Origin of the sequence: Cupriavidus basilensis OR16 (assembly GCF_000243095.1) — a bacterium.
In the GTDB taxonomy this organism is placed as follows: Bacteria; Pseudomonadota; Gammaproteobacteria; order Burkholderiales; family Burkholderiaceae; genus Cupriavidus; species Cupriavidus basilensis_D.
On sequence record NZ_AHJE01000038.1, the window covers coordinates 57,672 to 109,280 of the forward strand.

Annotated in this window: 48 protein-coding genes and 5 pseudogenes (1 of these 53 cut by a window edge); 26 read left to right on the forward strand and 27 right to left on the reverse strand. The window is 66.3% G+C overall.

The features are described from left to right. The 3 genes from OR16_RS14760 to OR16_RS14770 form a co-directional block, all read left to right on the forward strand. Positions 1 to 366, forward strand: partial view of a LysR family transcriptional regulator gene (locus tag OR16_RS14760; protein ID WP_006158753.1) — the 3' end only. 534 nt of this gene lie to the left of the window's left edge; 366 of the gene's 900 nt are visible here — the last part of the coding sequence; the start codon falls outside the window, past its left edge; it ends in the stop codon at positions 364 to 366. Between the two features lie 207 nt (positions 367 to 573). Then, positions 574 to 1,185, forward strand: a complete 612-nt coding sequence (locus tag OR16_RS14765) for a glutathione S-transferase family protein (RefSeq protein WP_006158754.1) — start codon at positions 574 to 576, stop codon at positions 1,183 to 1,185. Between the two features lie 58 nt (positions 1,186 to 1,243). Next, positions 1,244 to 3,388 carry a pyridoxamine 5'-phosphate oxidase family protein gene (locus OR16_RS14770; protein ID WP_006158755.1) on the forward strand — a complete coding sequence of 715 codons (2,145 nt, stop codon included), beginning with the start codon at positions 1,244 to 1,246 and terminating at the stop codon, positions 3,386 to 3,388. 32 nt (positions 3,389 to 3,420) lie between these two features. Here the strand turns inward: OR16_RS14770 and OR16_RS14775 are convergent, their stop codons facing one another. Beyond that, positions 3,421 to 3,870, reverse strand: coding sequence for an NUDIX hydrolase (locus tag OR16_RS14775; RefSeq protein ID WP_043419764.1), 450 nt, complete (start codon positions 3,868 to 3,870; stop codon positions 3,421 to 3,423). Between the two features lie 321 nt (positions 3,871 to 4,191). On the opposite strand from OR16_RS14775, the gene OR16_RS14780 reads away from it, so the two are divergent. Together OR16_RS14780 and OR16_RS14785 are read left to right on the forward strand one after the other, a co-directional pair. Further along, positions 4,192 to 4,965: a fumarylacetoacetate hydrolase family protein gene (locus tag OR16_RS14780; RefSeq protein WP_006158757.1), complete on the forward strand. Its 774-nt coding sequence runs from the start codon at positions 4,192 to 4,194 to the stop codon at positions 4,963 to 4,965. 26 nt (positions 4,966 to 4,991) lie between these two features. Continuing rightward, on the forward strand, positions 4,992 to 5,930 hold the full coding sequence (locus tag OR16_RS14785; protein ID WP_006158758.1) for a VOC family protein: 939 nt from the start codon (positions 4,992 to 4,994) through the stop codon (positions 5,928 to 5,930). Positions 5,931 to 6,020: 90 nt separating this feature from the next. Here the strand turns inward: OR16_RS14785 and OR16_RS14790 are convergent, their stop codons facing one another. Both OR16_RS14790 and OR16_RS14795 read right to left on the reverse strand, forming a co-directional pair. Further along, the gene (locus OR16_RS14790; protein ID WP_006158759.1) at positions 6,021 to 6,803 is read right to left on the reverse strand and encodes a GntR family transcriptional regulator; all 783 of its coding nucleotides are present in this window, start codon (positions 6,801 to 6,803) and stop codon (positions 6,021 to 6,023) included. 116 nt (positions 6,804 to 6,919) lie between these two features. After that, a pseudogene (locus tag OR16_RS14795) lies at positions 6,920 to 7,510 on the reverse strand (porin); the annotation flags it as partial. Here OR16_RS14795 and OR16_RS45795 point away from each other — a divergent pair. The 3 genes and pseudogenes from OR16_RS45795 to OR16_RS14810 form a co-directional block, all read left to right on the forward strand. Then, a pseudogene (locus OR16_RS45795) lies at positions 7,511 to 8,101 on the forward strand (LysR substrate-binding domain-containing protein); the annotation flags it as partial. Between the two features lie 231 nt (positions 8,102 to 8,332). Beyond that, the gene (locus tag OR16_RS14805) at positions 8,333 to 9,610 is read left to right on the forward strand and encodes a dicarboxylate/amino acid:cation symporter (protein ID WP_043419767.1); all 1,278 of its coding nucleotides are present in this window, start codon (positions 8,333 to 8,335) and stop codon (positions 9,608 to 9,610) included. Continuing rightward, a pseudogene (locus tag OR16_RS14810) lies at positions 9,607 to 11,098 on the forward strand (aspartate/glutamate racemase family protein). Before OR16_RS14805 ends, OR16_RS14810 begins: the two are co-directional and overlap by 4 nt. Before the next feature lie 17 nt (positions 11,099 to 11,115). Here OR16_RS14810 and OR16_RS42885 read toward each other — a convergent pair. Next, positions 11,116 to 11,250, reverse strand: a pseudogene (locus tag OR16_RS42885) (maleylacetate reductase); the annotation flags it as partial. A 44-nt stretch (positions 11,251 to 11,294) separates the two neighbouring features. Next, positions 11,295 to 12,311 carry a tripartite tricarboxylate transporter substrate binding protein gene (locus OR16_RS14815; protein ID WP_006158763.1) on the reverse strand — a complete coding sequence of 339 codons (1,017 nt, stop codon included), beginning with the start codon at positions 12,309 to 12,311 and terminating at the stop codon, positions 11,295 to 11,297. A 184-nt stretch (positions 12,312 to 12,495) separates the two neighbouring features. Between OR16_RS14815 and OR16_RS14820 the strand changes: the two genes are divergently transcribed. Further along, positions 12,496 to 13,428 carry a LysR family transcriptional regulator gene (locus OR16_RS14820; RefSeq protein ID WP_043419813.1) on the forward strand — a complete coding sequence of 311 codons (933 nt, stop codon included), beginning with the start codon at positions 12,496 to 12,498 and terminating at the stop codon, positions 13,426 to 13,428. A 612-nt stretch (positions 13,429 to 14,040) separates the two neighbouring features. On the opposite strand, the gene OR16_RS14830 is transcribed toward OR16_RS14820, so the two are convergent. The 10 genes from OR16_RS14830 to OR16_RS14875 all read right to left on the reverse strand — a co-directional run bounded on the left by OR16_RS14830 (position 14,041) and on the right by OR16_RS14875 (position 23,346). Further along, on the reverse strand, positions 14,041 to 14,865 hold the full coding sequence (locus OR16_RS14830) for a sensor histidine kinase (RefSeq protein WP_006158765.1): 825 nt from the start codon (positions 14,863 to 14,865) through the stop codon (positions 14,041 to 14,043). Positions 14,866 to 15,216: 351 nt separating this feature from the next. Then, positions 15,217 to 15,885 (reverse strand): response regulator transcription factor, encoded by a 669-nt coding sequence (locus OR16_RS14835; RefSeq protein WP_006158767.1) that lies wholly within the window; start codon positions 15,883 to 15,885, stop codon positions 15,217 to 15,219. A 461-nt stretch (positions 15,886 to 16,346) separates the two neighbouring features. Next, positions 16,347 to 17,375: a LacI family DNA-binding transcriptional regulator gene (locus OR16_RS14840; RefSeq protein ID WP_081488785.1), complete on the reverse strand. Its 1,029-nt coding sequence runs from the start codon at positions 17,373 to 17,375 to the stop codon at positions 16,347 to 16,349. A 101-nt stretch (positions 17,376 to 17,476) separates the two neighbouring features. Next, complete coding sequence (locus OR16_RS14845; RefSeq protein WP_006158769.1) at positions 17,477 to 18,445, reverse strand: tripartite tricarboxylate transporter substrate binding protein; 969 nt, start codon at positions 18,443 to 18,445, stop codon at positions 17,477 to 17,479. Positions 18,446 to 18,509: 64 nt separating this feature from the next. Beyond that, positions 18,510 to 19,418 carry a porin gene (locus OR16_RS14850; RefSeq protein ID WP_237717072.1) on the reverse strand — a complete coding sequence of 303 codons (909 nt, stop codon included), beginning with the start codon at positions 19,416 to 19,418 and terminating at the stop codon, positions 18,510 to 18,512. 186 nt (positions 19,419 to 19,604) lie between these two features. After that, positions 19,605 to 19,943: a cupin domain-containing protein gene (locus OR16_RS14855; protein ID WP_006158771.1), complete on the reverse strand. Its 339-nt coding sequence runs from the start codon at positions 19,941 to 19,943 to the stop codon at positions 19,605 to 19,607. After that, complete coding sequence (locus OR16_RS14860; protein ID WP_006158772.1) at positions 19,940 to 20,917, reverse strand: quinone oxidoreductase family protein; 978 nt, start codon at positions 20,915 to 20,917, stop codon at positions 19,940 to 19,942. The genes OR16_RS14855 and OR16_RS14860 overlap by 4 nt, the downstream gene beginning before the upstream one ends. A 65-nt stretch (positions 20,918 to 20,982) precedes the next feature. Next, complete coding sequence (locus OR16_RS14865) at positions 20,983 to 21,867, reverse strand: 3-keto-5-aminohexanoate cleavage protein (protein ID WP_006158773.1); 885 nt, start codon at positions 21,865 to 21,867, stop codon at positions 20,983 to 20,985. Then, positions 21,860 to 22,432 (reverse strand): SDR family NAD(P)-dependent oxidoreductase, encoded by a 573-nt coding sequence (locus OR16_RS14870; protein WP_237717067.1) that lies wholly within the window; start codon positions 22,430 to 22,432, stop codon positions 21,860 to 21,862. The genes OR16_RS14865 and OR16_RS14870 overlap by 8 nt, the downstream gene beginning before the upstream one ends. Next, positions 22,333 to 23,346, reverse strand: a complete 1,014-nt coding sequence (locus tag OR16_RS14875; protein ID WP_006158775.1) for a dioxygenase — start codon at positions 23,344 to 23,346, stop codon at positions 22,333 to 22,335. The genes OR16_RS14870 and OR16_RS14875 overlap by 100 nt, the downstream gene beginning before the upstream one ends. A gap of 156 nt (positions 23,347 to 23,502) precedes the next feature. Here OR16_RS14875 and OR16_RS14880 point away from each other — a divergent pair, with 156 nt between their 5' ends. From OR16_RS14880 to OR16_RS14890, 3 genes are all read left to right on the forward strand, one after another. Next, positions 23,503 to 24,255: a YoaK family protein gene (locus tag OR16_RS14880; RefSeq protein ID WP_237717068.1), complete on the forward strand. Its 753-nt coding sequence runs from the start codon at positions 23,503 to 23,505 to the stop codon at positions 24,253 to 24,255. Positions 24,256 to 24,371: 116 nt separating this feature from the next. Further along, entirely contained in the window at positions 24,372 to 25,766 is a 1,395-nt protein-coding gene (locus tag OR16_RS14885) for a selenium-binding protein SBP56-related protein (RefSeq protein WP_006158777.1), read from the forward strand. Between the two features lie 54 nt (positions 25,767 to 25,820). Then, positions 25,821 to 26,504 carry a hypothetical protein gene (locus OR16_RS14890; RefSeq protein WP_006158778.1) on the forward strand — a complete coding sequence of 228 codons (684 nt, stop codon included), beginning with the start codon at positions 25,821 to 25,823 and terminating at the stop codon, positions 26,502 to 26,504. A 120-nt stretch (positions 26,505 to 26,624) separates the two neighbouring features. Here the strand turns inward: OR16_RS14890 and OR16_RS14895 are convergent, their stop codons facing one another. From OR16_RS14895 to OR16_RS14915, 5 genes are all read right to left on the reverse strand, one after another. Next, on the reverse strand, positions 26,625 to 27,617 hold the full coding sequence (locus OR16_RS14895; RefSeq protein WP_006158779.1) for a Bug family tripartite tricarboxylate transporter substrate binding protein: 993 nt from the start codon (positions 27,615 to 27,617) through the stop codon (positions 26,625 to 26,627). 63 nt (positions 27,618 to 27,680) lie between these two features. Further along, positions 27,681 to 29,978, reverse strand: coding sequence for an arylsulfatase (locus tag OR16_RS14900; RefSeq protein ID WP_006158780.1), 2,298 nt, complete (start codon positions 29,976 to 29,978; stop codon positions 27,681 to 27,683). Between the two features lie 21 nt (positions 29,979 to 29,999). Continuing rightward, entirely contained in the window at positions 30,000 to 31,616 is a 1,617-nt protein-coding gene (locus OR16_RS14905) for a GMC family oxidoreductase (protein WP_006158781.1), read from the reverse strand. Next, the gene (locus OR16_RS39740) at positions 31,613 to 32,029 is read right to left on the reverse strand and encodes a thiamine pyrophosphate-dependent enzyme (protein ID WP_006158782.1); all 417 of its coding nucleotides are present in this window, start codon (positions 32,027 to 32,029) and stop codon (positions 31,613 to 31,615) included. Before OR16_RS39740 ends, OR16_RS14905 begins: the two co-directional genes overlap by 4 nt. Positions 32,030 to 32,213: 184 nt before the next feature. After that, positions 32,214 to 32,744: a thiamine pyrophosphate-binding protein gene (locus OR16_RS14915; RefSeq protein ID WP_006158783.1), complete on the reverse strand. Its 531-nt coding sequence runs from the start codon at positions 32,742 to 32,744 to the stop codon at positions 32,214 to 32,216. Between the two features lie 74 nt (positions 32,745 to 32,818). Here OR16_RS14915 and OR16_RS14920 point away from each other — a divergent pair, with 74 nt between their 5' ends. Beyond that, a complete protein-coding gene (locus OR16_RS14920; protein ID WP_006158784.1) occupies positions 32,819 to 33,529 on the forward strand; it encodes a Crp/Fnr family transcriptional regulator in 711 nt (236 codons plus the stop codon). Between the two features lie 81 nt (positions 33,530 to 33,610). Here the strand turns inward: OR16_RS14920 and OR16_RS14925 are convergent, their stop codons facing one another. Beyond that, positions 33,611 to 34,501: a LysR family transcriptional regulator gene (locus OR16_RS14925; RefSeq protein WP_006158785.1), complete on the reverse strand. Its 891-nt coding sequence runs from the start codon at positions 34,499 to 34,501 to the stop codon at positions 33,611 to 33,613. An 85-nt stretch (positions 34,502 to 34,586) separates the two neighbouring features. Here OR16_RS14925 and OR16_RS14930 point away from each other — a divergent pair, with 85 nt between their 5' ends. The 5 genes from OR16_RS14930 (at position 34,587) to OR16_RS14950 (ending at position 39,734) form a co-directional block, all read left to right on the forward strand. Then, positions 34,587 to 36,140, forward strand: a complete 1,554-nt coding sequence (locus OR16_RS14930; RefSeq protein WP_006158786.1) for an AMP-binding protein — start codon at positions 34,587 to 34,589, stop codon at positions 36,138 to 36,140. Positions 36,141 to 36,151: 11 nt separating this feature from the next. Next, the gene (locus tag OR16_RS14935; RefSeq protein WP_006158787.1) at positions 36,152 to 37,333 is read left to right on the forward strand and encodes an acyl-CoA dehydrogenase family protein; all 1,182 of its coding nucleotides are present in this window, start codon (positions 36,152 to 36,154) and stop codon (positions 37,331 to 37,333) included. A 63-nt stretch (positions 37,334 to 37,396) separates the two neighbouring features. Beyond that, a complete protein-coding gene (locus tag OR16_RS14940) occupies positions 37,397 to 38,380 on the forward strand; it encodes a tripartite tricarboxylate transporter substrate-binding protein (protein WP_006158788.1) in 984 nt (327 codons plus the stop codon). A gap of 17 nt (positions 38,381 to 38,397) precedes the next feature. Further along, entirely contained in the window at positions 38,398 to 39,495 is a 1,098-nt protein-coding gene (locus tag OR16_RS14945; protein ID WP_006158789.1) for a CaiB/BaiF CoA transferase family protein, read from the forward strand. Positions 39,496 to 39,548: 53 nt separating this feature from the next. Next, a complete protein-coding gene (locus OR16_RS14950; protein ID WP_006158790.1) occupies positions 39,549 to 39,734 on the forward strand; it encodes a hypothetical protein in 186 nt (61 codons plus the stop codon). Between the two features lie 10 nt (positions 39,735 to 39,744). Here OR16_RS14950 and OR16_RS14955 read toward each other — a convergent pair whose 3' ends face one another. Then, positions 39,745 to 40,704: a GlxA family transcriptional regulator gene (locus tag OR16_RS14955; RefSeq protein ID WP_006158791.1), complete on the reverse strand. Its 960-nt coding sequence runs from the start codon at positions 40,702 to 40,704 to the stop codon at positions 39,745 to 39,747. Positions 40,705 to 40,843: 139 nt separating this feature from the next. On the opposite strand from OR16_RS14955, the gene OR16_RS14960 reads away from it, so the two are divergent. The 5 genes from OR16_RS14960 to OR16_RS14980 all read left to right on the forward strand — a co-directional run bounded on the left by OR16_RS14960 (position 40,844) and on the right by OR16_RS14980 (position 43,458). Then, positions 40,844 to 41,029 carry a hypothetical protein gene (locus tag OR16_RS14960; protein WP_006158792.1) on the forward strand — a complete coding sequence of 62 codons (186 nt, stop codon included), beginning with the start codon at positions 40,844 to 40,846 and terminating at the stop codon, positions 41,027 to 41,029. Between the two features lie 102 nt (positions 41,030 to 41,131). Next, a complete protein-coding gene (locus tag OR16_RS14965; RefSeq protein WP_006158793.1) occupies positions 41,132 to 41,473 on the forward strand; it encodes an FKBP-type peptidyl-prolyl cis-trans isomerase in 342 nt (113 codons plus the stop codon). Between the two features lie 66 nt (positions 41,474 to 41,539). Then, complete coding sequence (gene fabV, locus OR16_RS14970; RefSeq protein ID WP_006158794.1) at positions 41,540 to 42,736, forward strand: enoyl-ACP reductase FabV; 1,197 nt, start codon at positions 41,540 to 41,542, stop codon at positions 42,734 to 42,736. Positions 42,737 to 42,765: 29 nt separating this feature from the next. Further along, entirely contained in the window at positions 42,766 to 43,131 is a 366-nt protein-coding gene (locus OR16_RS14975) for a glyoxalase superfamily protein (protein ID WP_006158795.1), read from the forward strand. A 39-nt stretch (positions 43,132 to 43,170) separates the two neighbouring features. Then, on the forward strand, positions 43,171 to 43,458 hold the full coding sequence (locus OR16_RS14980) for a DUF6881 domain-containing protein (protein ID WP_006158796.1): 288 nt from the start codon (positions 43,171 to 43,173) through the stop codon (positions 43,456 to 43,458). A 9-nt stretch (positions 43,459 to 43,467) separates the two neighbouring features. On the opposite strand, the gene OR16_RS14985 is transcribed toward OR16_RS14980, so the two are convergent. The 3 genes and pseudogenes from OR16_RS14985 to OR16_RS48255 all read right to left on the reverse strand — a co-directional run bounded on the left by OR16_RS14985 (position 43,468) and on the right by OR16_RS48255 (position 45,904). Beyond that, positions 43,468 to 43,794 carry a hypothetical protein gene (locus tag OR16_RS14985; protein ID WP_006158797.1) on the reverse strand — a complete coding sequence of 109 codons (327 nt, stop codon included), beginning with the start codon at positions 43,792 to 43,794 and terminating at the stop codon, positions 43,468 to 43,470. Between the two features lie 184 nt (positions 43,795 to 43,978). After that, entirely contained in the window at positions 43,979 to 45,238 is a 1,260-nt protein-coding gene (locus OR16_RS14990) for a glycosyltransferase (RefSeq protein ID WP_050982981.1), read from the reverse strand. Continuing rightward, positions 45,235 to 45,904 (reverse strand): annotated as a pseudogene (locus OR16_RS48255) (TetR/AcrR family transcriptional regulator). The gene OR16_RS14990 and the pseudogene OR16_RS48255 overlap by 4 nt, the downstream one beginning before the upstream one ends. Before the next feature lie 281 nt (positions 45,905 to 46,185). Between OR16_RS48255 and OR16_RS14995 the strand changes: the two are divergent. Further along, positions 46,186 to 47,895: a serine hydrolase gene (locus OR16_RS14995; RefSeq protein WP_006158799.1), complete on the forward strand. Its 1,710-nt coding sequence runs from the start codon at positions 46,186 to 46,188 to the stop codon at positions 47,893 to 47,895. A 45-nt stretch (positions 47,896 to 47,940) separates the two neighbouring features. Here the strand turns inward: OR16_RS14995 and OR16_RS15000 are convergent, their stop codons facing one another. Both OR16_RS15000 and OR16_RS15005 read right to left on the reverse strand, forming a co-directional pair. Further along, the gene (locus tag OR16_RS15000) at positions 47,941 to 48,402 is read right to left on the reverse strand and encodes a YbaK/EbsC family protein (protein WP_043419774.1); all 462 of its coding nucleotides are present in this window, start codon (positions 48,400 to 48,402) and stop codon (positions 47,941 to 47,943) included. After that, on the reverse strand, positions 48,399 to 49,085 hold the full coding sequence (locus tag OR16_RS15005) for a TetR/AcrR family transcriptional regulator (protein WP_006158801.1): 687 nt from the start codon (positions 49,083 to 49,085) through the stop codon (positions 48,399 to 48,401). The genes OR16_RS15000 and OR16_RS15005 overlap by 4 nt, the downstream gene beginning before the upstream one ends. A gap of 140 nt (positions 49,086 to 49,225) precedes the next feature. Here OR16_RS15005 and OR16_RS15010 point away from each other — a divergent pair, with 140 nt between their 5' ends. Both OR16_RS15010 and OR16_RS15015 read left to right on the forward strand, forming a co-directional pair. Further along, a complete protein-coding gene (locus OR16_RS15010) occupies positions 49,226 to 50,800 on the forward strand; it encodes a 4-hydroxyphenylacetate 3-hydroxylase family protein (protein WP_006158802.1) in 1,575 nt (524 codons plus the stop codon). A 75-nt stretch (positions 50,801 to 50,875) separates the two neighbouring features. Then, the gene (locus tag OR16_RS15015; protein ID WP_006158803.1) at positions 50,876 to 51,406 is read left to right on the forward strand and encodes an isochorismatase family protein; all 531 of its coding nucleotides are present in this window, start codon (positions 50,876 to 50,878) and stop codon (positions 51,404 to 51,406) included. The last annotated feature ends 203 nt before the right edge of the window (positions 51,407 to 51,609 follow it).

Consider the following 51,609-nt stretch of genomic DNA (forward strand, 5'->3'; position numbering starts at 1 on the left):
CAAACCCCGGACGACCTCGCCGGCCATGCGACCATCCTGCCCAATGGCGCCAACAATACAGCGGAGTGGCGCTTCAACCGCGACGGCACGCCCATCGTCACCCGGCTGCAACCGCGCCTGACCACCACGACCAATGACTCCGCGATTGCCGCCGCCGTGTCGGGCTTCGGCGTCGTGCGGCTGTTGTCGTACCAGGTGGCCAGGCAGTTGCGCGACGAGTCGCTGCGCATCGTGCTGGCGGACGTGGAGCCGCCGCCCCTGCCCATCAACGTCATCCACCGGGAGGGCCGCCATGCCACGCGCAAGGTCCGCGCCTTCCTGGACCTCGCCATCGAGACACTGCGCGCGGACAGCACGCTGAACTGACGCGCGCGCCGGGCGCCCGGATTCTTCTCGCAATGAGAAGAGTCCCTTCTCGCCGGGGCCATTTTTCGTGCCCCGGGCAGCACCTATGATCCATCCAACACACGGACCGGACATGGCGCGGGCAGGCCTTCTCCCAAGAACCCTTCGGACCGTGCGCGAGCCGCCACCGGGCGGCGCCATTCACCAGACACGCCGAGGATCACCGCCATGCAAATCTATTTCCACCCCCTCTCCGGACACGCGCACCGCGTGCGCCTGTTCCTGTCGCTGATCGGCGCCAATGCCGAGGCGATCGAGGTCGATCTGGCCAAAGGCGCGCACAAGACACCCGAGTTCCTCCAGCTCAACCCGTTCGGCCAGGTCCCCGTGCTGGTGGACAACGGCACCGTGATCACCGATTCCAACGCAATCCTGGTGTACTTGGCCAAGAGGTTCGGCAAGACGGACTGGCTGCCGGAGTCGCCCGCCGGTGCCGCCGCGGTACAGAAATGGCTGTCGGTCGCCGCCGGGGAGATCGCCTACGGCCCGGCCGCCGCGCGCCTCGTCACCGTGTTCGGCGCCCCCTACAACGCCGTGGAAGTGATTGCCCGCGCGCACGTCATCCTCAAGCGCGTCGACGACGTGCTTGCCAAGGACAAGTGGCTGGCCGCGAGCCACCCCACCCTGGCCGACGTTGCGCTGTACAGCTACATCGCCCGGGCGCCCGAGGGTTTTGTCGACCTGTCGGACTACGCCAACGTCAAGGCCTGGCTGCAACGCGTCGAAGCCCTGCCGGGCTTCGTGGCGTTCAAGAAGACACCGGCCGGCCTCGCTGCCTGATCAACACGCCGGCCCGTTCGCCTGGCCACCGATCGCCGTACAGGAAGGAGCAGCCATCATGTCCGCCCAAGCCCAACCATCCGCGCAACCCACCCATGCTCCCGCACAGTCCTGGCACGCCGGCGAGCGTAGCCTGCAGGAACGCGCAGGCGTTGCCGGGCGCATGGCGGATGTCGGGCGGCGCGTGGTGCGCGACTATATGCCCGACCAGCACCGCGAGTTCTTCGCGCAACTGCCGATGGTGGTGCTGGGCGCGGTCGCGCCGGATGGCCGGGTGTGGGCGACGCTGCGCGCCGGGCAGCCCGGCTTCCTGCGCTCGCCCGACGCCACCACGCTGGACATCGCCATGGCCCGCGAGCCCGCCGACCCGGCTGACGCCGGCATGGAAGACGGCAGCGCCATCGGCCTGCTGGGCATCGACCTGCTGACGCGCCGGCGCAACCGCATGAACGGCACGGCACGGCGCGGCGCGGGTGGTGGTGGCGATGGCGGCGGTGGCGGCGGTGGCGTGCTGCGGATCGACGTGGGGCAGAGCTTCGGCAACTGCCCGCAGTACATCCAGAAGCGCGTGTTCGAATTCACGCGCGCGCCCGGCGCGTCTGGCAGACCCGCGGTGCCGGCTGCGCAGCACTTCACTGCGCTGGACACGCGGGCGCGCGCGCTCATTGGCTCCGCCGACATGTTCTTTGTCGCGTCTTACGTGGACCTCGAAGATGGGCAACGCCAGGTGGATGTGTCGCATCGCGGCGGCAAGCCCGGCTTCGTCCGGATCGATGCGGACGGCGGCCTGACCATTCCCGACTTTGCCGGCAACCTGTTCTTCAACACGCTGGGCAACTTCGTGCTCAATCCCATCGCGGGACTCGTCTTTACGGACTTGCGCACCGGCGAGCTGCTCCAGCTCTCGGGCAAGGCCGAGGTCATCCTGGACTCGCCCGAGATCGCCGCGTTCCAGGGCGCCGAACGCCTGTGGCGCTTCCTGCCCGAACAGATCGTGCGCCGCGACGAGGCCCTGCCGCTGCGCTGGCAGCCGCAAGCCGATGGCGCATCGCCAAACGCGCTGATGACCGGCAGTTGGGACGAAGCTGCCGGCCGCCAGCGCGCCGCGGCGCTGGCCAACGCGTGGCGGCCCTTGCGCGTCGCGCGCATCGTCGAGGAAAGCAGCGTGGTCCGGTCCTTGCACCTGGAACCCGCGGATGGTGCCGGCCGCGTGGCGCACCTGGCCGGACAGTTCCTGCCGATTCGCGTCACGCTGGCGGGCCATGCGCAGCCCGTGATGCGCACTTACACGCTCTCGGTGTCACCGGCGGACGATAGGTACCGCATCAGCGTGAAGCGCGAAGGCACGGTGTCGCGCCACCTGCACGACAACGTCAAGGTCGGCGACGTGATCGAAGCCCGCGCGCCGTCCGGCCACTTCACCATCGATGCCGCCGAGCGCAGGCCGGCGGTGCTGCTGGCCGCAGGCATCGGGGTCACGCCGATGCTGGCCATGCTTCGCCAAATCGTCTACGAAGGCCTGCGCACGCGCCGGGTCCGCCCGACCTGGTTCTTCCACTCGGCGCGCACGCTAGCCGAGCGCGCCTTCAGCAAGGAGCTTGCGGCGCTTGCCGAGAGCGCCGGTGGCGCGGTGGAACTGGTGCGCCTGCTGAGCGACCCGAAGGATGCCGCCCGGGGCAAGGACTACGACGTGTCCGGGCGCATCGACATCGATACGCTGCGCGGCCGCTTGCCGTTCGACGACTACGACTTCTACCTGTGCGGGCCAACGGCGTTCATGCAATCGCTTTACGATGGCCTGCGCGCGCTCAATGTTGCCGATGCACGCATCCATGCGGAAGCCTTTGGCGCGTCCTCGGTGGTGCGCAAGCGCGACGCCGGCTGGCCGGCCACGCCCGCCGCCAGGCCCGCTTCGCGGCCCGTGCCGGTCACCTTCGTGCAATCGGGCAAGGAGGCCCGCTGGATGCCCGGCGGCGGCTCGCTGCTGGCGCTGGCCGAGCAGCGCGGCCTGACGCCGGCCTTCGGATGCCGCGGCGGCAGTTGCGGCTCGTGCAGCACGCGTGTGCTACAGGGCACGGTGGCCTATGCCGAGGCGCCGGCGTTCGACGTGGCGCATGGCGAGGCGCTGATCTGCTGCGCGGTGCCTGCGGCGGCGGATGCTGACGGAATCCAAGCCGCCGTGCCCCTGCAGCTGGCTCTTTGAGCCGGTTTGCCAGAAGAGCGCGAACGCCGGCGCTAGAACCTTCCCGCAGCCGTCAGTATTTCAACCAAGCCTTCTGGCCAGACGGTGTCGCTGGTCGCGGCCAGTTCCGCCGCCGACCACCACCGGTGGTCGGCGATCACCTGCCTTTCGCATTCGGTCCATTCGTCGCGCGACAACGTCTCGCTATCTGCCGCAATGACAAAATACTGCTCGACCGCCAGCACGCATTCTCCGTCGGGCAACTGTAGCGCCACCTCGCGCAAGCTCACCGGCGCATCGACAGAGTCGATGTGGATCCCCGTCTCTTCGCGCAGCTCGCGAACTGCAGCGGCTTCGAAGGTCTCCCCATCCTCCAGCCCGCCTCCGGGCGTAGCCCAATAGTCCTGGCCGCGCAGTGGCCCCTCGCGATGGGTGAAACGAAACAAGAGCACTCTGCCCGCAGGGCTAAGCACAAGAAGTCTTGCGGACGGACGTTGGCGCATTGAACAGCTCCCCTAAAAAAGTCCCGGATGATCCCATGCCGCTTTGCCAAGGCACAACACCACCTCCGGGGGACGGGCCGGCGATCACACGCAAGCATCGCCGCTTTGGCTACGCGCCGGGCAGGCATGGCCGGGGCGCGGAAAACCTCGCCAGCCCTTGTCAGCACTGACAACGGGCCATGTGCGCAACGGCTAACAAAGCGAGCCTCCCCGCCAATGACAATCTACAAAAGTTGTTTTTGTATATATTTTCGCCTAGCATAGGCCAACGATCGCGCGACAGCGATTGCCCATTCCAACCCTAGAGAGACAGGAAATCCGATGCGTTACGTCCGCTTTATCCTTGATGGCAAGAAGCACCTGGGCGCCCGTGAAGGCGACAAGATCCGTATCCTGGGCGAGGCATCGCTCGAATCGCTGCTGGCTGCCGGCACGGACCTAGAGACGTACGCGTCGCAGCAGACGGGTGGCCGTCTGGTATCGGAGGCCGACATCACCTTCCTGCCGGTGGTCGAGCATCCCGCCAAGATCTTCTGCATTGGCCTGAACTACGCCGACCATACCAAGGAAAGCAAGTACGAGCACGGCGAACTGGCCGTGGTGCTGAAGAAAGGCGGCCGCCACATCGCCAAGGAAGACGCGCTCGACTGCATTGCCGGCTATGCGCTGTTCAACGACGGTTCGGTGCGCGAATACCAGTTCCTGTCGCCGCAATGGACGGTGGGCAAGAACTTCGACGCCACCGGCGCCTTCGGCCCGGAACTGGTGACCACCAGCGAAGTGCCGGCCGGCGCCAAGGGCCTGTTGCTGGAAACGCGCCTGAACGGCAAAGTAGTGCAGTCCGCCAGCACCGACACCATGGTCTTCGACATCGCCACCCTGATCTCCGTGATCAGCGAGGCCATCACGCTGGAGCCGAGCGACGTGATCGTGACCGGCACCCCCAGCGGCATCGGCTGGGCGCGCGAGCCCAAGCTGCTGATGCGCCCGGGCGACGTGTGTGAAGTGTCGGTGACGGGTTTCGCGCCGCTGCGCAATACGATCGCGGACGAAGCCGAAGCCAGCGGTACCGTCAAGGCAGCCCGGGCCGCCTGACGCCACGCGACCAACGGAGGAGACAAATGGAAAAGAACAATGCGGCCAGCGGGCGCGACCCCGCCGTGCATTCGCTCGACCACTATGCCCTGACGGTGCCGGATCTGAGCGTCGCTGAGCACTTCCTCAGCGCATTCGGGCTGAGCGTCGTCAGGCAGGGTGACGCGCTGGAAGTACTCGCTGAGGACAAACGGGTCTGGGCCCGGTTCTTCCCGGGCGAGCGCAAGGCCCTCGCCTACCTCAGCTTCAATTGCTTCGCGGGGGATTTCGAAGGCATCCGCCGCAAGCTGCTCGCCGCCAACGTGACGTTTGCCAGCGACGCCGCCCATGCCACGGCCGAAGGGCTGTGGTTCGTCGATGCCGACGGCAACCTGATCCAGGTCAAGGCCGGGCCCAAGACCTCACCCGACTCGAAAAGCCCGCCCAAGAACATCCACGGCCCCGCCGATGTCCGCGGCGCAACCTTGCGCAACCTGATCGGCCAGGTCCGCCCGCGGCGCCTGTCGCACGTGCTGCTGTTCACGCCGGACGTATCCCGTGCCGTGGCGTTCTACAACGACACGTTAGGCCTGCGCCTGTCCGACCGCTCCGGCGACGCCATCGCCTTCACCCACACGCCGCACGGCAGCGACCATCACCTGCTGGCCTTCGCCAAAAGCTCGGCGCGCGGCTGGCACCACGCCGCATGGGATGTCGCCAGCGTCGACGAAGTCGGCCAGGGCGCAGGGCAGATGGCGGTCGCCGGCTACAAGGAAGGCTGGGGCACCGGGCGCCATGTGCTGGGCTCGAACTTCTTCCACTACGTGCGCGATCCCTGGGGCTCGTTCTGCGAGTACTCGGCGGACATCGACTACATCTCCGCCGGCCAGCCATGGCCGGCCGGCGACTACGCGCCGGCAGACTCGCTGTACCAGTGGGGGCCGGACGTGCCGCCGTACTTCATTCATAACACCGAGGCTGAGTAAACGCAGCACTAGCCGTCCTGCGAGCACCAACATGGGCGGATATGCCCGCCCGTGTTGGTGCTCGTCTTCTTGCCAGCCACCGCCCCCCCGCTACACCGCAGCCGCCTTCTTCACACCCGCCTTCCCAGCCCCCGCCGCCTTCTGCGCGGCCAGATGCGCCATGACGAGATCCGTCGTCACCTGGAAGTGTTCATGGAGCAGCCGGCACGCCCCGTCGGCATCGCCCCGCACCGCCGCATCCACAATGGCCTGATGCTCTGCCATGACATCACGCTTGCGGCCTGACTTCGGGATGTTCATCGACAGCAGCCGATACCTGGCGGTCTGGTCGCGGAGCAAGGCGGAGAAACGGCGCAGCCATGGCGACTCGCAACCCGCGACCAGCGCTGCATGAAAGTCCGAATGGGCGTCTTCCCAGTCCGGGTTCATGCGGCGGCCTTCGCCAGGCAGGTACATCGGAATCCGTTTGAGGCGGTGGTGCGCGGCAATGAGCTGCCCTTCCCACGCCACGTTGGCGCTGCCGATGGCGTCGCGCAGCGCTTGCGTCTCGATCTGCTGGCGCACGCGGGTGATGTCGAGCAGTTCGCTCTCCGAGAGCTCGGCAACGCGAAAGCCCTTCTGGTCGATGGCGACGACGAAGCCCGTGGCGCACAGGCGCGACAGCGCCTCGCGCAGGGGGATCACGCCCGCCTGGTAACGTTCGGAGAGCTCCTTGAGCCGCAGCTTGCTGCCCGCGGGGAGCTTGCCCTGGATGATCTCCTCCCGGACCGTGAGTTCGAGAATGGACGCCCACGTGCGCCCGCCCGTGTCCGTGGCGCCGGGTTCGGCGACGTCTGGCGTTGCCGTGATGTGCCCGTTGGTTGAGGTAGCCAAGTCAGCCCCGTTTCATAGATATTCTGCATTTTATCTATTTTTTAGGGTCACCCGTAGACGGGCGACCCTGATGAGGTACGGGAATAGCGGCTTCGGTCAGAAGATGTGCTTTATAAGGCTTCGGCGTCCACGCTCAACGCGGGCGTGATCGCGTATGACGCGCCGGCATACCACAGGTCGCTGCGCGGCGTCGGGCTGCCATCGTTGTCGCGCCGGATCAGGCCGCCGCCGATCTTGCCCTTGCCCACGTTGGCGTAGCCGTTGACGGACAAGCGCTCGTCCTTCAGGCCACTGCTGACCAGGCCGCCGAAGGCGCCCGGGCCGCCGCGGATCGAGTCGTAGGCCGCGCCCACGCCCCAGGTACCGGATTCGTACTTCAGCAGCGCGGACCATTCGCGGCAGGCGCGCTTGTCAGCGGGATTCTCGCCGCCGCAGTTGGTGCCCGACGGACTGGGGCCGGCATTGCCTGTATCGCGCCCGAAGCTGTAGGTGCCGCCGATGGTCACGCCGCCGAAGGTGCCTTTGTACGACACGGCATTATCGGCCCGCGCATTCGGCAGGTAGCTATCCAGCGACGACGTCCCGAAGGTGTTCGGGCCTAGCATGTCTGCTTCCAGCGTGGACCAGAACAGCATCGTGTACTGCCGCCCGAACGCGACCTGGCCCCAGTTGCCCGAGAGGCCGACCCATGCCTGCCGGCCAAACAGCACTTCCTGCCGGGCTGGTTCAACGCCGTGCGCAGGCATGTCGGCGACCTGCGCGCGCGCGTGATTCCCACCAATGTGCATGATTCCGTGCTCACCCTGGTCAATGGCAATTGCGACCTGATGTTCGCTTACGACCACCCGGGGCTGCCCTTGCACCTGGACCCGGTCAGGTACCCATATCTGACCGTCGGACAGGATACGTTCATGCCGGTGAGCAAGCCCAACCAGCGACTGGGGCCCCTGCATCGGCTACCGGGCACGCCTGGTAGTCCCCTGCCATTGATCTCCTATACCAGCACGAGCTACTTCGGCCGTTGCCTCGCCCTGCTGTTGAGCCGTGCCGACGCGCAGCCCGTGCTCCGACTCGACTATGAGTCGGATATGGCGGAGGTGCTCAAGAAGATGCTTGTGGCGGGAGAAGGCATTGCCTGGCTACCGAAAAGCTCGATCGAAACAGAGCTGGCTTCCGGGGCCCTGGTCCCCGCCGGCGGTCCGTCCTGGTGCATCGACCTGGATCTTCGCGTGTACCGGAACCAGTACAACCGCAACGAACGCCTCGATACGCTCTGGCGCTATCTCAGCGCGCTCTGAGCGCGCAGGAACGGGGCGCACGCTCGTATACCCGAACTATGCGCCGCCGGCATGAGGGCTTGCGGGACTCGCATCACGGGGCCCGCTCCCTTTCGTAGTGTCCGTCCATGCACTGACCGCGCCGGCCTTCCCAGCCGGGCCCCGGTTTCACTGGAGGGGCCGGCGCCGTGCAACAGGCCACGGATTCAGCTCCGGTTGATTCCCGCATGAGACCTCACTGGACGGAGCAAAATGAAAAATCGCCTCACCGCAACTATTCTCGCTGGCATGGTGCTCGGCATCGCCGTCGGCTACGCCTGCCACAAAATGGCGCCGGATGCCGACTCGGCCAAAGCCATTGCCGGCTACTTCTCGATCATCACCGACATCTTTCTCCGCCTGATCAAGATGATCATCGCGCCGCTCGTGTTCGCGACGCTGGTCTCGGGCCTGTCCGGCATGGAAGGGACCAGCGATGTGCGCCGCATCGGCATGCGCTCGGTGGGCTGGTTTGTCTGCGCATCCCTGATGTCGCTCGCCCTCGGACTGATGCTCGCCAACCTGCTGCAACCCGGCGCGGGGCTGAACCTGACGCCGAGCAGTGCCGATGTCGCGACGGGCCTGAATACGGCTGGCCTCAACTTCAGGGACTTCATCACCCACGCCTTCCCGACCAGCCTTCTCGACGCGATGGCGCGCAACGACATCCTGCAGATACTGGTCTTCTCGGTGCTCTTCGGTGTTGTGCTCGGCGTGCTCAGGAACGACCCGCGAGTGACGCCGCTCGTGCGCACCGTCGATGCGCTGGTGCCCGCGATGCTCAAGCTCACCGACTATGTCATGGCGCTCGCGCCGATCGGCGTATTCGGCGCCATCGCATCAGCCATCACCCTGCACGGGCTCGACGTGCTGACGACCTACGGCAAGCTCATCGGCAGCTTCTATATTGGACTCGCCGTGCTCTGGGCCCTGCTGATCGGCGTCGGCTATGCCTTCCTGGGCCGCCCGATCTGGACGCTCCTGAAGGCTGTGCGCGAACCGGCCATGCTCGCGTTCTCCACCGCCAGCAGCGAGGCTGCCTATCCGCGCCTGACCGAGAAGCTCGAAGCGTTCGGCGTCGACAAGAAGGTGGTTGGTTTCACCCTGCCCCTGGGCTATGCATTCAATCTCGACGGCTCGATGATGTACCAGGCGTTCGCGGCGATCTTCATCGCGCAGGCGTTCGGCATCGACATGCCGGTGTCGCAACAGATCCTGATGCTGCTGGTGCTGATGGTGAGCAGCAAGGGCATGGCGGGCGTTGCACGGGGTTCGGTGGTGGTGGTTGCCGCCGTCGCGCCGATGTTCCACTTGCCGCCGTCTGGCGTCGTGCTGATCCTTGCGATCGACCAGGTGCTGGATATGGGGCGTACCGCAACCAACGTCATCGGCAACAGTATCGCCACCGCCGCCATTGCGAAATGGGAAACGCGCCGGGCCACGCGCAATGAGGCACAAAGCTTCGACAGCTTGCAGGGGGAAGTGAAATGACCACGACACCTGATGCGCAAGGCCGCCGGTCCTTTGGCGTGATCGGTGGTCTTGGCGCACTGGCTAGCGCCGACGTGTTCTTCAAGCTGATCAAGTCGACGCCTGCACGCGACGATTCGGAACACTTCGACATCGTCCTGGAGCAGCATCCGTTTCGAAACGCCAGCCTCACCACGGCCGCGACCACGGAGCGCAAACTGTACATCTTCGACATGATTCGCGCCTTCGCGCGACGCGGCATCGATGCAGTGGTGCTGCCCTGCTTTCTCAGCCACACCTTCATCGACGAGCTGGCGGCGAACTCTCCGCTCCCCATCATCGACATGATGCAGGCGCTGCACCACCATGTGCGGCGCAAGTTCCCGACACTCCGGCGCGTAGGGGTGCTCGGTTCGGACTACACGCGCAGCAAGCATCTGTTCGAGCGCTACTTCGCCAGCCCGGAGTTCGAGCTATTGCACCCACGGATCGAGGGCGGCGTGGATCGCGTGACGCGCGCGGTGTATTCGCGTGACGCGCGCGGTGTATGACGCCGACGGCATCAAGAGCGGAAACTTGCGTGGCCGCCCTATCGAACTGTTGCGCGATGCCTGTCGCGACCTGATCGGCCAGGGCGCACAACTGATCCTGCCCGGCATGACCGAGATCTCCCTTGTGCTCGACGAAATTGGGCCCCTGCCGGTGCCGGTTGTCGACTCGAATCTCGCCTATGCGCAGTATGTGGTTTCAGGTCAGTATGCGGCGCCCGGGAAACAGTTCAAGGTCGGCGTGGTGGGCGGCGTCGGTCCCGCTGCTACCGTCGACTTTATCCAGAAGATCGTACGCCATACGCCCGCGGCGCGCGACCAGGACCATATCAAGCTGCTGGTCGAGCAGAATCCGCAGATTCCGGATCGCACCGAGAACCTTGTCGGCGAGGGACCCGACCCGACGATTTCCTTGTATGCGACGTGCAAGAAGCTGGAGGCGGGAGATGCTGACATCATTGCCATTCCGTGCAACACGGCGCATGCGTTTGTCGAGCGCGTGCAGCCCTATCTCAATATCCCGATCGTCAATATGCTGACGGTCACCGCGGAGTCCTTGCGCAAGACGTATCCAGGCCTGCACAAGGTCGGCGTGCTGGCCACTTCCGGCACGGTGGCCAGCGGCGTGTACCAGAGAGCCCTTGATACTCATGGTTTCGAGCAGGTCGTGCCAGGCCCCGCTCTCCAGGCTCGCGTGATGCATGCCATCTACGGTCCTCATGGTGTCAAGGCCGGCTTTACGACAGGCGAATGCGTCGACGACCTGGTCGCGGCGGTCGAGGATATGGCGGCCCGCGATGTCGAAATCGTCATCCTTGCCTGCACCGAATTGCCCTTGCTCCTGCCGCAGGCGGAAATGCGCTGTGCCAACGGCCGCGTCATCACGCTGATCGACCCGACGGATGTGCTGGCAAGACACTGCGTCGCCTGCGCGATGGGCGACGCCAAGCCCAATCCTTGAGATTGCACGCCGGTGCCGCTCGGCAGGTTGAAGCTGCCGCCCAGCGTATGGCACAGCTTGTGATGCAGCGACATGCCAACGTTGCCCGGCACGCCGCCGCAAAGCCACGCGCCATAAGGCGCATCGCTGCGGGCCGCCAGCAGGTCCGGCGCGATGGCCTTGCCCAACCCGATGGAAGGATTGCATGATGCGGCGCTCAGTCGGCCACGATATTGCGGCTCTTGATCACGCGGGCCCAGCGCTGGGATTCGCTCTTGACCAGCGCGTTCATCTCCTGCCGGCCGCCCGCCACCACCTCGAAGCCACCGTCGGCCAGGCGCTGCGCCACCTTGGGGTCGCGCAGGGTGGCGCTCATGTCCGCCGCCAGCCGGTTCAGGATGGCGTCTGGCGTCTTGGCCGGCGCGATCATGCCCACCCAGGAATAGACTTCAAAGCCCTTGTAGGTCTCGGCAATCGCCGGCACCGCGGGCAGGTGCGCGTCGCGCTTGGGCGAGGTCACCGCCAGCGCGCGCAGCTTGCCACCCTGGATATGCGGCAGCACCAGCGGCAGGCTGGCGATCATCGAATCAACGTGGCCGCCAAGCAGATCCGAGATGGCCGGGCCGCCGCCCTTGTAAGGCGTGTGGATGCCGCTGGTGCCCGCGGTCTCGTGGAACAGCTCGGCCGCCAGCTGGTTGGAGCTGCCGGCACCCACCGAAGCATAGGAAACGGTGGCCGGCTTCCTGGCCGCGGCCACGTAATCCTTCAGCGTCTGGAACGGGGAGCTGGCCGGCACCACCAGCACCATGGGTGAGCGCACCATGTACGACACGCCGGTCAGGTCCCGCTCGGGCGCGTAGGGCAACTTCGGATACATCGAGGATTCGGTCGCGAACGAGTCGAAGATCATCCCCACCGTGTAGCCGTCCGGCGCGCTCCGGACGATGGCGCCCGTGCCGATGGTGCCGCCCGCGCCGGCGCGGTTCTCGATGACCACCGTCTGGCCAAGGCGGCTGCGGAAGTCCTCCTGGACCATGCGGCCCACCTTGTCGACCGTGCCACCGGCCGCGAACGGGATGATCAGCGTGACCGGCTTGGCCGGGTAGGTTTGCGCGTTGGCGCCGCTAGCCATGCCGAGCGCCAGCGCCGTGGTGGCGGCCAGGCGCCGCAGCAGCGCCTGACCGCGTACGGGGCGGGGTTGATCGGCATGGCTTGTCCCCAGTCTTGTTGTCATTTTGTCTTCCTGTTGCGGTGTTAGCGCCGCGCCCGGCAAGCACGCCGAGGCAGGTGCGCGATGGAGTGCTTTTGCTAAATTTGCGAAAATAGCGCGAGCGAAAGGCATGAATCCGATGCTAATCTTTCATATCGGCCGGGGCAATCGGGTCTGGCCGCGAAATGCCTTTGCACAGGACGCACAAATGGAATCGGCAAAATTTGCTGAGAATCTCTCGATCTTTGTCGAGGTGGCGCAGGCGCGCAGCTTCTCCGCGGTGGCCCGCCGCAAGGGCATGGTGGCGTCCTCGGTGGCTCGCCAGATCGACTCGCTGGAAAACGAGCTGCAGGTGGCGCTGTTCACCCGCTCGACCCGGGCGCTGGTGCGTACCGACGCCGGCAACCTGCTGTTCGAGCGCGCGGTCAAGATCCTGCACGACATGACCGATGCGCGCAGCGAGGTCACCTCGCTGGAGCAGGGCGTGAGCGGCCTGCTGCGCGTGAGCTGCCTGCCCGCTTTCGGCCGGCGCCACGTGGTGCCGCATCTGGCAGCCCTCTATGACAAGTACCCGCGCTTGGCCATCGAGCTGGACCTGACCGAGCGCGTCGTCGACCCCGTGGTGGAGCGCATTGACCTGGTGATCCGCGTCGGCCAGCAGGCCGACAGCAGCCTGATCGCCCAGCGCGTGGCCAGCCAGCGTTACGTGATCTGCGCCGCGCCGGCCTACCTGGCGCGCCACGGCAAGCCGCGCCACGCCAGCGAGCTGGGCAGCCACCGGCTGATCGACCGGCGCCACAGCACCAGCATGCGCGGCTGGCGGGAGCTGCTGGACAGCGACGTCGCGCAACAGGCCATGTTCGCCTTCGAGTGCGACGACTGCGATGCGCGGCGGCTATCGGTGCTGCAGGGGCTGGGCATCGCCCTGATGCCGGACTGGTCGATCGGCGGCGATATCGGCGATGGCCGCCTGATCGAGCTGGAAATGGACGGCCTGGCGCCGCAACCGGAAACCGGCGTCTACCTGCTGCGCGCGCTGCCGCGCGCCAGCGCCAAGGTGCGGGCGTTCTGCGAGCACCTGGGCGCTACCATCGGCAGCCCGCCGCGCTGGCAGGTCGCCATGGCGCCGGTGGGCGAATAGCGCGGGCTTGACACCGGGCCAGGCGGGATAACGCAACACGAAACGCAACACGAACGCGAACACGTGCCGGGCCGCGCTAGACGGCGGCTTCGTCCTCGAGCGCGCTGCCATCGAGCGACAGCAGCGCCAGCGTGCCCATCTCGCGGCTTGGCATGCTGGCGGAAAAGGCGATGGCCGCGGTCAGCCGGCGGTCCAGTTCGGCCCGTGCCAGCGCCGCGTCGCCGGGCCCCCGCCAAGGGCTCCCCGCTGCTGCACACCACCGGCCCCAGGGAATCGCGCGCCTTGAGCACCAGCGCCGCCAGCGTCTCGCCGTGGCCTGCCAGCGGCAGGCTGGCGCCGCCAGACAGGCTGGTCAGCGAACCGGCATTGGCCGCGCCGGACCCCGGCGGCCCTTTGTAGCGCAGATAGAAATGATTGAACCCTAGCAGCCTGGCGGCAGTGCAGACGGCGCCCGCCAGCCCCTCGATATCCTGGGCACGGTCGATCTCGCCAAGCAGCATGGCCAGGGCGGAAGGCGCATCGGCGGGAATCGCGGCGCCAAGCGAAATATCGGGAGAATCCATGTGCGAGTAACGCCATTCCTGCCAAGGAATGGCTGATGGGAAAAGCCAATCATAAGCGCGTTTCCCGTACGGGCAGCGTAAAGCGGAACGTGGCGCCCGTGCCCGGCTGCTCGTCCAGCCAGATGCGCCCGCCGTGCGACTCCACCACCGAGCGGCAGATCGACAAACCCATGCCCAGGCCATCCGGCCTGGTGGTGAAGAACGCGTCGAACAATGCCGGGATATTCGCCGGGGCAACGCCAGGGCCCGTATCCTGCACAGTGCAGAGCAACCGCGGCGGTGGCGCGCTGAGCCGTTCGCACCGCACCAGGATGGAACGCTGGCCGGCAGGCACCGCCGCGCTGGCCTGCATGGCGTTGAGCAGGAGGTTGTTCAACACCTGCTGCAGCTGGATGCGATCGCCCAGCACCGCCGGCAAGCCAGGCGCCACATGGACCGACACCGCCACGCCCCGGTTGCGCATCTCCGGCATCAGCAGCGCCAGCGACTCCTCCAGCGCGGCGCCCAGGTCCACGGGCGCGCGCTGCAGCACGCCCTTGGCCGCCAGCGCGCGCGTGCGGCCGATGACGGCGCTGGCGCGCCGGCCCTCGCTGATCATGCGCTGCACCGCGCTGCGCGCCTCCTCCAGGTTGGGTTGCGGCCGGTCCAGCCAGCGCAGGCAGGCTTCCCCATACGTGATGATGCCCGCCAGCGGCTGGCTGACTTCGTGCGCAATGGATGCCGTCAGTTCGCCCAGCACGGCGATGCGCGACACGTGCGCCAGTTCCGCCTGCGCCACGCGTAGCACTTCCTCGGCGCGGCGGCGCTCGGTGATATCGACCACGGTGCCGACAAAGCCGAGGCTGTGCTCGCTGTCCCGGCGCGGCTGTCCCACGCAGACGATGGCAGAGAATGCGGAACTCCTGCTGGAACGGCGTGCCCTCCTTGCACGCGCGGGCCATCCCGGCGAGCACGCGTGCCCGCTCGCCGGGTTGGACCATCGCCACCAAGGTGTGCATGCCCGGTGCGCCAGGCGCGGGGTCGAGCCCGAAGAGCCGGTACATCTCCGCGGACCAGCGCATCTCGCGCCGCGCCGGCCACCATTGCCAGCTGCCGGTCTTGCTGATGCGCTGGCCCTCGGCCAGGGAGGCCTCGCTTTCATGCAGGCCGCGCCGTCTCGCGCGGGCGTTGCCCAGGCTGCCTTTGCGCAGCGAATGACGCGGGATATAGGGTCTGCGCATCGTGATCACGCCTGCGCCGCCGAGTTGGTCAAGCCAAGCACGTGCGCCATCACCACCAGTTCGGCAAAGGTGCGCGCGCCCATCTTCTTCATGGCCTGCGCCCGGTGGATCTTGACCGTGACCGTGCTCAAGCCCACGTCGTCAGCAATCTGCTTGTTCATCAGGCCTGCCGCCGCCCGCGCCATGACTTCGCGCTCGCGCGATGTCAGCGTATCGAACGCAGCCTTCAATTCGCGCCCGCGCCGTTCGCAAGCGCGCCGCTGTGCGTCCCTGCCGATGGCTTCCGTCACCGCGTCGAGCAGGTCCTGGTCACGAAACGGCTTGGTCAGGAAATGGGTTGCGCCGGCCCGCATCGCCATGACCGACATGGCAACGTCCGCGTGGCCGGAGATAAACACCACCGGCACCATGCAACCCACCTCGGCGAGCATGGCCTGCAGTTCCAGCCCGCTGGCCCCCCTGAGGCGCACGTCGAGCACCAGGCAGCACGGCACATCGGGAATCGGGAAGCACAGGAACTCGGCCGCGGAAGCAAAGGTCCTGACCTGGATATCCATCGAGCGGAACAGGCTTGCAATGCCATCGCGCAAGACCGCGTCATCGTCGACGACCAGCACCACGCCGTCGTCGACAAGCCCGCCGCCGGGACTGGGATAGCTGCCGGATATCGCCATTGCGTGCCCTATGCCCGGCACCTGGAGAGAAGGCATGCGACGATCATTTGAATCCTCTATTCTCAAACTCCGGGAAAAAACGGCAACGCGAGATGCGCCCACCTGCCTGGCGGGCAGCGCGATTCTTCCCTATCCGCATGAGGCCGGCCATTGTCCAGGGGTGTGCACCGCCCATCCCTGGGTGTAACCGGGGCGCGGTCCATGCACCGCACAACTCGCCAGCCCCACGGCTGTCTCGCGTCGATTCTGCAAACGTTTGCATTATGGATTAAAGCACCAGAAGATCAAGCCCGAAAATGCAGCCGCACCGGATCCGCACAACTTGCAAATGGCCTGCATCCCTTACTGCGCAAGGCTTTGAAGCCGATGGCCGGTAGCCACTACAAGAATGTGTAGTTGACCACCGGCGCCATTCCCGGAAGATGCGGGTTGTTGCCCGCGCGAGCCGCTTAGCGAGCCGCTTAGTGCGCCGGCGGCGCCGTCGAGCCGCGTACGATCAGCTCCGGGCGGAGCACCACGCTGGCGGCCTCGGCCCTCTCGTTCTCGATGCGCGCCAGCAGCAGCGTGGCCGCTTGCACGCCCATCTCGTGCACGGCAATCCGGATGGTGGTGAGCGGAGGCGTCAGCGCATCGACAAAGGGCATATCGTTGTGGCCGATCACCGAGACGCGCGCGGGGCAGGCGATGCCGGCCTCGCGCAGATAGTCATAACATCCCAGCGCCACCAGGTCGTTGCCCGCGGCGATCGCGGTCAGCGTGGGAAACTGCGCCAGCAGCGCGCGGCAGGCTTCGCGCCCCGCTTCGCGGCCGTAGCTTGCCGCTTCCACGATCATCCATTCGCCTTTGCGCAGCTTGTTGCGCCGCACCGCATCGACAAAGCCCTGCTTGCGCTGATGTCCGGTGGACAGCGAGTCCGGCCCGGCGATATGGCCAATGCGGCGATGCCCGAGCGCCACCAGGTGATCGACGGCGAGCCGCATCCCGAGCAGGTTGTCGCTGACCACGCAGGGCACCCGGCCGAGATCTTCCCCGCGATTGACCATCACCACGGGGATGTTCTGCTTGACGCAGTAGTCCAGCACGGCATCCTCCCGCTCGGCGGTCGCCAGGATCAGGCCGTCGACCTGGCGCCCCATCATCTGGTCGATGACAAAGCGCTGGCGCGTCTTGTCGGCGCCCACATTGACCACGATGGGCACATAGCCCTGCGAGGCCAGCACGCCCTCGAGCCCGGCCAGGATTGGCGGGAACACGGGGTTGGAGATATCCGGCAGCACCACGCCGATGAGTCCGGAGCGCTTGGTGCGCAGCCCGGCGGCGATGCGGTTTGGCCGGAAGCCGAGTTCGTCGGCCATGCGCAGGATACGCTCGGCCACCTCATCGGCGACCAGGTGCCGCGTGGCGGCATTCATCACCCGGGAAACAGTGGAGTAATGGACATCCGCCTTCGCCGCAAGGTCCTTTAGGGTAATGCGCTTACGCTGGTCCATGCGGGCAGGGAGGCTGGTGTGCGGTGAGTGGGAAAACATGCCATTTTAAGCGAAGACGCACGCGCCGCGCCCGCTTCCTTGCCAGCCGCCCTGCGCGCCGCCTACTGCCCGGCCTGCACGCCGGACTGCCGGACCACCGGCGCCAGCTTGGCGATCTCCGCCTTGATGTAGCGCTCGAACTCCTGCGGCGTGGACGTCCGCGCTTCGGCGCCTTGCACCGACAGCCGCTCGCGCACCTCCGGTGTGGCCAGCGCCTTCGAGATCTCGCCATTCAGCGCGGCCACGATCTCCTTTGGCGTGCCCGCGGGCGCCAGCACGCCGAACCATGACTCGAAGGCATAGCCCGGCAAGCCCGACTCCGCCACCGTCGGGATGTCCGGCAAGGCGGCGGCCCGCTTCGGTGTGGTGACCGCCAGCGCCTTGAGCTTGCCCTGGCGCACGAACGGCATGGCGGAGACAGTGGGCGCAAACATCAGGTCGACACGGCCCGCCATGACATCGGTCAGCGCCTCGCCCGTGCCCTTGTAGGGAATGTGCGCGATGTCCACGCCGGCTTCCATCTTGAACAGCTCCCCGCTCAGGTGCGTCGAGCTGCCGGACCCTGCCGAGTCGAAGTTCATGGCGCCAGGCTTCGCCCTGGCGGCTGCCACCACATCCTTGACCGAGCCAAGCTTGCTGGCGCTGTTCACCACCAGCACGTTGGGTACCGTCGCCACCAGTGTCACCGGGGCGAAGTCCTTGACCGTGTCGTACGACAGCTTGGGATAGAGCGTGGCATTGATGGCATGCCCGACCGATACCAGGATCAGGGTGTAGCCGTCCGGCGCGGCCTTGGCGACCATCCCCGCGCCGAGCGTGCCGCCCGCGCCGGGCCGGTTCTCCACGATCATCTGGTAGCGGCCGGATTCGCCCAGCCGGTTGCTGACGATGCGGGCGAGGATGTCGGTGGCGCTGCCCGGTGAGAATGGCACCACCAGGCGGATCGGCTTGGCGGGATACTGGGGCGGCTGGGCGAGCGCGCCCCCGGCGCTCACCGCGAGGGTGGCGCACAGCAGGATGCTTCGAATCACGGTTGTCTCCTCCACCGCCTCGGGTCCGGCCGGATCGCTCCGGGCCGGCTGGGCGGCTCGATGGTCAGGTTCGAGGGTTAGGTTCGAGGAAGAACCCGACCGTCTCGGTGGCATTGCCGGCGCCGTTGCTGGCCAGCGCGAAACCCAGCCTGATGCTGCCGGGCCCGAGCTTTTGCACGAGCGAGGCGTAGTAGCCGTTGCGCGTCAGGTCGCCCGTGGCGGTGCGGTAGTGCAGCCGCTCATACAGCGCGGAGATCTTGGTGCTGGGGAACTGGTAAGACACGCCCACCTTGATGGCATTGTCGTTGCGGCCGGCCGTCTGGTAATGCTGGTGAAGCTCGTACGCCAGCGCCACGTTGAGCGGCCCGCGGTCATAGGTGGTAGCGAACGAGTAGAGCGCCGGGTTGCGCGGCGTGGTGAGCTTTTCCTCCGGCATGCCCCAGCCAAGCCCGGCGCGCAAGCCGTTCCACTCGGGGCTGCGGTACTGCACGATGTTCTGCTCGCGGCGATCGAACGAGTGCGTGTCCTGGATGTTGTTCGTGGTCGAGGCCGAGCCGTTGCTGATCAGCGCCATGTACCCGGCGGTAGTCGGGTAATAGGGATCGTATTCCATGGTGGCTTCGGTGTACGGCGTGGTCCAGTGCCCCATGAAAAACGTGCCGTAATCACCACTCAAACCGATGCGTGAATTTCGTCCCGCGATCTGCCCTGACCCGTTGTCGAGCGACAGGTTGCTCTCGATCTGCCAGATTGCCTTGAGCGAGCCGCCGAGGCCCTCCTCGCCCCGCAAGCCGAAGACCGAGCGGTTATTGGTCAGCCGCCCGACGCCGCCCAGCGCGGTACCGTTCGTGGCGGTGCTGGCCCGCGAGTACTCGATGCTGGTGTTCAGGCGCCCATAGACCGTCACCGTGGATTGCGCATGAGCGGACCCGCACACCGCCACCACGGCGAGCGCCCCGGCGCCGGCCGTCAGGATCGGCCACCGGTGCCGGGGCGCGGGGCTCGCCGCGCGGACCTTTGTTGTCTCCTGCCACCCATGCAAGCTGTACAACCTGTACAACCCATGCCTCCAGGCATTTCCCATGTACGTCTTCCCCTTTTCGATTTTCCGTCTGGTCAAGTTGAAGCATATGCAAACGTTTGCAAACAAAGTAATAATTCAAGGCGGGTACGGCATGGCCAGCAGCAGCATGGCGGGGCGGTTGGCCGGATTCTCCACCTTGCGGGCTTCGCCCGGCGCCAGGCAGACCGAGTCGTACTGCGTCAGGTGCACGACCTGCGCCCCCGTGCTGATGGTGACTTCGCCCTCCAGCAGCACATAGTGCTTCTCCAGCGGCGAGGCATCCAGCTCCGTATGGCCGCCCGGAAGGATCACCGAGACACCGAGCCAGAGCGATGCCGACGGCCCGGCCTCGAACCCCTGCAGGCGCAGGCAGCGCATCCCCTCGTGGCGGGGCGGGAAATAGGCCGGCGCGGCGGCGAACCGGGTCGTGTTCATGGCATCAGCACCACGCGTTCCGGGGCGCCTTGCAGCACCGTGCGGTAGGCCTCGGCGGCGCGCGCCAGCGGGAACGCGTAGCCCGCGTGCACCGGGAAGGGCTTGAGCTGCCCGGCGGCAAACAGGGGGCCGAGCTGATCGAAGACCGCGGCGCAAGCGATGCTGCCCATGGCCAGCGTGTCGATGCCCACGTACGTATGCTGGCCGCGGTAGAAGGTAAAGATGTCAAACGGCACGGCACGGTCGAACGTCGAGATGAAGATCTGCGCGGCGCCGATCGCCATGGCCTTGTTGGCTTGCTCGAAGTATGGGCTGCCGACCGTGTTGTAGACGATGTCCGCGCCATGCCCGTCGGTCTCGTTGCGCACCACTTCGGCGATGTTGTCGCGGCTGGCGTCCAGCATGCGCACCGTGCTGCTGGCGTGGCCGCGCAACGGCCCGGCCTCGCGCTCCACGGCGAAGACGCGCGCGCCCAGCGCGGTGGCGATCTGGATGGTGGCCTGGCCGACCTTGCCGTTGCCGCCGCATACCAGCACCACGCTGCCCGCCTTCGGCAGGCCGGCGCGGCGCAGGCCCTCGTAAGCGGTGACAAACGGCACGCCAACCGCGCCGGCTTCTTGCAAGGTCACGTTGGCGGGCTTCTCCCGCACCGCGCCAACGTCGAGCGTCAGGTAGCGGCTGTGCGTGCCATCGCGGCGAATGCCGAGCTCGCCGCCGCTGCCCCAGACCTCCTTGCCCAGCAGGTGCGTGGGCCCGTCCACCACCACGCCGGCATAGTCGCGGCCGGGCACGCGCGGCCACACGGCGTGCGGCATCATTCCCAGCGTGGCCTTGACATCGCTCGGGTTGACGCCCGCGCTGGCGACTTCGATGACGCATTGGCTGGTGCCGGCTGCTGGCTTGGCAATGCCGACGAACTCGAGCTGCAGCGCGTCGATGTTCGCTGCCTGTTGGGAGACGCGGATAGTGTTCATGGTGATGTGGTCTTTGTGTCCGTGTTTGTGTTTGTGTTTGTGTCTGTGCTTGTTTGTCTGTTCGTTCATGCCGCCCGCAGGCCGAGCGTGGCCCGGGCCTCATGCGGCGACGCCAGCGCGCCGCCCAGCGATTTGATGATGTCGCGCGCCTTGGCGACCAGCGCCGCGTTGTCCGGGGCGAGCACGCCCTTCTCCAGGTAGATGTTGTCCTCCAGGCCAACCCGGACATGGCCGCCCGCCAGCCAGGACTGCGCCACGATCGGGAACTCCGCGCGGCCAACGCCGAAGGCGGACCAGTGCGCGCCCGGCGGCAGCATGTTGCGTGCGTAGAACAAGGTCTCCGGGGTGGCCGCGAAACCGTATTTCACGCCGAGCACGAAGGTCCACAGGCCGGGGCCGTCCAGCACGCCTTCCTGGATGAAGTCGCGCGCCATATGGAGGTCGCCGGAGTCGAAGATCTCCAGCTCCGGCATGACGCCAGCCTCGCGGATGATGGCAGCCATCTTGCGCACGTTCCGGGGCGTGTTGATGACCACGTCCGCGCCGGAATTCATCGTGTTGAGGTCCAGCGAACACACATCGGGGCGCAACGCGGCGATATGCGCGACGCGCACTTCCGGACGGACCAGGGTGGTGCCCGGGGCGGCGTTGCGGGGTTCGTCCTCTGCCGGCACGAAGCGCCCTCCGGGGCCGGTGGTCAGGTTGATGATGAGCGCCTTGTTGCGCTTGCGGATCAGCTCGATCACCTCGGCGTAGTACTCGAGCGCCATCGAAGGGCGCCCGCTCTCGGGGTCGCGTACATGGATGTGGGCCGCGGCCGCGCCCGCCTCGGCCGCCTCCAGCGCTGCCGTGGCGATCTGCGCCGGGGTCACCGGCAAGCCGGGATGTTGCTCGGGGGTGACGATATTCCCGGTGACGGCGCAGGTGATGATGGTCTTTCTGCTATGCATGGTGAACGTCTTGGTGTCTTGAACAATGTGTCGGGGAAGGGATCAGCCAAGCTGGCGGCCGCCGTCGACCACGATGGTGGTGCCGGTGGAAAAGCGCAGCGAGGTGGCACAGGCCACGATGGCGTCGGCCACGTCGTCCGGCTTGCCCAATGCGCTTGAGCGGCGTGGTCCTGGCCGCGCGCTCGTTGAAGGCGCTGTCGCGCCCGGGCACGAAATCGGTGTCGACCACGCCGGGCGATACGTTGAGCACGCGGATCTCCGGCGCCAGCGCGCGGCCCAGCGATATGGCCATCATGTCGAGCCCCGCCTTGACCGCGCAATACGCGACGTTGCTGCCCATGCCGGTGCGCCCCGCGATGGACCCCACGTTGACCACCAGCCCCTCGCCCGTCGCTTTCAGGTGCGGCGCCATGGCGCGGATCGCGGCGAACTGGCCGCGCCAGTTCACTGCGAACATCTCGTCGATCAGCGCATCGTCCAGCGCATCGAGGTCGGCATGCGCGATCGCCCTGGTAAAGCCCGCGCTGTTGACCAGCATGTCGATGCGGCCGTACTTGCGCTGCACGTCATCGGCCAGGCGCGCGAGCGATGCGGTATCGCTGTGAAATCCAGCGTGTAGAACGGCGCCGGGAAACCGCCCCATGGGCTTGTGCCTTCGTCCACGCGCCGGAAATGGCCCACCAGCTCGCGATGCACGCCAAAGGTCACGTCCGACTCCAGATGCTCGGAATCGTCGGCGAACACCTGCGTGACGAGCGTGCGATAGCCCGGCGCCGCGGCAATGAAATGAATGTGCGCGGGGCGGTACGGATGGCGGTTCTGTTCGGCCAGCAGCTGGCCGACAGGGCCGCCCGTCGGCACGGGGTAGCCCGCCGGGCGCACCGAGCGGAAATGGAAAGCGCCTTGCGCATCGGTACGAAAGGCGCCGCGCAGGTTCTTGTCCGGTTGCGCGGGGTCCTGGTTGTCGTAGAGGCCAACCGGCGAAGCCTGCCACGCTTCGACCAGCGCGCCGGCCAGGGGCTCGCCGGCGGTGTTGCGCACTTGTCCGCTCACGAACAATGGCAGCCCCGGCGTCTCGCCTTGCACCACGCAATCCCCGCACTCGTAGGTCGGCGCGCCGCCGCGATAGAACGGGCCCAGCAGGGCACCCGGCGTGCGGCCACCGGTGCTGCCGTTGTTCATCAGCGTGACCAGCGTCGACAGCCCGAGCACATCGGCCGCCAGCACCACCTCGTTGTTGGTGGCATTGGTCGCATGGCCAAGTGCCGCAACAAAGCGCAGCCCGAACTCGAACTCCTCGTCGCTGGGCCGCACCTCCCTCAGGAACGCGTGCAGATGATCGACCAGCGCGTCGACGACCTGCCGCAGGCGCGGGTCCGTGGTATCGCGCATCGCCTGCTTGACCAGCTCGCTGAGCGTGTGTTCATCGTCCACCACGGCAAGGCCGCGGCCGAGCCTCGGGGCAAGTGTCGTCTCCATATTCGTCTCTGGTTTCCGTTTTTTGCAAACGTTTGCATTATGGGCTGCCTTCTGAAAAAATCTGAAAAAATCAAGGACATTTGCAATTGGACCGGCCCGCACCGCTATGCTGTAGCACGGGCGAGCGCCGCCCTCTTCACAAACTTGAACCCAGCCATGCCAACCACACCAGACCCCAAGCCAGCCATGCCCCCCGCGCAACCGCGGGCGATCGCCAGGGAAGTATTCAAGGCCGCCCTGCTCAGCCTGGTGGCGGGCTATGTCGACGTAGTCGGCTTTATCGCCCTGTTCGGCCTGTTCACCGCGCACGTCACCGGCAACTTTGTCATGCTCGGCGTGGAACTGGCGCACTCCACCGGCGGCGTGCTGGCCAAGCTGCTGGCGCTGCCGGTATTCGCCCTGTCGGTGGCGGGCACCAAGATTGCCGTCGATGCCATGCAGGCACGCGGCAGGCCGCCGCTGCCGCCGCTGCTGGTCACGCAAAGCGTGCTGCTGGCCGCCTTCATGCTGGCGGGCATCATGGGCTCGCCCATCGCCTCGCCCGACATGGCGTCGGCCATCGCCACCGGCATGCTGGGCGTCGCGGCCATGGCGATCCAGAACGCGCAATCCCGCATCGTGCTGACAGACCATGTGCCGACCACCATCATGACGGGCAACAGCACGCAGGTCATCATCGACCTGGTCGAGCTGCGCAGCGCCTCGCCCGACAAGGTGGCCGCCGCCAGGAACCGGCTGCGCAAGATGGTCCCCGCCATCGCCGCGTTCGCGGCCGGGGCCGTGTCCGGCGCCTATGCCTATGTGCAGTTGTCGTTCTGGTGCCTGGCCGTGCCGATCTTCATCCTGCTGGCGCTGGCGTACAGCTACCGGGCCGGGCCTGCCGCGTCCCTGGCCGGCAGGCAAGCGTAGCGCCGGGGCGAAGCCATTGGCGCATGCCCGGCGCCCGACGTCCCCCGCGATGTGTCCTATAGTTCAAAGCCAGTGGCACCCAGCAAGCGCCACGGCAAGGCACAAGGAGACGCATGATGGCAACCTGGAAGCCCGATCCCAGTTTCTACCCGTCACCCCGCCTGGCCGCAAAGGCGCCGCCCGAAGCACTCGCCTATGTGGCGATGTTCGATCCCACGCGTACCCAGCCTGACGGCATTGCCGTAGTCGACGTCAATCCCGCCTCCAAGGCCTACGGCACCATCGTTGGCCAGGTCACGGTGCCCAACGTGGGGGACGAACTGCATCACTTCGGCTGGAACGCCTGCTCGTCCTGCCTCTGCCCGAATGCGCCGCACCCGCATATGGAGCGGCGCTACCTGGTGGTGCCGGGCCTGCGCTCGTCGCGCATCTACATCATCGACACCAAGCCCGATTCGCTGCGGCCTGCCATCGCCAAGATCATCGAGCCGGGCGAACTGGCCGAGCACACCGGTTACTCGCGCCCGCACACCGTGCATTGCGGCCCCGGCGGCATCTACGTGACCGCGCTGGGCAACGGCGAGGGCAAGGGGCCGGGCGGCATCATGCTGCTGGACCAGCAGAGCTTCGATCCGCTTGGGCAATGGGAGGTGGAGCGCGGCCCGCAGCATTTTGCCTATGACGGCTGGTGGCACCTTGGCTTCGACACGCTGGTGACCAGCGAATGGGGCACGCCCGACATGATCGAGGACGGCTTGGTGCCCGAGATCCTGCTCGGCTCGCGCTACGGCAGGCGGCTGCATTTCTGGGACATGACCAAACGCAAGCACCTGCAGGAAATCGACTTCGGCGAAGAGTACCAGCTCGTGTTCGAGCTACGCCCCGCGCACGATCCCACCAAGGCGTACGGCTTCGTCAACTGCGTGATCAGCCTGAAAGACCTGTCCTCATCCATCTGGGTCTGGTATCGGGACGAAGGTAAATGGGCGATCCGCAAGATCATCGATATCCCTGCGCAAGCCGCGGACCCCGACCTCCTGCCGCCCATCCTCAAGGGCTTCAAGGCGGTGCCGCCGCTGGTCAGCGATATCGACCTGTCGATGGACGACCGCTTCCTCTACGTCTCCTGCTGGGGCACCGGCGAGTTGCTGCAGTACGACGTCTCCGACCCGTTCGCGCCCAGGCAGACCGGCTGCGTGCGCATCGGCGGCATCGTCTCGCGCGCCACGCATCCGGGCGCCGGCGGCGCCGCGCTCAACGGCGGCCCGCAGATGGTGGAAGTCAGCCGCGACGGGCGGCGCATCTACTTCACCAACTCGCTCTACGGCGCGGTCGACGCGCAGTTCTACCCGGAGGGCATCGAGGGGTGGATGGTCAAGCTGGACGCCGCGCCCGACGGCGGCATCGCCTTCGACCCGCGCTTCTTCCTGCGCTGGCCGGCCGGCCATCGCCCGCACCAGGTCAGGCTGGAAGGGGGTGACTGCTCATCGGATTCGTATTGCTTCCCATAGACAGACGCAAACGCCATAGCGCCATCACCCCATCGCGCCGAGAGCGCCCCCGCCATGTTCGCCATCACTGGCGTGCCGCTTGGCACGCAGTTCGCCACGCAGTGGTCCGCCCTGTGGCCACTCTGGTGGCCATGGCTGGCCATCGCCGCGCTTGGCCTGTTCCACGGTATCAATCCCGCCATGGGCTGGCTGTTTGCCGTGGCGCTGGGGCTGCATCGCGGGCGGCGCAAGGTGGTGCTGCTGGCGCTGCTGCCGATCGCGCTCGGCCACGCCATCGCGGTGGCCTTGGTGCTCGCCGCCACGCTCGCGCTGGGCAGCCTGCTCGATCCCCAATGGCTGGCGCGCGCCGGCGGCGCGGTGCTGATCGGCTGGGCCGCCTGGCACGCCCTGCGCGGCCACCGCCAGCGCCCCCGCGTGGGCATGCAGGCCGGCATGGCCGGGCTGGCGCTATGGTCGTTCCTGATGGCGGGCGCGCACGGCGCGGGGCTGATGCTAGTGCCCGCGCTGCTGCCGCTGTGCCGCGCTGCCGCGGGCGCGCCGGCGGCGGGCGGACCGCTCATCCCGGCGCTGCTGGCGCTCGGTTTGCACACGCTGGCCATGCTGCTGGCCATCGGCACCGTGGCACTGCTGGTGTACGACCGCATCGGCGTGGGTTTCCTGCGCACCGGCTGGATCAACCTGGACCGGGTGTGGACGGTGGCGTTGACGGGGTGCGGCGCGGCATTGCTGTTGATGTAGGCCATGGCCTTTTGAATGCTGTGATGCCACGAAAAGGTAGCAGCTAGACGACTCCATTCCCTTGCGCCCCGAAGACCATGCCCTCCGGTAGCCCAAATGCAAGGGATTTGGGTATCGCGCCTAGTGCCCATCGGGATCGCCACCCTGCCCGATGCGCTTGACCAGCGCCTCCTCCTCGGCAAGCGTTGCTTGCAGTTCCTTGCCGAAGGCTTCCGGCGACGTACTGAACTCGGTGGTCGATCCAAGGCTCGCCTGGAGCGACACGAAACCCGGATCACGCGCGGCCTTGTGGATCGCCGCGAATAGTTGCTGCACGATCGGGCCCGGCGTGCCCGCCGGCGCGGCAAACCCGCCCCAGGACGCGAAGCCATACTGCTGCACGCCGGCTTCGGAGAACGTTGGCACATCGGCGATCTGCGGCACGCGCGCGGGCGTGGTGACGGCCAGCGCCCGCAGGGTGCCGACCTTGATGAGCGGCAGCGCCGTCGACAGCACCAGCACCGAGAAATCGATCTGCCCGCCCCGCAGCGCATTCACGGATTCCACCGCGCCCTTGTAGGGCACATGGAGAAACACCAGCCCGGGGCTGGACAAGCGCAGGTGCTCCACCGCCATATGCGCGGGCGATCCGATCCCCGCGGAGCCATAGCTCAGTTTGCCCGGGCTCTGCCTGGCCGCGGCCATCAGCGCTGGCAGGCTGCGGTACGGCGAACTTGCCGGCACCACGGCAACGAACGCTGAGGCATTGAGCTTGGTGATGGGCTGCAGGCTCTTCGGCAGGTCGATTTTCTTCGACATGGCCGCCACCGTGACAAGGCCGGAGGTGATGTATGCGACGGTGTAGCCGTCGGGCGCGGCGCCTGCCACCACCTGCGCGCCCAGCAGCGTGGACGCGCCTGGCTTGTTGTCGACGATCACGGGCACACCCAGGCCGCGGCCCAGGCTCTCGGCCAGCTTGCGCGCCGAGATGTCGGGCCCGCCACCCGCCGGATAGGGCACCACGATGCGGATCGGGCGGCTGGGCCAGTGCTGCGCACCCGATCCAATGGCGGGCAGGAGCGTGGGCAACAGGGCAATCGCAAATAGCGCGCGCCGGCGTTGAGGACTGAACATGACTGTCTCCTATCTTGTTTTCAAGCTGCGCCCGCTTGTTGCGCGGGCGCCCGGCTAATCGATCTAATCGATCTGGGCGAGACGCTCCGGACGGTTCGCCAGGCTGTCCGCCGCCTGTTTGCCAGGTGTCAGGCGGACGAAGCGGATGGCCCCGTTGTAGCGAAACGCGCCGCGCGCCTTGTAGCGCTCGCTGACCTTGAGGCGGCGGTCGCACCCCACATCCAGCCCCTCGCCCGTCAGGCGAAGAATGGTTGGCGACATGTCCATGGCTGCCATGGCGACCTGGCCGTCGAGCAGCACGGTTGCGCTTGCCCGGCGCGCGCCCAGTGCGCGGTGTTCCAGCACGAAGTGGTGGTCGCCCTGCGCCAGTGGCACCGGCGGTGGCGCCATGCTGCGCTCGCCGACGTTGTAGACCACGTGGAGCTGGCCATCTGCCACGAATACGCTCAGGCCGCCGAATGCATTGCCGAATGCCAGCAGCACGCCTTCGGATCCTGGCTCGCTGGAGAAGCGGCACTCCAGCGTGTAGTCCCGGTCCGCGATCAACGGCGAGATCACCGCGGTCGGCACGGTGGACATGCCCGCATGGAACGTCCTGGCAAGCGAATAGCTCTTCTCCAGGAACGGCGGCACCGCCAGCACCCGCCGGTTGTCGCGATTGTCCAGCGGGTATATGTGGTTGGCCTGCGCGTCCGCCTCGAACTCCGCGACCAGCTCGGCCAGCACGCCGCGATTCGCGGCCGCGACGTCTTCGCACTCCGTCGGGTCGCGCAACAGGTCGAACAGCATCCAGTTGTCCAGGTCGATGCGGGTGCCTGGCGGCTGCAGCGAGACGATCTTCCAGTGGTCGCGGATATAGCCGCGATTGCCCTCCAGCTCGTAATGTTGCCGGGTGCGCCGGGTCGCCTGCGCAGGGTCCGCCAGCATGGCGCGGAACGAGATCCCGTTGAGGCCACGGGTGCGATTGCCACGGAAACGATCCGGATAGTCGATGCCGGCGATCTCCATCAGCGTGGGCAAGGTGTCCGTCACGTGGATCCACTCGCGCCGGATTGCGCCGCCATCCCGGATCCCTTGCGGCCAGTGCACGATGTAAGGCACGCGGATGCCGCCATTCATCGGCGTGCGCTTGTAGAAGCGGAACGGCGTGTTGGATGCATTGCCCCATCCAACCGGATACGCGGCATACGAATCCACCCCGCCCAGTTTCCCGTCCCGCATCATGTCGGCGGCAAGACTGGCCGGCTCCACGCCGGAGACCCGCTTCTCGAAGATGTTGGCCGCGCCCTGCGGCCCGCCGATCGACGAGGCGCCATTGTCGGAGGTGAGGATGAATAGGGTGTTGTCCAGCACGCCGGCATCGCGCAGGTGATCGGCGAGCCTGCCGATGTTCTGGTCGATGTTGTCAACCATGGCGGCATACACGGCCATGTAATGCGCATACAGGCTGCGTTGTTCGGGTGTGAGCTGGTCCCATGCGGGGATATTGGAGCCGCGGTCCGAGAGCTGCCAGTCCGCCGGTATCACGCCCTGCGCGCGTTGCCGCTCATAGCGCTGGCGGCGGATCTCGTCCCAACCCTGGTCGTACTCGCCGGCATAGCGCTCGATATCCTGCGGCTTGGCCTGCAGCGGCACGTGGGGCGCGTTGTGCGCCAGGTACAGGAAGAACGGCTTGTCCGGACTGGCGCCCTGGTGCGCCTTGAGCCAGCCGATGGCCTTGTCGGTCCAGTCGTCGCTACAGTAATAGTCCTCCGGATAGTCGTCGGTATCCAGAAAGCTGTTGCCCTCCACCAGTTGCCCTGGCGCGAAGTAGTTTGTCTCAGCAGCAAGAAAGCCATAGAAGCGATCGAACCCCCGCTGCAGCGGCCACGAATCGCGCGCGCCCGCGGGCGAGACATTATGGTCGGCCGTGTTGTGCCATTTGCCCACCGCGTAGGTGGAGAAGCCGCGTTCGCGCAGCAGCTCGGCCATGGTCGGCGCGTCGCTTGCCATTTCGCCGGCCTGATAGCCGGGATATCCGGGATTGTTGTGGGTCAGCCAGCCGCAGCCCACCGCGTGCGGATTCTTGCCGGTCATCAGGGCGGCGCGGGCCGGCGTGCACATGGGCACCGTGGTGTAGTTGGCAAAGCGCAGCCCGCCTTGCGCCAGCGCGTCGATATGCGGGGTGCGGATCTCGCTGCCAAAGCAGCCGAAATCCGAAAAGCCCAGATCGTCGAGCAGCACCACGACAATGTTCGGCGTGCCGGGCAGGGCCGCACGCTGCGCGGGCCACCACGGCTGCGACTCCTGCAACGTCTTGCCGATGGTACCCCGATAGCCGTTGGCGGCGCCGCTGGCATGGCTGAATTCTGTGTGTTCCATTTGCAATCCCGAGGTTTGCGATCAGACCGACCGGCCAAGAATCAGGTCGGCGGCTTTCTCACCGATCATGATCGAGGCGGCATTCGTATTGGAGGAAGGCATGGTCGGCATGATCGAGGAATCGACCACGCGCAGGCTGGCCAGCCCGTGCACCTTCAGCGCGGGGTCCACCACGGCCATTTCGTCATGGCCCATCTTGCAGGTGCCGATCGGATGCCAGGAGGTCTGCCCGGCCTTCCTGATGTAGGCGAGTAGTTCGTCGTCGGCACGGATATCGATGCCCGGACGGGTCTCGCGCACGATGTAGGGCGACAGGCCTGGTTGCCCGGCGATGCGCCGCGCCAGCCGCAGGCCGTCGAGCATCGCCGCCTGGTCGGCGGCGGCCGAGAAATAGGCGGGGTCGATGCGGGGCGCCGCCAGCGGATCGGCGCTGGCGATATGGAGCCGGCCCCTGGACTCGGGGCGGAGCTGGAAGAAGCCGATGGAGAAGCCGGGGAATTCGTCGAGCCCGTAGCCTTTCGTGCGCGCGTAGCGGTCCTTGCCGCTCAGGTGGTGCAACTGCACCTTGACCTGCGTGCGCGACTGCGTCGGCGCGGTCCGTGCCAGCGCATGGGCGGAAGCGGACGGGGTGGACATCATGCCCTTGCGCGTCGCGACGTAGTGCAGGCCCATCCAGAGCTGCCTGAGCGGGCTGCGAAGGGCGTCGTTCAGCGTGATTGGCTTGGCGCATTCATAGGTAAGCCGGCACTGAAGGTGATCCGACAGGTTCTCGCCTACGCCGGGCAGATGATGCAGCACCTGCACGCCATGCTGCGTCAGCAGCGTGCGATCGCCCACGCCCGAAAGCTCGAGGAGCTGCGGCGACTTGATCGGCCCCGCGCTGAGAATCACTTCGCGGCGGGCGAGCGCCTGTTTCTTCACCCCGCCCTGTAGATACTCGATGCCGATGGCCTTCTTGCCGTCAAACAATACGCGAGTCGCCGTGGCATCGACCTGCAGGTCGAGATTCGCGTTCCGGCGGCCGTGCAGGTAGCCGATGGCCGTACTGCACCGCTGGCCGCGCCGCGTCGAGAGCTGCAGGTAGGAGGCGCCCTCGTATTGCGCGCCGTTGTAGTCCTGCGTACGCGGAATGCCCGCCTCTTCGCAGGCGCGCAGAAAACCCTCGGAGAGTTCATGCTGCATGCCGTCCAGCGAGCTGACGGCGATCGGACCTTCGCGGCCGCGATAGTCGCCGGAGCCAAGCGTCGTCGCCTCCAGCCGCTTGAAGTACGGCAGCAGGTCGGCGTAGCCCCATCCGGCATTGCCCAGCGCCTGCCAGTGGTCGAACTCGGCGGGTTCGCCGCGCACGTAGATCATGCCGTTGACGGAACTGGAGCCGCCCGGCAGCCGGCCGCGCGGCCAGTAGATCTCCTGCCCCTCCAGGCACGACTGCCCGATGGTCTTGAACGGCCACACATAGTCAGGGTTGAGCAGCAGCTTGGCGATGCCGATTGGCGCGCGCACCCAGAAATCGCGCTCGCGGCGCTGTCCTGCTTCCAGCAGCAAGACCCTGCCCGTGCCGCGCTCGGCGAGCCGGGTGGCGAGCGTCGCGCCGGAGGAGCCGGCACCCACCACGATGAAGTCGAAGTCCGGCGTCATTCGCGGCTCCCCGATGCATTGAGCCAGTGCGAAAGCGCGGCGGCTTCCTGCCCCATGCGCTCGAACTGGCGGTCGGGCATTTCCTGCTGCGGATTCTCCTGGCCGATGCGCGCGGGCTCGGGCGCCACGCAGAGTTCGTAGAAGGCCGGACCGTCGATGCGATGCATGGCCGACGCAACCTCGCGCAAGGTGGCGAGGTTGTCGATGCGCACCACGTGGCGGTAGCCCGCCGCGCGTGCCAGGCCGCAGAAATCGGTAATGCCCTGCCCCGGCGCCCGCAGGTTGACCCCGCCGGTAAACTGGGTGCCGTTATTCACCACGAAATGCGCGAAGCGGCGCGGCTGCTGGCCAGCCACGGTGACCAGGCCGCCAAGCTGCATCAGCAGGCTGGCATCCCCGTCCACCACCACCACGCCGCGTTCGGGATGCGCAAGCGCCAGGCCAAGCCCGAGCCCCGCGGCACCGCCCCAGGCGTCCGGATGTCACGCCTAGCGCATCGAACACATACATGGAGCCCATGGTCGTGACCAGCAACGCGCCCGCACGCGACGCTTCGATAACCTGGCAAGCTTCAGCGATTCTCATGACGGTGTCTCCTCAATGCCAGGCGATGGGCGCGCCGACGATCAGCGCGGCTGCGCCGCCACGTGCATGGGCGGCGTCGAAGGCTGCGTCGATATGGCGCAGGTCCGCGGCCGCTTCCAGCCGCCAGCACGGCACGTCGAGCGCATCCAGTACCGGTTCCAGCAGGCGCACCATGTTGCGCCGCGAGGCGGCGGGGTCGCCGCCGAAATTGGAAAACTCGCGGCCGAACTGGCCGACCAGGAAAACGGTCGGGATCCTGGCATCCAGCGCGATGGCGCGAATCGTGTTCACGCAGGCATAGAGGCCCTGGTTCTGCACCACGACAATCGGGCGCTTGCCGCCGATGGTCAGGCCCGCGGCCACGGTCACGGCCTGGTCCTCATTGCAGCACATGACTTCACGGATGCCGTCCACGCCCGCTTCCATGCGTGCGTGCAGGGCCCACTGCACCCAGTCCGGCACCGTGACGAAGTGGTCCACGCGGCTTGCCCTGAGCGCCTCGACATAGGCCGATGCCGCGATGCTATGATTTCCAACAGTCATCTTTGTCTCCATCGTTTGTTGGACGCATTGTGGACATGGCGCACCGCAACAATCTGTCACTTTGAAGACAAAAAATGGCCCTGGCCGCTTATCTCGCGCTGGCACGCTCGGTACTCGCACGCTGCCCCGCTTTCCAGCGTTGCGCCGGGCAGACCCTGGATCGCTTTGTCGACAGCGGTCGGGTGGTGCAGTGTGCGGGCGGCGAAATCCTTGCCACGCGCGGACAGCCGTTGGCGTACCTGATCGTAGTGCTGAGCGGCAGCCTTGAAATTGGCGTGCTGACCAGCGCCGGCAAGCGCTTTGTGATCCGCTACCTGGAGCCGGGACAGATCCAGGGCGTCATCCCGATTCTCGACGGCAAGCCGTCCATCCACGACACCCGCGCGCACGGCGAATCCGTGGCGCTGCTGGTTCCGAAAGATGTATTCGTGCAAGCGCTCGACACCGATCCCGCACTGGCGCTGGCGTTACTGCGCATGTTCTGTTCGCGCTCGCGCGCGCTCTATGACGGCGCTGCCGCCAGCGCGCTCGCACCCATGCGCGTGCGCGTTGCGCGCTCGCTGGTGTCGTTGCTTCCCGCCTACGGACTGCCGCGCGGCGACGTAGTGACACTGTCGCTCAAGTTATCCCAGGACGAACTCGCGGCGCTGGTCGGCGTATCGCGCCAGCGGCTCAACAAGGAACTCAAGGAGTTCGAGAGCGAAGGGATCATCGCGATTGCTTACTCCCATATCGAGATCACGGATTCCGAGGCGCTGTTCTCTATCGCGTCGCTCGACACTTGAACATTGAACAGGTGGGGGCGCGTGGGCCAGGTCACCGCGACGCAACCAAAGGGCGGATCGTGCTGGTCGACATGCAGCCGCTCAGGCCCCCTGCTCGCGCACCAGCACCGTCATGCGCTGCGCGAGCGGCGAGAGATAGGCGCCCGCCCGGGAGATCACGCCCACGCGCCGGCGCAGATCCAGTTCTTCTAGTCCCAGGTCCAGCGGACGCAGCCCGGTCATCACCGCATTGGAATTCGTGCCCGATATGCTTAGCATCTGCGTGCCGCGCATCAGGTCGAAGAGCGAGGAACTGCCAAAATCGGTCTCGATGCGCAAGTTCGGGGCGCCCAGCCCCTGCTTGCGAAATGCCGCATCGACCTGCTGGCGCAGGATGATATTCGGCCCGGGCAGCAGCCAGTCCTGGCCCGCCAGGTCGGCAAGGGTCAACTTGCGGCGGCGCTGCAGCGGGTGCGCTTCATCGGCCACCACCACCAGACGGTCGTCGAACAGTTCCTCCACCGCGAACTCGCTCGCGCGCTCCCTTGGCGTGGGGGCAATGGCCAGGTCCAGCTCGCCCGCCAGCAGCAGTTCCATGAGGTCCCGCGCCAGCAGCCGGCGCAGCCGCAGCCGGGCAACGGGCCGCTCCCGCAGCAGCTGACGGCAGGCGTCCAGCACCAGGGCGTTGGGGATCGAAGGCGAATAGCCCAGGCGCAGCATGCCCTGCTCGCCGGTGCGGATGCCTTGCATCTCCTTGAGCGCGTCGTCGAACTCCAGCCGGATGCGGCGCGCCCGCTCGATGAATTGCCTGCCCGCCTGCGTCGGGGTCATGCCATGGGCCGTGCGCTCGAACAAGGGCAGGCCGATCTGCCCTTCCACCCGCTGCACCGCCTTGGTCAGGGCCGGCTGGCTGATGCCCAGCGACTCCGCGGCACGGCCGATGCCGCCGTGCGCATCGACGGCCAGCACGTATTCCAGATCTCTTGTCTCCATCTCGACATTCCCGTTGGTTGAACAGCATTGTAGTGATGCCCTGCATCTTACAGACTACGGCACAGAACCATCAAGGAGACAACCCATGGGATTCGCATTCTTCCTGCGCCGCGCCGCGCGCTATTGGGGCGATCACGCCGCCGTGCTCTACAACGACCGCGTGCTGACCTATCGCGAACTGGACGAGCGCTCGAACCGCCTCGCCAACGCGCTGCTGGCCCTCGGCCTGACCAAGGGCGATCGCGTGGCGATTCAATCGCGCAACCGCCCCGAGCTGGTCGAGATCGAGTGCGCCCTGTACAAGGCCGGGCTCGTCAAGGCCGCGCTCAATCCGCGCTTCACCGCGGCGGAGGCATCGGATGTGGCCGAAAACTGCACGCCGCGCATCCTGTTTGCCGGGCCTGGCTATACAGGCTACTCACCGGAGACCGCCGGCTTTGGGTCGGTGCAAACATGGATCGCGATCGGCAAATCCGCGGATGGCTACGGCGACTACGAGGCCCTGCTGGCAGGCGCGAGCCCTGCGCCGCTCGACATCACGCCGCAGCCCGCCGACCTCGCCGTCCTGCATTTCTCCTCGGGCTCCACGGGCAAGATCAAGGCCGCCATGCAGAGCTACGGCAACCGCCTGGCGGCGCTGCGCAAGATGCTGCTGGGCATGGACACGCCGGCACGGCCCGGCGACCGCCTGGCGCTGATCGGGCCCATCACCCATGCCTCGGGCATGTTGATGCAGCCTTACCTGTACAACGGCGCGACGCTGGTGCTGTTCGACAAGTTCGAGCCCGCGCATTTCCTGGCCGAGGTGGGCAGGCTGCGCCTCACCCATGTGTTCATGGTGCCAGCCATGATCAATATGCTGCTGACGGAGCCAACCCTGGCCAGCGCGGACCTGAGCAGCCTCAAGACCCTGGCCTACGGCGCCGCGCCGATGGCGCCCGCCCGCATCCGCGAGGCATGGGAGCGCATCGGCCCGATCCTGTCCCAAGGCTATGGCGCGAGCGAGTCCACCTCCGGCGTGACCCGTCTTTCGACCGCCGACCATGCCCACGCACTGGCGCACCGGCCCGAGCGGCTGGCGTCCTGCGGGCGGGCGCTTGGCGAGACGGAAGTGCGCGTGGTTGACGAGCAGGGCCAGGAAGTGGCCGGCGACGAGATCGGCGAACTGGTGATCCGCGGCGAGGATGTCTTCCACGGGTATTGGGGCGAGCCGGAGCTGACACGCGAAGTGCTGGCGCACGGATGGCTGCGCACCGGCGACCTGGCGCGGGTGGATGAAGAAGGCTACATCTACCTGGTCGACCGCAAGAAAGACATGATCATCTCCGGCGGCTTCAACGTGTATCCGACCGAGGTCGAGGCCGCGCTCTACCAGCATCCGGACGTCATGGAAGCCTGCGTGATCAGCGTGCCAGACGATACCTGGGGCGAGAGCGTCAAGGCGGTCGTCGCGCTCAGGCCCGGCCGGCAAGGCAGCGCGGAGGACCTCATCGCGCACTGCCGCGCACGGATCGCGGACTACAAATCGCCGCGAACCATCGACTTCGTCACCGAGTTGCCCAAGAACGCAAGCGGCAAGCTCGCTCGCAAACTGGTGCGCGAGCCGTATTGGCAAGGCGTATCGCGTCGCGTGAATTAAGGAGAAACGCCATGTTCGACAACCTCGCCAATCCCGTGCTGGTCGAAACCCGCGCCAGCATCCAGCGTTATATCCATGAGGAACTGCTGCCGCTGGAGCGCGAGCTGGGCCTGGGCTCGGAAGACGCCTGGCCACGCGACGTGCTGCGCGGCGTGTGGCGCCGCTCCAGCGAGCTGGGGCTCTATGCCGCCTGCCTGCCCGTCGAGCTCGGCGGCAAGGGCCTGAACATCGCCGAGCAATGCGCGCTGAAGGCAGACCTTGCCGCAAGCGGCGCGGTGCTGGCACCGCACGTGCTGGGCGACCTGGGCGGCCCGCCGCGCGTGGGCAATATGCTCAAGTACGCCACGCCGGACCAGCTTGCGCGCTACTTCCAGCCGGTCATCCGGGGTGAGAAATCCACCTGCTTCGCCCTGACCGAGCCGCATTCCGGCTCGGATGCCCAGAGCATCTCCACCACGGCCGTGGCGGACGGCGATGACCTCGTCATCAACGGCCGCAAGCACTACATCAGCGGCGCGCCGTTTGCCGACTTTGCCATCGTCATGTGCGTCACCGACGCCACCGTGTCGCCGCCCGCCATCACGGCCGTGCTGATCGACCTGGACCTGCCCGGCGTCAAGGTCAGCACCGAGTACGTGCCGATGTCGGGCCAGCATATCGATGGGGACATCGAGTTCGTCAATGTGCGGGTGCCGCGCGCCAATATCTTTGGCGGAGAAGGCAACGGCTTCAAGCTCGGCATGTCGCGCATCAACGTCAACCGGCTGCTGCACTGCCCGACCATGCTGGGCCTGGCGACCAAGGCCTACGCATCCTCGCTCGAGTACGCCGGCCAGCGCCGCCAGTTTGGCGGCCCCATTGCACGCTTCCAGGCCATCCAGCACATGCTGGCTGACATGGCCGCCGCGCTGTGGGCTTGCGAGAGCATGATCGCGCAAACCGCCGCGCTGGCGGACAGTGGCGCGGATCTTCGCGTGAAGGCCGCGGCGTGCAAGCTGTTCATCTCCGAGCGCTGTTTCGAGGTAGCCGACAAAGCCGTGCAGATCCACGGCAATGTGGGCGTGACGCGAGGACATCCGGTTGAGCAGGCCTTCCGCAAGCTGCGCATGTTCCGGATCTTCACCGGCACCAGCGAGATCCAGCGCAATACCATCGCCCGCGCGATTCTTGAACCCATGCAGGCAAAAGCCTGAGCCGGCAGCGGTTGATCAAACCGGCGCAGGCCAACTGCGCCGCCAAGAACTGGAGACACTCCCATGAAACGCCGAACCTGGCTCGCCACCGCGGGCGCAGCCGCACTTAGCAGCATGCTCGCGCCGGCACGCGCCGCCGCGCCCTATCCCAATCGTCCCGTGCGCCTGATCGTCCCGTTCCTGGCCGGCAGCGCGCCGGACAATATCGCGCGGACGCTGTCGGCTGAACTGGCCCACACGCTGGGCCAGCCGCTGGTCGTGGAGAACATGCCCGGCGCGGGCGGCGTGATCGGCGCGGGCGCCTTGAAGCGCGCTGCCGCGGACGGCTACACGCTGGGCATTCTCGCGAACACGCACGTCATCAACGTGCATATGTATCGCAACATGCCGTACGATCCCGCGCACGATTTCACCTCCATCGCGGCGATTTCCGGCGGCCCCACCGCTCTCATCGTGCCTGCCGATGCGCCATACAAGACCGCCGGCGACCTGATCGCCGCGCTCAGGCGCGCACCGGGCAAGCTCAACTATGGCTCGGGCGGCAAAGGCAGCATCGCCCATCTGGCGGTAGAGGCCTTGCTGCACCAGACGGGCACCGAGGCCGTGCACATCCCCTACAAGGGCGCGACGGAGATCATCACCGCCATGCTCAGCGGCCAGACCCAGTTCGGCATGCCGGTGCTGAGCACCGCGACCCAGTACCTGCGCAATGGCCAAGTACGGGCACTGGCCGTGTCGTCATCCGCGCGCTCGGTCTATTTTCCGGAGGTGCCGACGCTGGCCGAAGTCCTCCCGCCCGGCCTGGTGCTGGACAACTGGAGCGGCCTGTTCGCGCCCGCGCACTTGCCAGCGGAACTGACCCAGCGGCTGTTCGCCGCAGTCACGCAATTGCAGGCCAGCGGGCGACTGGACGCGCAGATCAAGGCCAACGCGGGGGAGTTGCGCCGCAGTGCTTCCCCATCGCAGTTCAACGGCATGGTGGCCGCGGACACCGCCCGCTACGGCAAGCTGATCCACGCGATCGGCATGAACGGCGACGTCAGCTAGAACACCGGGAACCGACAATGAAACCAGAGTGGTCCTGCCTGAAGGACGTCAAGATCATCGATCTCAGCCAGCTCCTGCCCGGCCCGCACGCCACGACCCTGCTCATGCAACTGGGCGCGGACGTGATCAAGGTGGAGCAGCCAGGCACGGGCGACACCTCCCGGCAGCTCGGGCCTGCCGTGTTCGCCCAGTTCAATCGTGGCAAGCAATCCGTCGCGCTCGACTTGAAATCCGACCAAGGCCGCGCGGCATTCCTGGGCCTGGTGAAAGAGGCGGATGCCGTTGTCGAAGGCTTCCGGCCCGGCGTGATGCAACGCCTCGGCCTGGGCTATGACGCGCTCGCCCAAGTGAACCCGGCCATCGTGCTGTGCTCCGTGTCCGGATTCGGCCAGACCGGCCCCTATGCGGAGCATGCGGGCCACGACCTGAACTACCTCGCGCTGGCAGGCTACTGGTCCGTGCCGGTGCAGGTGGACGACAAGGTATCGCGGCCGCGCGCGCGTGTTTCCGACTACGCGGCCTCAGGCTATGCGGCGCTGGCGCTGGCCGTGGCAGTCATGAGTGCGCGGCAACATGGCCGTGGCCAGCATCTCGATGTGTCGATCCATGACGCCATCCTGTCGTGGACCGCGCATGGCGCCTGGGCCGCGCGCGGGTACGAAGATCGCCCGCACGAATCGCCAACCGTGATGCCGGACAACGATATCTTCGCGACCAGCGATGGCCGCCATCTCGCCCTGGGCATCCTGGAGAACAAGTTCTGGCTCAACCTGTGCGAGGCGATTGGCGCCGACTTTCCAGCACTGCTCGATGCCCGGTTCGCGTCGCGGCCCGGCCGCCAGCAGCACAAGCCGGAAGTCAACGGCCTGCTCAACGGGATCTTCCTGTCGCGGTCTCTCGCCCAATGGGCGGAAGTCTTCGCACCCTTCGACCTGCCCTTCTCCCCCGCGCTCAGCGCGCGGGAGCTGTTCGCTGACCCGCACGTCAAGGCGCGAAACATGGTCCGCGAGGTGCCTTCGGAGAATGCCATCGCGCTGAACTTCCCGGTCAAGTTTTCCCTTGGACTGCCCGCAAGCGACGATCACGTTCCCGCGCTTGGCGAACACAACGGGTAGCACTGGCTACGCATTGCTTTGGGTAGGACTCTAGGCCAAACGATAGAACATGCATGAACAGCACGCTGCGTGATGCTGCCCGCTTTGCCGAAGTGATTCGCAAAGCCAGCTCGGGCGAGAACCCGGATGCCATATGCGGCAAAGCCGTTCGCCTCGCGCTGAAGCCCAATAGGCGCCGCCCCGGCGCGGGCAAGGACAATATGCCGGGGGTCGCGGTGGGCTTGCACCACCGGTTCTGATCGGCAGCGTTCAAGCCTGCGACCGCCAACGGGACGGCGGCACAGCCTCTTCCTGCCGCCACGCGGCGCGCAACGCCTGCGGGCTGGCAAAGCCGCAGCGCTGCGCAACCAGCTCGACGGCCCAGTCGCTGTCCTTCAGCAACCTGCGTGCCAGATCCAGCCGCAATTGCTGCTGGTACTGCTTGAGCGTGACGCCGCACTCCTGCTGGAATAGCCGCGCCAGATGCCGATAGCTCAGCGCGAAGCGGCCGGCTAGCTCGCTGTACGGCAATTCGCAGGCAGGCTGCCTGCTCAGGAAATCCTGCACGGCGTGGATGACCGGATGATGATGATTGCGGTAGCGCAGCGGCACATCGAGCGCCGGATCCTGGCCCAGCCTGCGGAATGGCACGACGTTCTCGCGCGCGACCTGGATCGCGGCCGGGGCACCGAACGCGTGCCGGATGAGGTGCAATGCGAGGTCGATGCCCGCCGTCACACCGGCCGAGGTGATCAGCGCGCCATCTTCGACCAGCACCCGGCTGGCCAGCACGCGTGCGTGCGGATAGCGCTGCTGCAACCGCGCCAGGTGCTCGTGGTGGGTCGTGCAGCTGCGCCCGTCGAGCAAGCCGGCCGCGCCAAGCAGGAATGCCCCGGTGCAGACGCTGGCCAGCGTCACCTGGCCAAGACGGGGCTGCACCACGGCCTGGAGCCAGTCAACGATCTGCCGGTGCGCCGGCGTGGACAGCGCGCTGAGCACGAGCTTGAAACCGACCACGATCACCACGTCGCCGGGCGCCAGCCGTGCCGGCAAGGCCTTTACCCCGCTCAAGGCGAGGCCTTGAAAGCTTGTCAGCGCCTGCAGCGGCCCGACGCAGTGAAGCGCCAGTGGCGAGATCCCGAGCGCGGCCACTGAACCCAGCAACTGCATCGGCCCGCCAAGATCCAGCATATGCACCTGCGGCGGCAGCACAAGGAAGACACGCTTCATCGTTGCCCCAGATCGTTCACATTCCGATGGCACGATTTTTACCATACCTGTCATATTTTCGAATTGCCGCGATATCCTCTTGTGATTAGTATGGCAGGGAATTTACTGACATGACATGCCATAGCGGAGGAGACAGAACATGCTGGAACTCAGGCCAAGCTGCGAGCACTGCAACAAGGCGCTCCCGCCAGCGTCGCTGTGGAAGGGCAACAACTTTCTCGGCAACAATCCGGCGAGCACGAACATCAAGCACCGCCCGGTGGATCCGGCCACGCATGCGCAATTTTCAGCCGCCATTCGCGGGATTCCTCCCGAGCGCCGATAGCCGGCCAGAGCGCGAAAATCCGTCCGCGCCCCTTCTGGTGACATAGCCACGGGAGGTAAACTCTGCTTCCCCGGTAACTGCACCCATGAACAAGAGCGGCGGATGAGCAACGAACTACAGATTGAAGATATTCAACTCGGCGACGGCAAGACAGTGGTCAAAGGCGCCTTGATCACCACCCAGTACAGCGGCTATCTGGAGGACGGCACCCGGTTCGACTCGTCCTACGATCGCGGCAAGCCCTTCCAGTGCGTGATCGGCACCGGGCGCGTCATCAAGGGCTGGGATCTGGGCCTGATGGGAATGAAGGTGGGCGGCAAGCGCAAGCTCCATGTGCCGGCTCACCTTGCCTATGGCGAACGCCAGGTCGGCGCCCATATCAAGCCGAACTCGAACCTGGTCTTCGAGATCGCGTTGCTGGAAGTGCTGACGCGGGACGATTGAAGCAAGCCGACGCCCGCCCGGTGGCGGGGTTCCATTACAATCCAGCAAAATTGCAAGGAACCTACCATGATCATCGGACCCCGCGTGCGCGGCTTTATGTGTGTCACCGCCCATCCCACCGGCTGCGAAGCCAACGTCAACCAGCAGATTGCCTACGTGAAAGCGAACGGCCCGGTTGCCAACGGACCCAAGAAGGTCCTGGTCATCGGCGCCTCGACGGGCTACGGGCTTGCCGCTCGCATCACGGCAACGTTCGGGTGCGGCGCCGACACGCTCGGCGTGTTCTTCGAGCGCGCCGGCAGCGAGAGCAAGCCTGGCACCGCGGGCTGGTACAACACGGCGGCCTTTCACAAGGCGGCAACGGCCGAGGGCCGCTATGCCATGAGCATCAATGGCGACGGCTTCTCCGACGAGATCAAGCAGCAAACCATCGACATCATCAAGCGCGATCTCGGCCAGGTCGACCTGGTCGTCTACAGCCTTGCTGCGCCGCGGCGAAAGCACCCGAAGACGGGGGAGATCTTCAATTCCACGCTCAAGCCCATTGGCAAGGAAATCCGGCAACGCGGCCTGGACACCGACAAGGAAGTGATCAAGGAAATCAACCTGCAGCCGGCGACGCAGGAAGAAATCGATCACACGGTAGCCGTGATGGGCGGCGAAGACTGGCAAATGTGGATTGACGCCCTGCTCGCCGCCGGTGTCCTCGCCGACAACGCAAAGACCACCGCGTTCACCTACCTGGGCGAGAAGATCACCCACGACATCTACTGGAACGGCTCCATTGGCGCCGCCAAGAAGGACCTGGACCAGAAGGTGCTGGACCTGCGCGGCAAGCTCGCCGCCACTGGCGGCGACGCCCGCGTCGCGGTGCTCAAGGCCGTGGTGACCCAGGCCAGCTCCGCCATCCCGGTGATGCCCCTGTACCTGTCGCTGCTGTTCAAGGTCATGAAGGAAACCGGCACCCACGAAGGCTGCATCGAACAGGTCGACTCGCTCTACCGGGACTGCCTGTACAGCCAGTCGCCACGCCAGGACGCGGAAGGCCGCCTGCGCACGGATGAGAAGGAACTCAGCCCGGATGTCCAGGCCCGCGTGACCCAGTTGTGGGACCAGGTCAACAACGACAATATCTACGCGCTCACCGATTTCGCGGGCTACAAGGCGGAGTTCCTGCGCCTGTTCGGATTCGGCATCGACGGCGTGGACTATGCGGCCGACGTGAATCCCGCCGTGGAGATTCCCAACCTGGTCGAAGCGTAAGAGTAAGAGGAAGACGCAGGCGCCGCGCCATGAACCTGTCCCCCGCCATCCCCATCATCCGGATCTTCTCGGTCGACAAGGCCAAGGAATTCTATCTGGACTATCTTGGCTTTTCCCTCGATTGGGAGCATCGTTTCGAAGCGGGGCTTCCGCTCTACGCCCAGGTGAGGCGATCCGGCCTGACGCTGCACCTGAGCGAGCACCATGGAGACGCCACGCCAGGATCGACGGTGTTCGTGCCCATGGAAGACATCGATGCCCTGCATCGCGAACTGGATGCCAAACAGTATCCGTACGCGAAGCCAGGCATCGAGACGGTGGGCTGGGGACGGCAGTTGCAGGTCGCGGATCCGTTTGGCAACCGCCTGCGGTTCTGCGAGCTATCCAAGGACTAGGTTTTTGTTTGGCGACACCCGGCTTGAGGGGAGGCCCCGATGGAATACATCGACGTCATCTGGCGGCATGCGCTTTGCACGGAGCCGGTCCGGCTCGTGTCGGAGCTTGACGGCGAGCGCTTCGAAACCCGGAAGCTGGAATTCTTCCGGGATGGAACCGTAGGCTTCGCGTGCGCCGATGCGGCAACCGGGAGCACAAACCTCGGGCTGGTACCCGTGCCAGCGCTTGCCGATATCAACGCGGATCCGGAGTTCGACGGCGCGGCGATGGCGCCGGAGGATTTTGAAGTCCTCTGGTTATTGCACGCGCGCCCGGCCAGGCATTGAGCGTTTGCGCTAGAGCAGCACCAGCGTCACTAGCAGCGACGCGTTGCTGATCGCCGTCACGTCGTGCATCACGTTGGACTCCAGATAGATCAGGTCGCCCTGGCGCAACAGCCGGTGCGCGCCCTCCACGCCGATATCGACGTCCCCCTCCAGGCACTGCACCGTGATGGGCCCGGCTACCGCATGGGCCGGCATATGCTTGCCAGCGGTCAGCACCAGCCGCATGACTTCCAGGCGGTTTTCCTTGAAGAAGGCGGTAGTGGGCGTCTTGCTGAGACGCTCGCCTAGCGGCAGCACGCTGGCCACCTGGCCGGAAGCTAGATGAGGCAGGGACATGGGCGGCTCCTCGGGTGGAACGACGTGAGCGGTGTGGGACGTGGCGGGCACTTCGGAGCGAAGCGCGCTGCGCTCCGGAGAATCCATTCTAGTCGCGCCTGCCAACGATCCGGAGAATAGCGGACACGGAAAAACCCCGATACCTATCGCCGCGCGGACACCAGTAACATCATGAGCCGCTGCGTCACGCTGGCATTGTCTCCATCGCGCCTTCATCCAGCAGCATGGCCTCGATGGCCGAGACCGCATCGGCCAGGCCGTCTTCGCCCGCCATCCGGGCGCCGAGTTCGCGGGCACGGGAACGTGCCTCGGCGCTCCGGGCGAACGCGATGGCGCGCTCGAATGCCGAAGCTTGCAGCTGCTTTGCGTTCACGGCGCCGGCGGCAACGCCCGCCAGCCTGAGCCGGTCCGCCCAGAAAAACTGGTCGCCCGCGAACGGCACCACCACCGATGGCACACCCGCCCGCGCGGCGGAATGGGCCGTGCCCGAGCCGCCATGATGAACGACCAGTGAGGTCCTGGGAAACAGCCAGTCGTGCGGGGTGTCGCCAACGACATGAATATTCGCCGGAAGCCCGGCCGTGCCCACCCCGCTCCACCCGGGATAGAACAGCGCCCGCCGTCCCGCGCACGCCGTGATCACCGCCGCCAGCAGCTTTGCCCGATCGAACCCCGCCATGCTGCCGAAGCCGAAATACATCGGCGGCTCCCCAGCGGCGAGGAAATCCGCAAGCGGCCGCGGCGCGCTCCAGTCCGTCGACGGCACGATCCATTGGCCACAGACACGCGCATTGCCCGGCCAGTCCGCCGGCCGGGGCAACAGGCTGGGCGAAACCCCGTATAGCATCGGATGCCGGGTCCAGAGCTGCCGCCGCGGCGGCAGCCCGCATACGGCCGCGCGCGCCGCGTTGGTCTGCTTGCGAAACGCCCGCCACAACATCCCGTTGACGAAGTGGTGGCTCGCGCGGTTCAGCCAGCCCGGCGTACGCGCCAGCGGCAGGAACGGCGAGGCGAAGTCCGCCGTCGGGGTGATCGGGATCAGCCCGGTGCCGATCGCCTTCACGCCGAGATGCTCGGCGGCCGACAGTCCGACAAAGGCCGCCAGGCCGGAGACGATGATGGCATCGCAGCCCTCGCCGGCCGCCACGATCTCCCGCAGCCATGCCTCGGCATTGGCGTTGGCAATGCGTGCCAGCGCGCTCGCCGTGCTGGTGAAGCGGCGGTTCCGCGCTACCACGCCGGAGATGGCGAGCTGCGGCTGCAGCACGCCCTTGATATCTCCCGCCAGCGCGGTCGCCGGCACGCCGAGGACCCTGGCCGTGCCAAGCGTTGCGCCGTCGGCAAGTAGCCGGGCCTGGTGGCCGGCATCCATCAATGCGCGGCACAGCGCGGCCAGCGGACGGGCGTCTCCCTCCGTGCCATAGGTTGCAACGATGATGTTCATGGTGTCTTGCGGCTCCTTGCACGAGGCCCGGGCGGGCGGGCGGCGCTGCCCTCCACGAACAGCGTCACCACCACCGCGAACTCCTCGCGCAGCGTGCGCCCCGGCAAGGTCAGCCAGCGCATCAGCGCGCCGAGGTAGAGGTGATGGAACAGCGACGCCAGATGCGCCGCGTCGAGATCGCCCCGCAGTTCGCCCGAGCGCTGGCAGTTCGCCCGAGCGCTGGCCCAGGGCGATCAGCAGGCCGAACACATCGATCATGTCGCTGGCCTGCGCGGCCTCTTCCGGCGGTGGCGCGGCTTGCAGGCTCAGGAAGCGAAAGCGCAGGTAAGGCGAAAGGTAGGCGCGATGCGCCTCGCACCAGGCGGCGGACGCATCGAGCAGCAGCGAGATGGCCGGCCGGAAGCTTGCCAGCCGTTCGGCCTCGGGCTGCAGATGCGCCAGATCGGCCGCCAGTTGCGTATGGATCCAGTGCGCCAGCACGGATTCCTTGGTCGGGAAGTGGTTGTAGAGCGTCCCTTTGGCAACGTCGGCCTCGGCCGCGATCTGCTCCATCGTCACGGCGTCATAGCCCTGCGCTTCGAACAGGCTCATGGCCGCCTGGGCCAGCAGATCCAGCGTTTGCGCGCGCTTTCGGGCACGGCGGCCTGGTGTGTCGGGGGCGATCATGTCATCCATATATATGAACGACGAACATTATTGAACGACGTTCAAAACATCGTAGCGCGATCCCGGCGGTAAATCAATCTGGCCGGGAGGCTCGCAGGATCGCACTGCGTCCTGCCCGTCGCGAAGCCACAACACACCCTCCTTCGGGGCGATAACAGATTGCCGGGCCGGTGCTAACGTCTGGCGCTGCCATTCCCACGGACGATCCACGCTCAACGCGCAACGTAGATCGCGCCACCCCCCAATAATCCATGCCGTTGCAGAGACAAGGACCGCACGCAATGCTCAGTGATTTCGATGATCTCGTCGAAGCGTCGATGCAGGAATGGAAGGTGCCGGGCCTTGCGCTCGCCGTGGTCCGGGATGGCGAGACGGTGCTGGCAAAAGGCTATGGCGTGCGCGACACCGAAGCGCCGGCGCCCGTGACGGCGGACACCCAGTTCCTGCTGTGCTCGCTCACCAAGTCGTTCACCGCCGCCGGCCTTGGCCTGCTGGTGGACGAGCACCAGCTCGACTGGACGCGGCCCGTGCGCGACTACATACCGGAGTTTCGGCTGCACGACGCGGTTGCGACCGAGCGCGTGACCGTGCGGGACTTGCTGTGCCATCACAGTGGCGTTCCGCGCCACGACTGGATCCACGCGCCGGGCGACCTGTCCATGGCGCAGATCCTGGCGGCCTTGCGCCATCTGGAGCCGAGCCGGGACGTGCGCGAGGCCTACCAGTACCAGAACCTGGGATATCTCGTGGCCGGGCATATCGCGGAGCGCGTCAGCGGGCAGCGCTGGGAGGATTTCACCACCGAGCGCCTGCTCCGTCCGCTGGGCTTCGCGCACTTCGGGCTCTCCATCGAAGCGCTCGCCGCCGCGCCGGACCATGCGCATCCACACATCATGCAAGGCGACGAGCGCCAGCGTGCGATGCTGACGCCAATCCGCGCGCTGCCCGCTGGCGGGCTCAATGCCTGCGTGTCGGACCTGGCAAAGTGGATGCGCGTGCTGATCGATGAAGGCGCCGTGGACGGCAAACCACTGCTGTCGGCGGAAATCGTCCGGCACATGATGACCCCGCGCGTGCACGTGGGCCGCTCGGTGTTCAAGGAGGTGGGCGAGTTCCACTACGGGCTCGGCTTGTCGCTGGAACACTATCGCGGCGAGCGGAAGGCCTCCCACACCGGAAGCTGGGTCGGCTGGGGAAACGCCATGACGATGCTGCCGCAACGCCGGGTCGGCGTCGCGGTGCTGACCAATCGCGCCCCAAGCGCCGTCACCGAACTGCTGACCTACGCCGCGCTCGATCAGCTTTGCGGCCACGAGCCGATCGACTGGTTCGACCGGTTCCGCACCATGCGCCGCCAGGCGCTTGCGCAGCAGAAGGTCGACCAGCAGGCGCGCGGCGAATTGCGCCGGACCGGCACCGCGCCGAGCCATCCGCTCGACGACTATGCCGGCGAGTATGAACACCCGGCCTACGGGCGGATCGGCATCACGAAAGAGAACAACGCACTGGCATGGCGCTGGCGCGGCATGTCGGGCCAGCTCGAACACCGCCACTACGATGTGTTCACCACCCCCGACAAGCCGGCCGAGATCAACCCCGACCATCTCGCACTGAGCTTCGGCTATGACCGGGAAGGCAACATCGACCGGATCTGCGCGCCTCTGGAACCAATGGTGGCAGATATCGTGTTTCGCCGCGCGGCAGGCGGCGACGTGCTCGACCCTGCGTTCCGCGCCCTCTGCGCTGGCAGGTTCATGCACGGCGCACAGGAAATCGGCGTCACGCTCAACGCGGCGGGCCAGCTATTGCTGCGCATCGGCGGGCAGCAGAGCTGGCCACTGCGGCCGTTTGACGGGCGGACCTTTGACCTGGAAGGCCTCCAGGGGCATCGTGTCGAGTTTCGCCGTCCCTCGCCAGACATTGTGGACGCGGTCATCTTCTACCAGCCGGATGGCACCTTCCTGGCACTGCGGCAGGCTGTGCCAGCGTGAATCGCATCACGGGCGCAGGCCGGCGCCCTTGTCCATGGCCGCCCGCTAGCCCTGCGCCACGTCGACCCACTGTGCCTTGACCAGCTGCGCAAGGTGCTCGGGCGAGATCCGGATGGCGGCATTGGTTGCGCCGGCCGCCGGCAGGACTTCGTCGAACTTCCTCAGCGAGACATCCGCGAAGACCTTCAGCGCATGAGGCAAGCCGAACGGGCATACCCCGCCAACCGGATGGCTGGTCCACGCCAGCACGTCGTCGGCATCCAGCATCTTGGCCTTGCCGCCAAACTGGTCCTTGTACTTGCGGTTGTCGATCCTGGTATCGCCACCCATCACCAGCAGGACCACTTCGTCCTTTAGTTTCAGGGACAAGGTCTTGGCGATTTGGGCGGGTGCCACGCCGTGGGCCTCGGCCGCCTCGGCCACCGTCGCGGTGCTGGTCGCCTTCTCGATGATCTTGATCTGCGGCGCGTGTTGCGTCAGGAAGGCCATTACGGATTGCAAGCTCATGGGTTCAATGCGTTCTGTTTGGGGGCGGTTGAAATCAAGCTGGCGCTCGCGCCGATGCGTTCGACGACACGATCGACATAGCTTGCGCAAAGCGGGCCGGGCTCCTCCTGGAACATCCTGATGCGTTTCGTGTGTGCCAGGAGAAGCAGTCCGACGCAGTGCGCGAAGAAGGCCGTCACCTCGGCGCGCGCGGTGTCCTCCGTCGCGCCAAGACGCCGCAGCGCCGCCTCGAACGGTGTCAGCGCGTCGCGCAGCCGGCTGTTGAGACGGGCATTCAACGCTGGCGTGAGCCCGTGCGGCCTCATGCCACCGAAGAGATAAAAGCCAAGGTCGAGGTCCCGGGGATTGGTGGCGTAAAAGCTGTAGAACGCCATTGCGGCATGTCTGGCCCGCTCCTCGTCCGAGGCAGCGGCGTCCAGGCTCCCGGCAACCGCATGGTTCAAGCGCTCCAGCGATTCGCCCAGCAGTGCGCCGTAGATCTCCTCCTTGGCCTCGAAGTACGAATAGATCGCACCCGGCGTATAGCCGGCCTGCTTCGCGATCTCGCGGATGCTGGCGCCGTCCAGCCCGCGCTCCTCGAACACGTGCCGGGCCGCCGCCAGGATGTGGGCGCGCTTGGCGTCGCTCACCACCGCTTTCCTGTCGCGCCTTTGCTGATCGCGCTCTTCCACCGCCAGGGTCATGGACTCTCCTTTGAGGCTGCATCGTGTCACAAAATCGAACGCTTGACAATTACATTAAACATCGTTTAATTTTAAAAACACGAATACAGACAAGTACAAACAAGCACAAAAAAGAGCAGCCAAACCCACAGGAGACCGCCATGATGATGTCCGCACAAGGCTATGAAGCGTCGCTGCGCCAGTACCGTCCGAGGGTGTTCGTTGACGGCCGCCTGATCGAAAGCGTGGCCGACGAGCCGGCACTGCGCCCAGGCATCAACGCGGTGGGGCTGACCTACGACTATGCGCTGCGGCCCGAGTACGCCCCGATCATGACCGCGACCCAGGGCAGCAGCGGCAAGCTCGTGAACCGGCTGCTTCACATCAACACCAGCAGCGCAGACCTGCTCAACAAGCTGGAAGCCGTGCGCCTGGTCTGCCAGGAAACGGGTTGCGCGCAGCGCTACCTGACGCACGATGCGCTGAACGCGATCCACCAGGTTTGCGCGCGGCTCGATGACGCCAAGGGCACGACCGTGCATCGCGACCGCTTCGCCAGCTACCTGCACGACGTCCAGGATCGCGACCTGACGCTCGGCGTGGCGATGACCGACGCGAAGGGCGACCGCAGCAAGCGGCCTCACCAACAGGGCAATGCCGACACCTACGTCCACGTCGTGCACCGCGACGGCAAGGGCATCCGCATATCGGGGACCAAGGCCATCGTGACTGGCGCGCCGTACGTGCACGAATTCCTGGTCATGCCCTGCCGCAACATGCCCCAGGCAGACGCTGACTTTGCCGTGTGCTGCGCGGTGCCAGTGGACGCCGAAGGCATTACGATCATCGCCCGTCCCGCCGGCCGCCCGGGCGAGAAGGCGGCGCTGTTTTCCAACAAGTACGGACAGTCGACCGGGGTCGTGGTGTTCGACAACGTGTTCGTGCCGTGGGAGCGCGTGTTCTACGCCGGCGAGTGGGAGCACAGCGGCTACATGACCTACAACTACGCCACGCATCACCGCCACAGTTGCATCGGCGCGCGGGCCGGCTTTGGCGATCTGCTGATCGGCGCGGGCGCGCTGATGTGCGAGGCCAACGGCTTCGACCCGGGCGAAGAATCGCACCTGCGCGATCAGATGGTGGAACTGATCAAGATCACGGAAGGCTTCTACGCCTGCGGCGTCGCCGCATCCGTCTACGCAAAGCAGGACGCGGCGGCGCAGAGTTTCGTGCCGGACCCGGTGTTCTCGAACATCGGCAAGCTGCTGCTGGCTACCCAGATCTACGACATGCACAAGATCGCCCACTATGTGTCGGGCGGCCTGATCGTTGCGCTGCCTGGCCCGGACGAAGACCACAACCCGCTCACCGCGGCCACGCTCCAGGACGTCCTGAGGGCAAATCCCGATGTGCCGTACGCCAAGCGCATCGAGACGGCCCGTTTCATCGAAGACCTGACCGCGTCCTATCAGGGCGGCTGGTACTCGGTCATCAGCCTGCACGGGGGCGGCTCACCGGAAGCGATGAAGCGCGAGATCTACAGGAATTATCCGGTCGGCTCCAAGGTTCAGCTCGTCGAACGGCTGCTCGAGCGCGGCCTGGCGGACGACCCCAACCGCGCGATCACGCGCAACACGCAACCCGGAAAGTGCTGCTCGCAAGGCTGCACGGTGACCGGCGCCCCGGTCATGATCGACCTGCCCGAGCCGGCCGCAAAGCAGGACAATGCGACTTGAGACTGCATCCCACCGGGAATCGCATGCGGGAAATGATGGGTACGCCAACTCGCCAACGCGCCAAAGGAAATGAACATGCTGCACAACGCCGACGAATCTGTTTTAGTGCTGGTGGATTTCCAGGTCCGCCTGATGCCGGCGATCCACGAAGGCGATCGCGTGGCAAGGGAGGCTGTCCGTCTCGCCAGCATCGCGCGCGTGCTAGGCGTGCCTGTGATCGGCACCGAGCAAAGCCCCGGCAGCCTGGGCGGGAATCTCGATGCGGTCAAGCGCCTGTGCGATCAGACCCTGGCCAAGGATTATTTCGACGGCTGCCGGGACGGTTTGCTCGGCATGCTGCCCGAAGGCCGGAAAAACGTGGTGGTGGCCGGCTGCGAAGCCCACGTCTGCGTGCTCCAGACCGTTGCCGGGCTGCTAGGGCACGGCTTGAAAGTCACCGTGGTGCTGGATGCCATCGGCTCGCGGCAGGCCTCCAGCCGGGAGGCGGCAATCGACAGGATGCGCAGCGCCGGGGCAAGCGCGGCCACGGTCGAGATGCTTGCCTTTGAATGGATGCGTACGAGCCGGCATGAACGGTTCCGGGAGGTGCTTGGCCTTGTGAAGTAGTGGACCGCAGCGCAGCGCCTGCCCGTATATTCAAAAATACTGAATAATATATCCGGATAGGGCTGGTCTAACGCACCGATGACTCTCCTATAGTTCGTTACATGGACGGCGCACACAAACAAAGCAACGTTCTGGCAGGCGCAGCGAACAATCAACGAAATTCAACGAATTTTAAGATATTGGAGAACATCATGACCAAGACC

What these genes read in the sequence shown, in the direction of transcription:
- OR16_RS14925 (WP_006158785.1), bottom strand. Translation starts at nt 34,501, where the DNA reads ATGGAGACAAGAGATCTGGAATACGTGCTGGCCGTCGATGCGCACGGC.
- OR16_RS14865 (WP_006158773.1), bottom strand. Translation starts at nt 21,867, where the DNA reads ATGCATAGCAGAAAGACCATCATCACCTGCGCCGTCACCGGGAATATC.
- OR16_RS14940 (WP_006158788.1), top strand. Translation starts at nt 37,397, where the DNA reads ATGAAACGCCGAACCTGGCTCGCCACCGCGGGCGCAGCCGCACTTAGC.
- OR16_RS14885 (WP_006158777.1), top strand. Translation starts at nt 24,372, where the DNA reads ATGGCAACCTGGAAGCCCGATCCCAGTTTCTACCCGTCACCCCGCCTG.
- OR16_RS14960 (WP_006158792.1), top strand. Translation starts at nt 40,844, where the DNA reads ATGCTGGAACTCAGGCCAAGCTGCGAGCACTGCAACAAGGCGCTCCCG.
- OR16_RS14920 (WP_006158784.1), top strand. Translation starts at nt 32,819, where the DNA reads ATGGCCCTGGCCGCTTATCTCGCGCTGGCACGCTCGGTACTCGCACGC.
- OR16_RS14770 (WP_006158755.1), top strand. Translation starts at nt 1,244, where the DNA reads ATGTCCGCCCAAGCCCAACCATCCGCGCAACCCACCCATGCTCCCGCA.
- OR16_RS14935 (WP_006158787.1), top strand. Translation starts at nt 36,152, where the DNA reads ATGTTCGACAACCTCGCCAATCCCGTGCTGGTCGAAACCCGCGCCAGC.
- OR16_RS14990 (WP_050982981.1), bottom strand. Translation starts at nt 45,238, where the DNA reads ATGAACATCATCGTTGCAACCTATGGCACGGAGGGAGACGCCCGTCCG.
- OR16_RS15005 (WP_006158801.1), bottom strand. Translation starts at nt 49,085, where the DNA reads ATGACCCTGGCGGTGGAAGAGCGCGATCAGCAAAGGCGCGACAGGAAA.
- OR16_RS14805 (WP_043419767.1), top strand. Translation starts at nt 8,333, where the DNA reads ATGAAAAATCGCCTCACCGCAACTATTCTCGCTGGCATGGTGCTCGGC.
- OR16_RS14965 (WP_006158793.1), top strand. Translation starts at nt 41,132, where the DNA reads ATGAGCAACGAACTACAGATTGAAGATATTCAACTCGGCGACGGCAAG.
- OR16_RS14905 (WP_006158781.1), bottom strand. Translation starts at nt 31,616, where the DNA reads ATGACGCCGGACTTCGACTTCATCGTGGTGGGTGCCGGCTCCTCCGGC.
- OR16_RS15010 (WP_006158802.1), top strand. Translation starts at nt 49,226, where the DNA reads ATGATGATGTCCGCACAAGGCTATGAAGCGTCGCTGCGCCAGTACCGT.
- fabV (WP_006158794.1), top strand. Translation starts at nt 41,540, where the DNA reads ATGATCATCGGACCCCGCGTGCGCGGCTTTATGTGTGTCACCGCCCAT.
- OR16_RS14890 (WP_006158778.1), top strand. Translation starts at nt 25,821, where the DNA reads ATGTTCGCCATCACTGGCGTGCCGCTTGGCACGCAGTTCGCCACGCAG.
- OR16_RS14815 (WP_006158763.1), bottom strand. Translation starts at nt 12,311, where the DNA reads ATGACAACAAGACTGGGGACAAGCCATGCCGATCAACCCCGCCCCGTA.
- OR16_RS14980 (WP_006158796.1), top strand. Translation starts at nt 43,171, where the DNA reads ATGGAATACATCGACGTCATCTGGCGGCATGCGCTTTGCACGGAGCCG.
- OR16_RS14915 (WP_006158783.1), bottom strand. Translation starts at nt 32,744, where the DNA reads ATGACTGTTGGAAATCATAGCATCGCGGCATCGGCCTATGTCGAGGCG.
- OR16_RS14945 (WP_006158789.1), top strand. Translation starts at nt 38,398, where the DNA reads ATGAAACCAGAGTGGTCCTGCCTGAAGGACGTCAAGATCATCGATCTC.
- OR16_RS15015 (WP_006158803.1), top strand. Translation starts at nt 50,876, where the DNA reads ATGCTGCACAACGCCGACGAATCTGTTTTAGTGCTGGTGGATTTCCAG.
- OR16_RS14985 (WP_006158797.1), bottom strand. Translation starts at nt 43,794, where the DNA reads ATGTCCCTGCCTCATCTAGCTTCCGGCCAGGTGGCCAGCGTGCTGCCG.
- OR16_RS14995 (WP_006158799.1), top strand. Translation starts at nt 46,186, where the DNA reads ATGCTCAGTGATTTCGATGATCTCGTCGAAGCGTCGATGCAGGAATGG.
- OR16_RS14900 (WP_006158780.1), bottom strand. Translation starts at nt 29,978, where the DNA reads ATGGAACACACAGAATTCAGCCATGCCAGCGGCGCCGCCAACGGCTAT.
- OR16_RS14840 (WP_081488785.1), bottom strand. Translation starts at nt 17,375, where the DNA reads ATGGACCAGCGTAAGCGCATTACCCTAAAGGACCTTGCGGCGAAGGCG.
- OR16_RS14880 (WP_237717068.1), top strand. Translation starts at nt 23,503, where the DNA reads ATGCCAACCACACCAGACCCCAAGCCAGCCATGCCCCCCGCGCAACCG.
- OR16_RS14765 (WP_006158754.1), top strand. Translation starts at nt 574, where the DNA reads ATGCAAATCTATTTCCACCCCCTCTCCGGACACGCGCACCGCGTGCGC.
- OR16_RS15000 (WP_043419774.1), bottom strand. Translation starts at nt 48,402, where the DNA reads ATGAGCTTGCAATCCGTAATGGCCTTCCTGACGCAACACGCGCCGCAG.
- OR16_RS14855 (WP_006158771.1), bottom strand. Translation starts at nt 19,943, where the DNA reads ATGAACACGACCCGGTTCGCCGCCGCGCCGGCCTATTTCCCGCCCCGC.
- OR16_RS14785 (WP_006158758.1), top strand. Translation starts at nt 4,992, where the DNA reads ATGGAAAAGAACAATGCGGCCAGCGGGCGCGACCCCGCCGTGCATTCG.
- OR16_RS14835 (WP_006158767.1), bottom strand. Translation starts at nt 15,885, where the DNA reads ATGGCGATATCCGGCAGCTATCCCAGTCCCGGCGGCGGGCTTGTCGAC.
- OR16_RS14820 (WP_043419813.1), top strand. Translation starts at nt 12,496, where the DNA reads ATGGAATCGGCAAAATTTGCTGAGAATCTCTCGATCTTTGTCGAGGTG.
- OR16_RS14895 (WP_006158779.1), bottom strand. Translation starts at nt 27,617, where the DNA reads ATGTTCAGTCCTCAACGCCGGCGCGCGCTATTTGCGATTGCCCTGTTG.
- OR16_RS14930 (WP_006158786.1), top strand. Translation starts at nt 34,587, where the DNA reads ATGGGATTCGCATTCTTCCTGCGCCGCGCCGCGCGCTATTGGGGCGAT.
- OR16_RS14950 (WP_006158790.1), top strand. Translation starts at nt 39,549, where the DNA reads ATGAACAGCACGCTGCGTGATGCTGCCCGCTTTGCCGAAGTGATTCGC.
- OR16_RS14775 (WP_043419764.1), bottom strand. Translation starts at nt 3,870, where the DNA reads ATGCGCCAACGTCCGTCCGCAAGACTTCTTGTGCTTAGCCCTGCGGGC.
- OR16_RS14875 (WP_006158775.1), bottom strand. Translation starts at nt 23,346, where the DNA reads ATGGAGACGACACTTGCCCCGAGGCTCGGCCGCGGCCTTGCCGTGGTG.
- OR16_RS14975 (WP_006158795.1), top strand. Translation starts at nt 42,766, where the DNA reads ATGAACCTGTCCCCCGCCATCCCCATCATCCGGATCTTCTCGGTCGAC.
- OR16_RS14780 (WP_006158757.1), top strand. Translation starts at nt 4,192, where the DNA reads ATGCGTTACGTCCGCTTTATCCTTGATGGCAAGAAGCACCTGGGCGCC.
- OR16_RS14955 (WP_006158791.1), bottom strand. Translation starts at nt 40,704, where the DNA reads ATGAAGCGTGTCTTCCTTGTGCTGCCGCCGCAGGTGCATATGCTGGAT.
- OR16_RS14860 (WP_006158772.1), bottom strand. Translation starts at nt 20,917, where the DNA reads ATGAACACTATCCGCGTCTCCCAACAGGCAGCGAACATCGACGCGCTG.